The 57,671-nt window shown below is 45.7% G+C and carries 47 protein-coding genes (1 of these 47 running past the window's edge); 28 read left to right on the top strand and 19 right to left on the bottom strand.

Features of this window, described 5'->3' with window-relative positions; genetic code table 11:
• Positions 1-145 precede the first annotated feature (145 nt).
• From nuoE to B3F51_RS06500, 3 genes are read left to right on the top strand one after another with little or no spacing between them, the layout of a single operon-like run.
• On the top strand, positions 146-706 hold the full coding sequence (gene nuoE / locus B3F51_RS06490) for an NADH-quinone oxidoreductase subunit NuoE (RefSeq protein ID WP_286946154.1): 561 nt from the start codon (positions 146-148) through the stop codon (positions 704-706).
• On the top strand, positions 703-2,454 hold the full coding sequence (locus tag B3F51_RS06495; RefSeq protein WP_286946156.1) for an NADH-quinone oxidoreductase subunit NuoF: 1,752 nt from the start codon (positions 703-705) through the stop codon (positions 2,452-2,454). The genes nuoE and B3F51_RS06495 overlap by 4 nt, the downstream gene beginning before the upstream one ends.
• 14 nt (positions 2,455-2,468) lie before the next feature.
• Positions 2,469-6,008 (top strand): molybdopterin-dependent oxidoreductase, encoded by a 3,540-nt coding sequence (locus tag B3F51_RS06500; protein ID WP_286946158.1) that lies wholly within the window; start codon positions 2,469-2,471, stop codon positions 6,006-6,008.
• A gap of 307 nt (positions 6,009-6,315) precedes the next feature.
• On the opposite strand, the gene B3F51_RS06505 is transcribed toward B3F51_RS06500, so the two are convergent.
• A complete protein-coding gene (locus B3F51_RS06505) occupies positions 6,316-7,539 on the bottom strand; it encodes an MFS transporter (RefSeq protein WP_286946160.1) in 1,224 nt (407 codons plus the stop codon).
• A 103-nt stretch (positions 7,540-7,642) separates the two neighbouring features.
• The gene (locus tag B3F51_RS06510) at positions 7,643-9,661 is read right to left on the bottom strand and encodes an FAD-dependent oxidoreductase (RefSeq protein ID WP_070371240.1); all 2,019 of its coding nucleotides are present in this window, start codon (positions 9,659-9,661) and stop codon (positions 7,643-7,645) included.
• A 183-nt stretch (positions 9,662-9,844) separates the two neighbouring features.
• Here B3F51_RS06510 and B3F51_RS06515 point away from each other — a divergent pair, with 183 nt between their 5' ends.
• From B3F51_RS06515 to B3F51_RS06595, 17 genes are all read left to right on the top strand, one after another.
• Positions 9,845-11,410 (top strand): PucR family transcriptional regulator, encoded by a 1,566-nt coding sequence (locus B3F51_RS06515; RefSeq protein WP_250935251.1) that lies wholly within the window; start codon positions 9,845-9,847, stop codon positions 11,408-11,410.
• Positions 11,411-11,562: 152 nt separating this feature from the next.
• Positions 11,563-13,053 carry a DEAD/DEAH box helicase gene (locus B3F51_RS06520; protein ID WP_286946163.1) on the top strand — a complete coding sequence of 497 codons (1,491 nt, stop codon included), beginning with the start codon at positions 11,563-11,565 and terminating at the stop codon, positions 13,051-13,053.
• Positions 13,054-13,083: 30 nt separating this feature from the next.
• Positions 13,084-13,632 (top strand): NUDIX hydrolase, encoded by a 549-nt coding sequence (locus tag B3F51_RS06525; protein ID WP_148637680.1) that lies wholly within the window; start codon positions 13,084-13,086, stop codon positions 13,630-13,632.
• A gap of 56 nt (positions 13,633-13,688) precedes the next feature.
• Positions 13,689-14,231 carry an HD domain-containing protein gene (locus tag B3F51_RS06530; RefSeq protein ID WP_148637681.1) on the top strand — a complete coding sequence of 181 codons (543 nt, stop codon included), beginning with the start codon at positions 13,689-13,691 and terminating at the stop codon, positions 14,229-14,231.
• A gap of 498 nt (positions 14,232-14,729) precedes the next feature.
• Positions 14,730-16,328, top strand: a complete 1,599-nt coding sequence (locus B3F51_RS06535; RefSeq protein WP_286946166.1) for an ABC transporter substrate-binding protein — start codon at positions 14,730-14,732, stop codon at positions 16,326-16,328.
• Positions 16,329-16,330: 2 nt separating this feature from the next.
• Positions 16,331-17,317, top strand: coding sequence for an ABC transporter permease (locus B3F51_RS06540; RefSeq protein ID WP_286946168.1), 987 nt, complete (start codon positions 16,331-16,333; stop codon positions 17,315-17,317).
• 68 nt (positions 17,318-17,385) lie between these two features.
• Complete coding sequence (locus B3F51_RS06545) at positions 17,386-18,201, top strand: ABC transporter permease (protein ID WP_286946239.1); 816 nt, start codon at positions 17,386-17,388, stop codon at positions 18,199-18,201.
• Between the two features lie 66 nt (positions 18,202-18,267).
• On the top strand, positions 18,268-19,224 hold the full coding sequence (locus tag B3F51_RS06550; RefSeq protein ID WP_250935268.1) for an ABC transporter ATP-binding protein: 957 nt from the start codon (positions 18,268-18,270) through the stop codon (positions 19,222-19,224).
• The gene (locus tag B3F51_RS06555) at positions 19,214-19,888 is read left to right on the top strand and encodes an ABC transporter ATP-binding protein (RefSeq protein ID WP_286946170.1); all 675 of its coding nucleotides are present in this window, start codon (positions 19,214-19,216) and stop codon (positions 19,886-19,888) included. The genes B3F51_RS06550 and B3F51_RS06555 overlap by 11 nt, the downstream gene beginning before the upstream one ends.
• A 224-nt stretch (positions 19,889-20,112) precedes the next feature.
• Positions 20,113-20,955, top strand: a complete 843-nt coding sequence (locus tag B3F51_RS06560; protein WP_070371248.1) for a phosphate ABC transporter substrate-binding protein — start codon at positions 20,113-20,115, stop codon at positions 20,953-20,955.
• Between the two features lie 97 nt (positions 20,956-21,052).
• Complete coding sequence (pstC, locus tag B3F51_RS06565; protein WP_148637686.1) at positions 21,053-21,934, top strand: phosphate ABC transporter permease subunit PstC; 882 nt, start codon at positions 21,053-21,055, stop codon at positions 21,932-21,934.
• On the top strand, positions 21,935-23,140 hold the full coding sequence (gene pstA / locus B3F51_RS16205) for a phosphate ABC transporter permease PstA (protein ID WP_070371250.1): 1,206 nt from the start codon (positions 21,935-21,937) through the stop codon (positions 23,138-23,140).
• An 8-nt stretch (positions 23,141-23,148) separates the two neighbouring features.
• Positions 23,149-23,907: a phosphate ABC transporter ATP-binding protein PstB gene (gene pstB / locus B3F51_RS06575; protein ID WP_070371251.1), complete on the top strand. Its 759-nt coding sequence runs from the start codon at positions 23,149-23,151 to the stop codon at positions 23,905-23,907.
• A 13-nt stretch (positions 23,908-23,920) separates the two neighbouring features.
• Positions 23,921-24,652 carry a phosphate signaling complex protein PhoU gene (phoU, locus tag B3F51_RS06580; protein WP_070371252.1) on the top strand — a complete coding sequence of 244 codons (732 nt, stop codon included), beginning with the start codon at positions 23,921-23,923 and terminating at the stop codon, positions 24,650-24,652.
• A gap of 281 nt (positions 24,653-24,933) precedes the next feature.
• Positions 24,934-27,198 (top strand): diguanylate cyclase, encoded by a 2,265-nt coding sequence (locus B3F51_RS06585; protein ID WP_286946173.1) that lies wholly within the window; start codon positions 24,934-24,936, stop codon positions 27,196-27,198.
• A 19-nt stretch (positions 27,199-27,217) separates the two neighbouring features.
• A complete protein-coding gene (locus B3F51_RS06590) occupies positions 27,218-27,514 on the top strand; it encodes a GNAT family N-acetyltransferase (RefSeq protein WP_286946176.1) in 297 nt (98 codons plus the stop codon).
• 292 nt (positions 27,515-27,806) lie between these two features.
• Positions 27,807-30,731, top strand: coding sequence for a methyl-accepting chemotaxis protein (locus B3F51_RS06595; RefSeq protein WP_286946178.1), 2,925 nt, complete (start codon positions 27,807-27,809; stop codon positions 30,729-30,731).
• Positions 30,732-30,825: 94 nt separating this feature from the next.
• Here B3F51_RS06595 and B3F51_RS06600 read toward each other — a convergent pair whose 3' ends face one another.
• Positions 30,826-31,425, bottom strand: a complete 600-nt coding sequence (locus tag B3F51_RS06600) for a hypothetical protein (protein WP_286808829.1) — start codon at positions 31,423-31,425, stop codon at positions 30,826-30,828.
• A 136-nt stretch (positions 31,426-31,561) separates the two neighbouring features.
• On the bottom strand, positions 31,562-31,825 hold the full coding sequence (locus B3F51_RS06605; protein WP_286946180.1) for a hypothetical protein: 264 nt from the start codon (positions 31,823-31,825) through the stop codon (positions 31,562-31,564).
• Between the two features lie 394 nt (positions 31,826-32,219).
• On the opposite strand from B3F51_RS06605, the gene B3F51_RS06610 reads away from it, so the two are divergent.
• The 3 genes from B3F51_RS06610 to B3F51_RS06620 are packed head-to-tail and all read left to right on the top strand — an operon-like array spanning position 32,220 to position 34,282.
• The gene (locus B3F51_RS06610) at positions 32,220-33,272 is read left to right on the top strand and encodes a GGDEF domain-containing protein (protein WP_286946182.1); all 1,053 of its coding nucleotides are present in this window, start codon (positions 32,220-32,222) and stop codon (positions 33,270-33,272) included.
• Between the two features lie 27 nt (positions 33,273-33,299).
• Positions 33,300-34,076 carry an HD-GYP domain-containing protein gene (locus tag B3F51_RS06615; protein WP_070371259.1) on the top strand — a complete coding sequence of 259 codons (777 nt, stop codon included), beginning with the start codon at positions 33,300-33,302 and terminating at the stop codon, positions 34,074-34,076.
• Positions 34,052-34,282, top strand: a complete 231-nt coding sequence (locus B3F51_RS06620; protein ID WP_148637693.1) for a FeoA family protein — start codon at positions 34,052-34,054, stop codon at positions 34,280-34,282. The genes B3F51_RS06615 and B3F51_RS06620 overlap by 25 nt, the downstream gene beginning before the upstream one ends.
• Here the strand turns inward: B3F51_RS06620 and B3F51_RS06625 are convergent.
• From B3F51_RS06625 to B3F51_RS06670, 10 genes are all read right to left on the bottom strand, one after another.
• Positions 34,279-35,880 carry a complex I subunit 5 family protein gene (locus tag B3F51_RS06625; RefSeq protein ID WP_148637694.1) on the bottom strand — a complete coding sequence of 534 codons (1,602 nt, stop codon included), beginning with the start codon at positions 35,878-35,880 and terminating at the stop codon, positions 34,279-34,281. The two genes, B3F51_RS06620 and B3F51_RS06625, sit on opposite strands and share 4 nt — an antisense overlap.
• Positions 35,873-36,226 carry a sodium:proton antiporter gene (locus B3F51_RS06630; RefSeq protein ID WP_070371262.1) on the bottom strand — a complete coding sequence of 118 codons (354 nt, stop codon included), beginning with the start codon at positions 36,224-36,226 and terminating at the stop codon, positions 35,873-35,875. Before B3F51_RS06630 ends, B3F51_RS06625 begins: the two co-directional genes overlap by 8 nt.
• Entirely contained in the window at positions 36,223-36,615 is a 393-nt protein-coding gene (locus B3F51_RS06635; protein ID WP_070371263.1) for an MnhB domain-containing protein, read from the bottom strand. The genes B3F51_RS06630 and B3F51_RS06635 overlap by 4 nt, the downstream gene beginning before the upstream one ends.
• A complete protein-coding gene (locus tag B3F51_RS06640) occupies positions 36,608-36,871 on the bottom strand; it encodes a hypothetical protein (protein WP_070371264.1) in 264 nt (87 codons plus the stop codon). Before B3F51_RS06640 ends, B3F51_RS06635 begins: the two co-directional genes overlap by 8 nt.
• Positions 36,861-37,406, bottom strand: coding sequence for a Na(+)/H(+) antiporter subunit B (locus tag B3F51_RS06645; protein ID WP_070371265.1), 546 nt, complete (start codon positions 37,404-37,406; stop codon positions 36,861-36,863). The genes B3F51_RS06640 and B3F51_RS06645 overlap by 11 nt, the downstream gene beginning before the upstream one ends.
• Positions 37,403-37,705: a monovalent cation/H(+) antiporter subunit G gene (gene mnhG, locus B3F51_RS06650; protein WP_070371266.1), complete on the bottom strand. Its 303-nt coding sequence runs from the start codon at positions 37,703-37,705 to the stop codon at positions 37,403-37,405. The genes B3F51_RS06645 and mnhG overlap by 4 nt, the downstream gene beginning before the upstream one ends.
• Complete coding sequence (locus tag B3F51_RS06655; RefSeq protein ID WP_070371267.1) at positions 37,702-37,965, bottom strand: monovalent cation/H+ antiporter complex subunit F; 264 nt, start codon at positions 37,963-37,965, stop codon at positions 37,702-37,704. Before B3F51_RS06655 ends, mnhG begins: the two co-directional genes overlap by 4 nt.
• The gene (locus tag B3F51_RS06660; protein ID WP_286946186.1) at positions 37,962-38,453 is read right to left on the bottom strand and encodes a Na+/H+ antiporter subunit E; all 492 of its coding nucleotides are present in this window, start codon (positions 38,451-38,453) and stop codon (positions 37,962-37,964) included. The genes B3F51_RS06655 and B3F51_RS06660 overlap by 4 nt, the downstream gene beginning before the upstream one ends.
• A gap of 200 nt (positions 38,454-38,653) precedes the next feature.
• Entirely contained in the window at positions 38,654-41,521 is a 2,868-nt protein-coding gene (locus tag B3F51_RS06665) for a methyl-accepting chemotaxis protein (protein WP_286946188.1), read from the bottom strand.
• Positions 41,522-41,797: 276 nt separating this feature from the next.
• Entirely contained in the window at positions 41,798-44,818 is a 3,021-nt protein-coding gene (locus tag B3F51_RS06670) for a methyl-accepting chemotaxis protein (RefSeq protein ID WP_286946190.1), read from the bottom strand.
• Positions 44,819-45,305: 487 nt separating this feature from the next.
• Here B3F51_RS06670 and B3F51_RS06675 point away from each other — a divergent pair, with 487 nt between their 5' ends.
• Together B3F51_RS06675 and B3F51_RS06680 are read left to right on the top strand one after the other, a co-directional pair.
• A complete protein-coding gene (locus B3F51_RS06675; protein ID WP_286946192.1) occupies positions 45,306-45,974 on the top strand; it encodes a PspA/IM30 family protein in 669 nt (222 codons plus the stop codon).
• 4 nt (positions 45,975-45,978) lie between these two features.
• Positions 45,979-46,767 (top strand): GIDE domain-containing protein, encoded by a 789-nt coding sequence (locus B3F51_RS06680; protein WP_148637697.1) that lies wholly within the window; start codon positions 45,979-45,981, stop codon positions 46,765-46,767.
• A 92-nt stretch (positions 46,768-46,859) separates the two neighbouring features.
• Here B3F51_RS06680 and B3F51_RS06685 read toward each other — a convergent pair whose 3' ends face one another.
• Complete coding sequence (locus B3F51_RS06685) at positions 46,860-47,339, bottom strand: YbaK/EbsC family protein (protein WP_070371273.1); 480 nt, start codon at positions 47,337-47,339, stop codon at positions 46,860-46,862.
• Positions 47,340-47,771: 432 nt separating this feature from the next.
• Between B3F51_RS06685 and B3F51_RS06690 the strand changes: the two genes are divergently transcribed.
• The 3 genes from B3F51_RS06690 (at position 47,772) to B3F51_RS06700 (ending at position 54,846) form a co-directional block, all read left to right on the top strand.
• Complete coding sequence (locus B3F51_RS06690) at positions 47,772-49,766, top strand: S8 family serine peptidase (protein WP_286946195.1); 1,995 nt, start codon at positions 47,772-47,774, stop codon at positions 49,764-49,766.
• A gap of 254 nt (positions 49,767-50,020) precedes the next feature.
• Positions 50,021-52,564 carry a bifunctional diguanylate cyclase/phosphodiesterase gene (locus tag B3F51_RS06695; protein ID WP_286946197.1) on the top strand — a complete coding sequence of 848 codons (2,544 nt, stop codon included), beginning with the start codon at positions 50,021-50,023 and terminating at the stop codon, positions 52,562-52,564.
• Between the two features lie 479 nt (positions 52,565-53,043).
• On the top strand, positions 53,044-54,846 hold the full coding sequence (locus B3F51_RS06700; RefSeq protein WP_286946198.1) for a DUF4153 domain-containing protein: 1,803 nt from the start codon (positions 53,044-53,046) through the stop codon (positions 54,844-54,846).
• A 27-nt stretch (positions 54,847-54,873) separates the two neighbouring features.
• Here the strand turns inward: B3F51_RS06700 and B3F51_RS06705 are convergent, their stop codons facing one another.
• The 4 genes from B3F51_RS06705 to B3F51_RS06720 form a co-directional block, all read right to left on the bottom strand.
• Positions 54,874-55,692 carry an EcsC family protein gene (locus B3F51_RS06705; protein WP_243134794.1) on the bottom strand — a complete coding sequence of 273 codons (819 nt, stop codon included), beginning with the start codon at positions 55,690-55,692 and terminating at the stop codon, positions 54,874-54,876.
• Positions 55,693-55,796: 104 nt separating this feature from the next.
• Positions 55,797-56,642 (bottom strand): MerR family transcriptional regulator, encoded by an 846-nt coding sequence (locus tag B3F51_RS06710; protein ID WP_148637701.1) that lies wholly within the window; start codon positions 56,640-56,642, stop codon positions 55,797-55,799.
• A gap of 13 nt (positions 56,643-56,655) precedes the next feature.
• Complete coding sequence (locus tag B3F51_RS06715) at positions 56,656-57,396, bottom strand: ABC transporter permease (protein ID WP_070371279.1); 741 nt, start codon at positions 57,394-57,396, stop codon at positions 56,656-56,658.
• Positions 57,393-57,671: the 3' end of an ABC transporter ATP-binding protein gene (locus B3F51_RS06720; RefSeq protein WP_250935304.1), read on the bottom strand. Its footprint extends 444 nt past the window's final position; 279 of the gene's 723 nt are visible here — the last part of the coding sequence; the start codon falls outside the window, past its right edge — the gene reads right to left on this strand; it ends in the stop codon at positions 57,393-57,395. Before B3F51_RS06720 ends, B3F51_RS06715 begins: the two co-directional genes overlap by 4 nt.

Below are 57,671 nucleotides of genomic sequence, written 5' to 3' on the forward strand. Positions count from 1 at the left end.
GCTTTTAATTTGACGGACAACAAGATAATCAGAAGACCTTGTAGATTGCTGCAAGGTTTTTTGAATAATTAAAAGCTTTCTAAATGTTATGAAAACCAATAGTGTGAACACCTTAAGGACCCTGTTAAGAAAGAAAGGAAGAATAATGAGTCAAAATACAAAAATATCTGGCTGTGGCTGCCACGGTGACCAGCCCAACCCTTTCACAGAACTGACCCCGGTGCTGGACCGCTACGCCGACATCCCCGGAAGCCTGATCACGATCCTCCAGAAAGCCCAGGAGCTGTACGGCTTTCTATCCGTCGAGCTGATGCGCCATATCGCTGCCGAAACCCACACCGCCATTGCCAAAGTTTACGGGGTGGCCACCTTTTACACCCAGTTCCGCTTTAAACCGGTGGGGAAATACTTGATCATGCTGTGTCAGGGCACAGCCTGTCACGTCAATGGCTCCAAAATGGTGGAAGAAGCCGTGATGGACTATCTCGAGATCACCGAAGGCGAAACCACCCCTGACGGGTTGTTCACTCTGAACAACGTTGCCTGTCTGGGCTGCTGCAGCTTATCCCCGGTGATGATGATCAACGATGACACCTACGGTCAGCTGACCAAAGACAAGGTCACCCATATTCTGGCGGAGTTAAAAGAAAAGGCCAGTGATGATACAACGGATTCAGAGACCAGTGTTCAGGAGGTAACCGTATGAAAATTATCATCGGATCAGGCAGCTGCGGCATTGCCGCCGGCGCCCATAAGGTACAGACTGCCTTTGAAGCCATCATTGCTGAAAAAGGTCTCGTTCTGAGTGTTGAACAAACCGGGTGCATCGGCACCTGTTACCTGGAACCGATCGTTGACGTGGTTGACGATGCTGGCAAGAAGATCACCTTTGTCAATGTCACCACTGAAGATGCCAGGCGGATCATTGACGACTATGTCGTCGCCCAACAAGAATTGGCGGATTTACAGATCTCCCAGGATGACCTGACGATGATCGGCAAACAGAAGCGGATTGTCCTGCGCAACTCCGGGATCATCGATCCCGAACGGATTGATGACTATCTGGCCGTTGACGGTTATCAGGCAGCAAAAAAATGTCTCACTGAAATGACTCCCGAAGCCATCATCGAGACTGTCAAAGTCGCCGGCTTAAAAGGCCGGGGCGGCGCCGGTTTCCCGACCTGGTTCAAATGGGACGCCGCTAAAAAATCCCCCGGGACCACCAAATATATGGTCTGTAACGCCGACGAAGGCGACCCCGGGGCCTTCATGGACCGCTCCGTCCTCGAAAGCGATCCCCATGCCCTGATCGAAGGGATGCTCATCGGCGCCCGGGCTATCGGCGCCAATGAAGGCATCGTCTACGTCCGGGCCGAATATCCCCTGGCCATCGTGAGGCTCCAGAAAGCCATCGATCAGGCCCGGGCCAAAGGCTATCTCGGCAACGACATCTTCGGCACCGGATTCGCCTTCGATCTGCGCATCAAAGCCGGTGCCGGCGCCTTCGTCTGCGGCGAAGAAACTGCCCTGATTGCCTCATTAGAAGGGGAACGGGGGATGCCACGATTAAAACCCCCCTTCCCGGCCCAGAAAGGCTACTGGAACAAACCCACCAACATCAACAACGTCGAAACCTTTGCCAACGTCCCCTGGATCTTCCGTAACGGCGGTGACGCCTATGCCGCCCTGGGCACCCAGGAAAGTAAAGGCACCAAAGTCTTTGCCTTAACCGGCAAGGTCAAAAAAGGCGGTCTGGTGGAGATCCCCATGGGCCTGACCCTAAAAGATGTCATTTTTGATATCGGCGGCGGCATCAAAGCGGACAAAGCCTTTAAAGCCGTGCAGATGGGCGGACCCTCCGGCGGCTGTATCCCCGCCAGTCTGCTCGACACCCAGATCGACTACGCCGAAATCACCAAAACCGGAGCCATCATGGGTTCCGGCGGGATGGTCGTCATGGACGAAACCACCTGTATGGTCGACATGGCCCGGTTCTTTCTCGACTTCACCTGTAAAGAATCCTGCGGCAAATGTACCTACTGTCGCGTCGGTACCACCCGGATGCTGGAAATCCTCGACCGGATTACCCAGGGCGAAGGCCGGGATGGTGACATCGAACTGCTCGAAGAACTCTGTTACAAGATCAAAGACGGTTCCCTGTGCGGCCTGGGTCAGACTGCCCCCAACCCGGTGCTGACCACCATCAAATATTTTAGAAACGAATATGAAGACCATATTTATCATCATAAATGCACCGCCAAAAGCTGCAAGCCGCTGTTAACCTACACCATTGACAAAGAAAAATGCGTCGGCTGCGGGGCCTGTAAGAAAAACTGTCCCGTTACGGCCATTACCGGCGAAAAGAAGCAGGTCCATGAAATCAATCAGGATCTTTGTATCAAGTGCGGCAAATGCGCAACCGTCTGTAAATTTGATTCCGTCATCATTGACTAGAAAGGAGTGGGAGAATGAAAAAATTTAAACTGAACATCGATGGAAAAGAAGTCACCGGTACCCCTGGCCAAACCATTTTAGACGTCGCCCGGGAAAATGCAATTGAGATCCCCACCCTGTGCTATGACGAACGCCTGGAGATCTATGGATCCTGCGGACTCTGCGTCGTGGAGGTTGCCGGCATCCCCAAGATCTTAAAAGCCTGTGCCACTGAAATCAGCGACAACATGGTAGTCAGCACCAGGACCCCCCGAGTCATTGAATCCCGCAAAACCAACCTGGAGCTGCTGCTTTCAAAACATATCGGCGACTGCGTTGCCCCCTGTAAACGGGCCTGTCCCGGCACCACCGACTGCCAGGGCTATGTCGGTTTAATCGCCAATGGCGAATTCGAAGAAGCCTTAAAGCTGATCAAAGAACAATTGCCCTTACCCGGTGCCATTGGCCGGGTCTGTCCCCATCCCTGTGAAGATGCCTGCCGTCGCGGCGACGTCGATCAACCCATCGCCATTGCCTGGCTCAAACGGTTCGCGGCCGACTTTGATATGACCCATAACATGTTCATACCGGAAATTGCACCAGCCACCGGCAAATCCATCGGTATCATCGGTGGCGGCCCCGGCGGCCTCACCGCCGCCTACTACCTGATCCAGTCCGGTCATGCCGTCACCATTTATGACGCCATGCCCAAAATGGGCGGGATGCTGCGCTACGGGATTCCCGAGTACCGCTTACCCAAAGGCGTCGTTGACGAAGAAGTGGGACTCATCGAAGCCATGGGCGTTGTCTTTAAAAACAACACTCGCATCGGCGTTGATCTTCCCTTTGAGACCATCCGCAACACCCATGACGCCGTCTATATCGCCCTGGGTGCCTGGACCAGCTCCGGCCTCAGATGCGACGGCATCGACGCTACCGGTGTCATCGGTGGGATTGAGCTGCTCCAGCAGGTCGCTAACAACGAACCGATTGTCCTTGGCGAAAAAGTCGCCATTGTCGGCGGCGGCAACACTGCCATGGATGCCTGCCGGACAGCTATTCGTTTAGGTGCCAAAGAAGTCTATAACATCTACCGCCGCACCAAAGCCGAAATGCCGGCTGAGGAAATCGAAATCAGCGAAGCTAAAGAAGAAGGGGTGATCTTTAAAAACCTGACCAACCCCATTGAAGTCATTAAGGGTGACGACGGCCAGATTGTCAAAATCCGGCTCCAGAAAATGGCCCTGGGTGAACCCGATGCCAGCGGCAGAAGAAGTCCAGTCCCCATCGAGGGCGAAGAAGAGATCCTTGATATCGATACCCTGATTCTGGCCATTGGCCAGGGCATCAACCCGGATGGCATCGGCACAGCGAAAACAGAAGAAAACAGTGATGACAACCGTCTGGCGCTGACCAAATGGAATACCGTGCTGGCCGACGAACAGACATTTCGGACGAATCTGGATGGCGTGTTTGCCGGCGGCGACTGCATCAACAGTGGTGCCTCCATTGTCATTAAAGCCGTTGGTGATGCTAAAAAAGCCGTGCCCTTTATCGAAGGCTATTTAAACGGCGAAAGCATTGCCTACCACGAACCCTATTACGTCATAAGAGAAGCGGTCGATCAGGACTATCTCGAAAGCATCAAGAAAAACAAACGCCCGGCAATGACCTATTTAACCCCAGACGCCCGCAATGATAACTTCCTGGAAGTGGTGGAAGGCTATAATCCCCTTCAGGCCGTTGAAGAAGGCAAACGCTGTCTCGAATGTGGTTGTCAGGATTACTTTGAATGCAAGCTGGTATCCTATGCCAACGCGTATGAGGTTAAACCCGAACGCTTTAAGGGCAAGAACCCGGAAGCCAAGATTCAGGACGACCATCCCTTTGTGATCCGGGACAACAGCAAGTGCATCACCTGCGGCCTCTGTGTCCGGGTCTGCGACGAAATCGTCGGCGCCGAGGCCCTCGGCCTGGTCGACCGCGGTTTTGAAACCATCGTCGAACCAGCCCTACGCCAACCCTTAAAAGACACCGGCTGCGTCAGCTGCGGGATGTGCATCTCGGTCTGTCCCACCGGTGCTTTAAGAGAAGGGCTCACCGGGATAAAACAGATTCCCCTCGATACCAAAAAGACCGAATCCACCTGCGGCTACTGTTCCGCCGGCTGCCAGATCGTTATCGAATCCAAGGGTGATACCATCATTAAAGCGATCCCCCGGTCAAACCATCAGGACCTCAACCAGGGCGTGATGTGCGGCCGCGGCCGCTTTGGCACCAACCTGGTCCAGTGGGGCGATCGCATCACCACCCCGCTGATCAGAAACAAAGCCGGCGAACTGGAAGAAGCCACCTGGTATGATGCCCTGGTGACCATTGCCAAAAAATCCCAAAGCATCGCCGCCCGCTATGGTGCTGAAGCTGTGAAGATGGGCATCTCACCCAAGTATACCAATGAGGAAATTTATACCTTTGCCCGGCTGGCCGAAGTACTCCGGGCGGAAACCTTCAGCTTTTCCAACCGCAGTCACGGCGGAACAGCTGTCCTCCAGGGCGACTTTCAGATCCGGGACATGGAGGCGATTGTCAGCGCCGATACCATTCTGGTTCTGGGGATGCTGCCAGCGGACAATCCGATTGTCAAGTATAAGTTGATCCAGGCATCAAAAAATGGCGCAACAATCATGGCGATCAATCACCGCGAAAGTGGCTATGGTAAGCTGGGCCGGGAGTTTATCCTTGGTTGTGACCAGTTGCCATTTTTAGGAGAAATTACCAAACATGTGCTGGAAAACAGCAAAGTCAAAAGAGATCTTGCAAATCTGGAGCTGCTGAAAACCTCGCTTTTTGATTTTGATATCTGCGAGGACGCCAGAGCAATCGGCGAAAGCCTAATCCAGGCCAAAAATCTGGTGATGGTTATCGGGGACAAGTACGTCACCGAAGAAGCGGCGGCAATGCTCGGCAATCTGCTGGCGCTGCTGGGTAAAGCCGACGGCAAACGCAGCGGGATTTTCCCGGTGGCAACTAAAAACAACAGTCTGGGCCTCAATTATCTGGGGGTGCAAAACACGGCCGCTGTTTTAAGCGAAGCAAAAGCGTTGCTCTTATTCGGCGAAGATCCCAGTACTGATTTAAGCCGATATGATCTCCTGATGGTTCAGGATACCCACCTGACCCAGGCCGCTGAAAAAGCCGATGTGGTACTGCCGGCCCTGGCCTTCCCGGAAGTCAATGGCACCTTTGTCAATACCGAAGGACGGTTGTTAAAAGTTAAAAAAGCCGTTGAGAATCCCTTGGAATTCAGCAACATTGAGATGGCCCAGGCGATTGCCGACATTCTTTCGGCAGATCTTGGTTTGGCCTGCCCGAAAAAAATAAGAAAAGCCATTGAAAAAGATCACCCGGCATTTCGGGAGGTGGAAGCAGGGGAGCTGTTAATGCATTTTGCAGCAGAGCAACCAGGCTTGGCGCTAACTCCCTATGTCGATGGTCGGCTGTTTACGGAACTGCCGGGTACCGATTATCTGATGAATACCGTTCAGGATGAATTGAACAAGTTCGTTAAAGCCTAAAAAATTTAAATTTAAATCTAAAAAAAAAGTTTAAAAGAAATTTCCTGATTGATACATAGGTGATCAATCAGGAATATCTTTGTTAAGAGAAAAATAAAAACAATAGTAACAATTGATGTGGCAGGTCATGCACGATGTAATGATCTAAAGCCGATTATTACATCGTATTACATTTGATCGTTTCATTAAATAAGCTAAACTAATTTTAAAACTTAAAAAAACTCTGTCTCGAAAAAATCAGGATGATCTGATTTCAATCGAGATAGAGTTTTTAAAAATTAACGTTTATAGACTAGCGATTATTCACTTATGCCTGTGGTGATAGCTCAGGTTCTGAAATAATTTCAGATTTCTTTGAGCAAAGTTCTGGCAGCAGGAAAACGAGCACTGCGACGATTGCCATGCAGCCACCAGCCAGGATAAAAAAAAGCTTCATATCAGAACCGGCGATGGGTGTAATAATAAATGTTGGGATTAAAACGCCACCCATTAATTGCAAGGTTGCGGTAAAACCACCGGCGGTACCGGCGTATACTGGTCCGATTTCAGGAAGCTGAATAGGAATTGTCATTAACAAAGGAATCTGGCCAGCCAGAGCAGCACCCGTTAAAAACAGGCTGATGCCCAAAAGAAAACCAGCCGGGGCACTCCAGGCCAGAGCTGCACCGAGGGCAGAAACCATGGCCAGGATCAATAAAACGGGTTTCATTTTACCGACTTTGCTGACGATTAGGGGTGAAATCAGACAACCAACCAAACTGCCAATCAGCATAATTGAACCATAGCCGCCAGCGGCAACGGCATCAATACCGCGACCAACCAGCGCCGTTGGTAAAAAGGAACTGATGGCAATATTACAGGCGACAATTCCCATGAGACAAAATCCAACAATCCAGACCGGGCGACTTTTTGCGACCACCTTAACGGCCATTCCCAAAGTCGCCGTTTCAAAAGCTGAATCGCTGGATGCTGTTTGTTCGGGATTTTTAACCACTAGCAGCCAGAGAATCGTTCCGACAACACTAATGATTGCTGCAAAAATAAATGCACTGGTAATACTTGGGAAAAAGGCGGTTGTTCCCATCCCCAGGGTCATCGCCAAGGTTGATGATGCCAGCAGGATACTCATCATTGAGCTGATTTTTTCTGCAGGAAAATAGCTGCCGATGATTTTTGCGCCGTTTGCATTTAAGAAAGCAGCACCAAATCCAGTTAAGATCATATAAATCAATAGCGTATTTGAATCGGTAGCAGTGACTCGTAAACAAGTCCCAATAGCCGTAATGACTAATGCGATGCCGATAACTTTCTTGATGCCAAATTTATCAACCATTAAACCGGCAATCAGACTGAATAAAATGGCTGGAATCATTGGGGCTGAAAATAAGCTGCTGAATTGGCTCATTGATAAATTGAATTGTTCAATTAATTGCGGTGCCAGGGGGGATAACTGATATTGGGTATAGCTTGGTGAAAATAATGCCAGACAGGCAATCGCCAGAACGATCCAGGAATAGTTTTTGTTTTTCATGTGTTGATCTCCTTAATGAATGGCACGAACAATACCGGAGTATTGTTTGTGCCATCTTAATAAAATTGTCAAAAATTGAATGTGCAATCAGGGGTTAATCGGTTTAATAACGGCCAATATCACAGGCCACCTGATGAGCGGCCGAGGTGGCATCGTAAATATTTTTCGGGGTGACGCAGTCGCCAATCTGATAAAATTCTGGGGCACATGTCGAAAGAGCCAGAGCATCTTCCCGGAGCGGTTTCTGTCCGATAGCATAGATAACCGTATCGGCAGGGATAGTGCGGACGCCGTCAGCATCTTCTACAGTCAGTCCAGTATCAGTGATTTCCAGAGCTTTGGTGGAAACGCAAAGCTTGATATTGGGGTGACGGGTCAGTTCATCGCCCAGCGCCACACCGTGAACCAGTGGGAAGCCGCCGGGTAATTCCATTAAGCCGCCCATCCGGTTGGAGGTGCCTTCAACCGGAGGTGGAGTGGCAATGGTGCCGGGTGCCATTTCGACAATGGTGATGTCACGGCCCAGGCTTGACAGGAAGATTGCCAGCTCCAGACCAACCAGTCCGCCACCCATAATGACGGCATGCTGGCCGACTTGTTCGGGATGATAATACACTTCTTCGGCGCCGACGGCTTTGGGGCTGTCGATGCCTTTGATATTGGGAACCAGCGGCCGGGCGCCCATGGCGGCAATGATCACGTCGGGATGGAAGGATTCGGCCAGTTCCGGGGTGATGGCGGTATTAAAATGGACTTCAATGGCAGATCGGGATACTTTTAACGCCTGGCGTTTAAGATAGGTGTCCAGATTTGATTTAAAAGGGATTTTTTCCTCACAGAGCAGCGCCCCGCCCAGACGATCGGTTTTTTCGCAGAGAATCACCCGGTGTCCCTGTTTGGATGCCGTCAGCGCTGCCTGCATCCCGCCGACACCGCCGCCGGCAACCAACACCGTCTTTTTATGAGCCGGTAATGGGGCTGTCAGACTGGCTTGCTCCCGGCCAATTTCGGGATTAGTGGCACAGTAGAAAACGCCGTCGATGGTGCTGTTGGAGAAGCAGTAAAAACAGCGCAGGCAGGGGTTGATCTCATCGGCTCGTCCCAGTCGGGCCTTGATTGGCAGATCCGGATCAGCCAGGGTTTGACGGCCCAGATTGACGACGTCCACCTGGCCGGAGGCAATCAGCTCTTCCATCATTTCGGGATCAGTCAGGGCACCAACCGTGCCAACCGGGGTTTCGACGTGCTTTTTAATTTCAGCGGCATAGGAGGTATTGCAGCCATCTGGCAAAAACATGGTGGGATGGGTTTTCATAGCTGCCGAATCGATTTCATGATGACCCACTGAAACATGAATCATTTCAACTTTACCATCTAATAGCTTAGCAATTTTAATTCCTTCATCCAGATCGTAACCATCTGGCAGACATTCGGTGGCACTCATTCTAAATTCGATGGGCATATCCGGGCCGACCCGCTTACGAATGGCTTCGATAACAGCCAGTGGAAAACGCATCCGGTTTTCTACTGAACCGCCCCACTTGTCAGTCCGTTTGTTGTCCCGAGGTGAGAGGAACTGATGCATCTGCCAGCCGTGACCGCCGTGGAGGGTGATCATGTTGTAGCCGCACTGACGGGCAAAGGAAGCCGCGTCGCAGTATTTTTGAATCATCGCATCAATCTGCTCATCCTGCATGGCGCGGATTTCCACCCCATCCTCGCGAATCCCGTCAATCGTGCCGTAAATAAAGCCGGGATTGACCGGCATTAAACCCAGGTTGGCATTTTGGCCGGCATGGCAAAGTTCAATACCGGCCACGGCACCATGGCGGGTAATGGCAGTACTGACTCGGGTCATGTTGACCTTTCCAAGGATATCGTTGCCCCGCATTTGAAAGGGGTGGCTGCGGCCATATTCACCGTCGATGATCATGTCGCCGACACAGACCGAAGCAAATCCGCCCAGAGCTTTTCGCTCATAAAAATAGGCGGCTTCTTCGGTTAAAAACCGGTCGCTGGTTAAACCGGGATAATCCTGGGGGGCAGAAAAGATCCGGTTTTTGAGAAGTGTTTTACCCAGTTTGATGGGCTCAAACAAATGTTTATACTTTAATTCTGGCATAATGACAATCTCCTTCAATTTTTATAGATAACTAAATTTTATAACAAGAACGTCATCGCAGCATCACACCAATGGCTGAAAATGCGGGCCGGAATTTCGACAATTACTTAAATGTTAAAAAATTAAAAACATGATAAAATAAAATAGATTAAAGATTTAAGAAAATACAAAGGAAGAACAAAAATGAAAATCAAAATTCCCATGATTCTGGATCAATTAAATGACGATAACTTTGAGTACGTTGAGGGTGCCGCTGGCGATCAGCTGGGGTTTTCCAGCGTCCGGTTGCTCAAATCCTCGGAACAGGGGTATAAGAAAGAGGTCTTATATCTGGGATCAGCAGCCGTAATGCAACAGATTGATTCGCGTCATCTGCCATCCCAACTGATTTGCCTGGCCGATTCGTCCCTTCAGTTTGAAAATAACAAGGTTCATAACATTGATCTGGCGCTGATCCATTCAGATTGTGATATTGAGGTATTATTGGAAAAAATCGCCGACATCATCAGCGAATATCACCAGATCTATACTGAAATGATCAGGCGGATCACCGACAACAGAGGGTTGGCTGAAATCATCAACGCGATGACTCCGATTCTCGGCAATCCGCTTTATGTGGCCGATGCAGATTTTAAGGTGTTGGCCCGAACCGACTGCGTCCTGGAGCAGCCGGATCAGTGGCGGCATATTGTTGAAAATGGCATTGAGGACGGTTATATTTCCAGCTCAGTCAATGATTTTTATTATATGAAAGACCTGGTACAAAAAACCGAGCATCAGCATGAACCGGTTTTCTTTTCCGGTAATGAACTCTATCCGCATTCTTTTTGCACCATGAATTTAACCAGCCGTAATAAAAAAATGGGCCTGGTGACAGTGTTTGAAACTGAGCGCCCATTTTCAATCGGCACCAAAGCAACCATTGAATTTTTCAGTGAGATCCTGATCATGGAAATACAGAAAAATCAGACCTTAATCAGCAATGAAGGGGTCAAATTGGGCTACCTGTTTGCCGAAATTTTATCCGGTAATCGCCATTCCGAAAATGAGCTGAGAAAAGTCGTCAATTATGTCGATATTGATTTTCCGGAAAATTTTTTTATATTGGTGTTAAAGTCCCGGCATGACAATCGCAATCGCTATGAGCTGACATTTTTAAGGAAAAAAATCATCAGTCTGGTCAAAAACACCATTTGCATTATTCATCAGAATAATATTGTCATGCTGGCCAACGAAAGCAGCAGCCAGTTTAGCGGACAGGGTTTGTCCGAAATTGAAAAATGGCTCCAGGATACACAACTAGTTCTTGGAATCAGTGATGACGGCTCTGATATTAAACAGATCCGAAAATCATATCAGGAAGCACTGACGGCAATCGAATTGGGACTGAAATCGGAACGGGAGGATGTGATCTTTTTATATGACCGTTACCGCTTTGTCCATTTGATGGATGTGCTGGCGAATCTGGAAAACAGTGAGGCGCTTGGTCATCCCGCCCTTGCTAGACTGCAGCGGTATGATCAAAAAAAAGGTGCCAATCTGTTGGAAACCCTTTACTGTTATATGAAAAACGGTCGTTCCCAGGCCCAGACCGCCAAAGAATTGCATCTGCATCGCAGCTCCCTGCAATATCGGTTGACGAAAATGGAAGAAGTTATGGGTGTGAAGTTGAATCATTATCAGACCTTTTTACATCTGCAGCTGACCTATGAGATGATGAAGCAGTTAAGCGTTGCTAAAATAGAGTAAATGACACAATAATAAAACTTGTACATTGTTTAATTTTAGTTTATAATTAAACGTCAAGTAATAAACCAGCTGTATCTTCTGTGAATTCCCAGTGGATACAGCTTTTTAAATGGATTAAAATAAGTTTATAATAAAAAAGAAAGCAGAAAAAAGTGATAAGTAAAAAATTTAACCAGTACCAATTAAGCGATGAGCTCCTAAAAGCCATTGAAAAACTAAATTTTGAAAACCCGACCAAGGTTCAGGAAGCCGTGATTCCGATTGCTTTGGAGAAAAAAGATATTCTTTGCAAAGCCCAAACTGGCAGCGGCAAAACGGCGGCCTTTGGGATTCCGATCTGTGAACTGCTGGACTGGGAAGAGAACAAACCTCAGGCTCTGGTGCTGACCCCGACCCGGGAACTGGCGCTGCAGGTCCACGAAGATATTTTTAACATTGGCCGCTTCAAGCGGGTGAAGGTGTCAGCCCTTTATGGAAAATCACCGATCCGCCGGCAGGAAAAAGAGCTGAAACAGAAAACCCATGTGGTGGTGGGAACCCCAGGCCGGGTTATGGATCATATTGAACGGGGAACCTTTATTACCGATGAGATCCGTTTTCTGGTCGTCGACGAAGCTGATGAGATGCTGAATATGGGTTTTATCGATCAGGTTGAGGAAATCATCAATGAGATGCCGAAAAATCGGGTCGCGATGTTGTTTTCAGCGACGCTGGAAAATGAGATTCAACGGCTGTCAAAAAAATACATGAACGATCCTCAGATCATCGAGATTGAAGCCGAGGCTAAACGAACGGATGCCATTGAACAGTTTGTTTATCAAACTGGCCATGATGATAAACAGGATGTGTTAAAGGATGTGCTGGTGGTAGAAAATCCCGACAGCTGCATTATTTTTTGCAACACCCAGGAAATGGTCAATGCCATTTATAATCTGCTGGGTAAGGACAATAAGGCCTGTGAAAAGATTCACGGCGGTATGGAACAGGATGACCGCACCCTGGTCATGCAGCGTTTTAAAAAGGGTGCCTTTCGCTATCTGATTGCCACCGATGTGGCGGCTCGGGGGATCGATGTTCATGAGATTTCGCTGGTCATTAATTTTGATGTCCCCTGGGAAAAGGAAACCTATGTCCATCGTATCGGCCGGACCGGTCGTCGGGGCACCAGTGGCAAGGCGATTACCCTGGTTTCGGCAAAAGAAGGTCGCTTGTTTCGAGATATTGAGAATTATACTGATAAAGAAATTATTGAAAAAGAATGTCCGACGCTTTCCACTGTTCATGCAATGAAACCGGCCTTTCTTACAAAGCTGCAGGAAAAACCCGACGAAAAGCTGGACAAAGCCCATGATCTAACCCGGGAAATTACCAAGATCCATATCAATGCCGGCAAAAAGACCAAAATGCGACCGGTCGATATTGTCGGGACGCTGTGCAATCTGGAGGGGATGACCGCCGCGGATATCGGCGTGATCACAATCCTGGATGTCTCCACCTTTGTCGAAATCCTCAATAACAAAGGCCCCCAGGTACTAAAAGAGCTGCAAACCCGGAACATCAAGGGGCGGCCGAGAAAGGTAACTCTGGCTGAGGATAAACCGGTTACCATTGCTCGGAAAAAACCGATTCGTCGATTTTATTGATAAAAATTTAGTACTTAACGTGAGGTGTCTATGAACTATTTAACCGCCATCACTGAATTCAAACCCGGATCAGCTCAGGAACAGGCCGATCAGCAGACCTTTATCCGATTTATTCATAATAATCCGGATGTTTTGCTCCGGGACAATAAAATTGCCCATCTGACCAGTTCCGCCTTGATTTTTAATCCAGCACGGGATAAACTGTTAATGATCTACCACAATATTTATCAGTCCTGGTCCTGGACTGGAGGGCATGCCGATGGCGAAGTAGATCTGCTGCAGGTGGCAATCCGGGAAGCAAAAGAAGAAACCGGATTAAGCACGGTGACAGCGATGTCTGACAATATTATTTCATTGGATATTTTACCGGTTTTTGGTCATCTTAAAAACAATCAGCCGGTTTCAGCCCATTTACATTTATCAGTGGCCTATTTACTTTCGGCTTCGGAAGACGAACCGCTGGCCATTAAACCGGATGAAAACAGCGGGGTCCGGTGGATCGCCGTTAATGAACTGTCAAACTATGTCAGCGAACCCCATATGCAGGCGGTTTATGATAAAATTTTAAATAAGCGCTGATCATTACTATTTAGTTTGGAATAACTTTGATGAGCGTTAAAAATCAAGGAGGGTCTATGTCAATATCGAAAGCCATTGAATTTTCGGCCAAAGCCCATGAAGGTCATTTTCGCAAGGGCTCTCAGGTTCCCTATATTACGCACCCTTTTGAGGTCGCCAAAATTCTCGGTGAGGCGGTGGATCCGGAAGAAAACGAAGCCCTGATCATTGCCGGCCTGCTCCACGATACGGTGGAAGATACCGATACCAGCCTGGCAACCATTCGTCGGGAATTTGGCGATGCTGTCGCCGATCTGGTCGCCTCCGACTCGGAAAATAAAAGCTTGCCCTGGGAAGCCCGCAAGCAGCATACCATCGATTTTTTAAAAAATGAAGCAAGCCGGGAGATGCAGATGCTGGCCTGTGCTGATAAGCTGGCTAACTTAAGAAGTGTTAAAGCCGATTACGAAAGAATCGGCGAAGAGGTCTGGGATATTTTTGTCAGAGGCAAGGAAAAGCAGGCCTGGTATTACCAAGGCGTGCTGGATGCATTGGCACCGCTGGAAGGCTTAGCAATGTATGCTGAATTGAAAGCACTGATACAGGAGATCTTTGACTAAAAGAAGAAATCCTGTTAGAAACAAACAACGTGAAGAGGCAGAAGTACGGAGTGTTAATTCCTTGGATTGTGTAAGGAATTATCTGGCTTGACAAAACCACTATATACAAGTATAATTCTAAACAGTTTATTAATACGTACAAGGTTACCCAATTAAACAATTAAAAGTATAACTGTGATATGAAATCACTGGAAGTCATGAATGTTGTGTGAGCACATTTATGGCTTTTTTTGCGCAATGCAACTAATGTTTAATGATCGGTATATAGGGTATAAATTTTTAATTAATCGATTAGAAAATAACTGTAGCCAGCAGGTATGGCAGTCCCTCAAATTAATAAAACACGCAAAATTTTTCAGCCCCTAAAAATCACAGATGACGTGACAATACCAACAAAAACGCAGCCATGAAGGTTTTAAATTCCCCAGCGGGATGAAATTTTCATGGTTTTTTTATATACAAATCAGTGATAAAAATATGAGAAACACAGGAGAAAAGATGAAGAAAAAAATTATATGTTTAGGATTGGTCTGTCTGATGTTTGCCATGATGCTAACTGGTTGTGCCAGCAATGGTGGAACCGATAAAAAAACAGCACGGGCCGCTGACGAGTTGGTATTGGCCATTGGTGGGGAACCGGATGACGGTTTTGACCCCACCACCGGTTGGGGTCGCTATGGCTCGCCATTGTTTCAGAGTACCCTGCTGACCCGGGACAACGATCTGAATATCGTGAACGATTTGGCCACCGGTTACATCATCAGCGACGATGGGTTGACATGGACCTATCAGATCCGCAAGGATGTGAAGTTTTCTGATGGCACCCCATTAACTGCCGCCGATGTTGTATTCACCTACGAAACGACCGCCAAAAGCGGATCAGTGGTGGATTTAAGCGTGATGGCCAGTGCCAAAGCGATTGATGATTATACCGTGGAATTCAAGCTGAATAAACCCCAGTCAACCTTTCTTTATACAACCGCTGCCCTGGGGATTGTGCCAAAAGCCAGCTATAGCAGTGATTATGCCCAGAAACCAGTGGGTTCCGGTCCCTATAAATTTGTACAATGGGACAAGGGTCAACAGCTGATCGTTGAAGCCAACGCCAATTATTATGGGACTAAACCTGAATTTAAGAAGGTGACCTTCCTCTATCTCAGTGAAGAAGCGACTTTTGCCGCTGCTAAAGCTGGTGAAGTGGATATGGCGTCCATTGTTCCCTCACTGACCAGCCAGAAAGTGGATGGGATGACCCTAAAGACCGTCGATAGTGTTGACAATCGGGGGATTTCCCTGCCTTATGTCAAATCGGGTACTGCCACAGCCGAAGGTTATCCCATCGGCAATGATGTCACCTCAGACCTGGCCATTCGTAAAGCGATTAACTATGCCATTGATCGACAAAATCTGGTCGACGGGGTTTTGCTTGGCTATGGTTCTGAAGCCTACTCAGTCTGTGATGGATTACCCTGGGGCAATACGGAGACGGCAATTACTGATGGCGACGTTGAAGGGGCTAAAAAGATGCTGGCCGACGGCGGCTGGATTGACAGCGATGGCGATGGCATCGTTGAAAAAGATGGGGTTAAAGCCGAGTTTACCCTGATCTATCCATCATCCGATAAGGTCAGACAATCATTGGCTATCTCTGTTATTGATATGATTACCCCAATTGGGATCAAAGTTAATGTGGAAGGAAAAAGCTGGGACGAAATTTACAAGCTGATGTTTTCAAATGCAGTTCTATTTGGCTGGGGAAGCCACGACCCGATCGAGATGTACAATATTTACTATAGCGGCAACGCCGGTATTGAGACCAATGATCCCACCTTCTACAAAAATGATAAGGTCGATGCCTATATGAATCAGGCCCTGGCTACGACCGATGAAGCCGCTGCCAACGAACTCTGGAAAAAAGCCCAGTGGGATGGCCAAACGGGCTTCAGTACCTTGGGGGATGCTCCTTGGGCCTGGCTGGTAAATATCGATCATCTTTACCTAGTGGATGACAGTCTGGACATCGGCCAAAATCGCACCGAGCCTCACGGTCACGGTTGGCCAATTACGGCGAATATCACCGAATGGCATCGAAAATAAATATGAACTCAGCAAAATATGTAGCGGGCAAAGCCCTGCGAATGCTTTCTTTGCTGATTGCGCTGTGCATTGTGTCGTTTATCTTGGTCAAAAACTCGCCCATTGATCCGGTTCAGGCCTATATTGGTGCCGATATGATGCGGGTTTCGGAAGAACAGCGGGAACAGATTGCTGAAAACTGGGGGCTTGATAAGCCTCCAGTTGAGCAATTTATAAGCTGGGCTGGGGCCATTGTACAGGGTGATTTTGGTACCTCAATGATCTATCGGGTGCCGGTTCTTACGGTGATTGGCAATCGCTTTACGGCCTCACTGGCGCTGATGGGGGTAGCCTGGCTGTTATCGGGAATTTTTGGATTTTTGATGGGGGTCATTGCCGGAATGAACAAGGGCAAACTGATTGATCGGGCGATCAAATGGTATTGCTTAACCCTGGCGGCAACCCCAACCTTCTGGTTGGGGTTAATTCTACTGATGATATTTTCGGTCTGGCTGGGTTGGTTTCCCATCGGACTGGGGGTACCGGTAGGGGTTCTATCTGAAAACGTGACCCTTTCTGAAAAAATCTATCATCTGATTTTGCCAGCCCTGACCTTAAGTATCGTCGGGGTTGCCAACATTGCCCTGCACACCCGGCAAAAACTACTGGATGTATTGGAAAGTGATTATATTTTGTTTGCCAGAGCCAATGGCGAGTCGGGTCTGGGTCTGGTGTGGAAGCACGGTGTAAGGAATATTATGCTACCAGCGGTAACGTTGCAATTCGCTTCTTTCAGTGAATTGTTTGGGGGATCTGTGCTGGCGGAACAAGTTTTTTCCTACCCGGGTTTAGGTCAGGCAACGGTTCAGGCCGGACTTCGGGGGGACGTTCCACTATTACTGGGGATTGTCTTAATCAGTGCGATATTTGTATTCACCGGGAATCTGATTGGCGATATTATCTGCTCGGTAGTGGATCCCCGGATTAAGGAAGGAAGAGCATCCGTATGAATGTGTTAACTGAACCAGAAAATACCATACTCGAGGGTGCGCAAAGAAATGGGATTCGCAGTTATAAACTGAACCGACGACAAAAAACCCTGATTATCACCGGATTTTGTACGGCTTTGCTCATTGGGATCATGATTGCGGCTCAGTTAATGAGCAATGCGGGGATTGCGACCAATTTTACCCAACAAAACCTGGCGCCGTCCTGGGAGCATCCATTTGGAACCGACTGGCTGGGACGGGATATGTTTACCAGAACCATTAAGGGGCTTTCCATCAGTATTCAAATTGGTCTGCTGGCATCGAGCGTTAGTGTGGTTATTGCCCTGGTGCTGGGGATGGCCGCTGCCACCATGGGTGAAAAGGTTGACGACACCATTTCCTGGCTGGTCGATTTGTTTATGGGGGTTCCCCATCTGGTGGCCCTGATTCTGATTGCGGTGGTTCTCGGTGGTGGCGCCAAAGGCGTCATTATCGGGGTGGCGCTAACCCATTGGCCCAGTCTGACCCGGGTGATCCGGGCAGAGGTCATGCAGGTGCGTACTTCGCAATATGTGCTGGTTTCACGGCATATGGGCAAAGGTCGCTGGTGGATCGCCAGCAAACATATTCTGCCGCATTTGCTGCCCCAGTTTTTTGTCGGTCTGATTCTTATTTTTCCCCATGCCATTTTACATGAGGCATCGATTACCTTTCTGGGTTTTGGATTATCACCGCATCTGCCAGCCATCGGTGTGATTCTGTCGGAATCGATGGGTTATCTGGCGGCCGGGATGTGGTGGCTGGCGTTTTTTCCGGGTCTTTCGCTGTTAGTTATTGTCCGGGCCTTTGATGTCATCGGCGATAATCTGCGTCTGTTGATGGATCCTCACAGTGCCCACGAATAGAAGGAGGGATGCGGTTAAATGAATACAAAGCAAACGAGTAAGTTTAGTCACTCAAATGCGAGTATAATGAATAGAAGCACAGAAAGTCTGGCTAATCCGGAGGAATTGCTGGTGGTAAAAAATCTGTCGGTTTCCTTTATTCAGTATGCAAAGGGCTTGAAACAGCTAAATCTGGAAGTTATTTGTGACCTTAATGTCAGTGTTAACAGCGGAGAAATTGTCGCTATTGTTGGTTCCAGTGGATCAGGAAAAAGTTTGTTGGCACATGCCATTTTAGGCATTCTCCCTACCAATGCCAAGGTTACCGGGACAATCCGCTATCAGGGTCAAGCTCTGACAACAGAACGCCAGAAAGTCTTTCGGGGCCAGGAAATCAGCCTGATTCCCCAGTCAGTCAATTACTTGGATCCACTGATGAAGGTTGGTGAACAGGTGCAAAATACCATCAGGACAAAAGATGCAAAACAGCTGCAGCAGCAGGTCTTTGAGCGCTATCATCTGTCAAAAGAAGCTGGTCTGCTCTATCCCTTTCAATTATCCGGGGGGATGGCCCGGCGGGTTTTGGTGGCGACGGCGGTCAGTGGCGGAGCCAAACTGATTATTGCCGATGAACCGACCCCGGGACTGCACCCGGAAGTGGTGGCAGAAACCCTTGCACATCTGAAAGAATTGGCCAATCAGGGTTGTGGGGTGATGATGATTACCCATGACATTGAGGCGGCCATGAAGATTGCTGATCGGATTGCCGTGTTTTATGCCGGTACAACCGTCGAAGTAGCCCCCATCGAAGATTTTAAAGAAGGGGGCGAAGCCCTGCGGCATCCCTATACCCGAGCGTTGTGGATGGCCTTGCCGGAAAATGACTTCAAACCGATTCCCGGTTTTCAACCGACGCCGACAGACTTGCCTCCGGGTTGTCTGTTTGAACCTCGCTGTCATTTAAAAACAGCGGAGTGTCAATGTAAAAAACCGGAGATGCAGGATCTCCGAGGCGGACAAGTGAGGTGTATCCATGCGACTTGAAGCAAAAAATATCGGTTTTGGTTATCATCAAAATAGGTGGATTTTTAAACACATCAGTTTAGCTGTTCAATCCGGAGAAATTGTGGCCTTGACAGGTAACAGCGGCTGCGGTAAAACGACGCTGGCCAAGGTTTTAGCTGGTTACGAGAAGCCCCGGGAAGGACGGGTCGAATTAAACGGCAAGGCGAATACTTGGGCCGGTTATAATCCGGTTCAGCTGATTTTTCAGCATCCTGAAAAATCTGTCAATCCACGCTGGCGCATCCGTGATACCGTCAACGAAGGTTGGCCAGTTGATCGGGAATTGCTGCACCGGTTGGGAATTGAAGAAGCCTGGATGAACCGCTGGCCCAATGAATTATCCGGCGGCGAGTTACAGCGGTTTTGTGTCGCCAGAGCACTGTCCCCGAATACACAGTTTATCATTGCCGATGAAATGACGACCATGCTTGATGCCATCACCCAGGCCCAAATCTGGGAAGTGGTGCTGGATCTGGTCAGGCAGCGGAACATGGGGATGATCATTGTCAGCCATGAAGAGAAACTGATTAAACGGATTTGTGATCGGGTCATTGATCTGGAAGCGGTACTAAATAATTGTGAGGGCGAGATAAAGAACCTTGATCTAAAGCCGGATGGTCTATTGGTTTCTCAGTTGGAATAAGCACTTAAATCGAAGTAATAAAAAAGACAAAAGCAGGCTGAATCACCAGTCTGTTTTTGTCTTTTTTTGCTTTGTAATCCTGTAATCGCAAACAAAAATTTAAACGCCATCTATTTAACAGACTGTTAACAATCTCTTTACCTCCTCAAAACCTTTTATGGTTTTTTATTTGATAAGATAGCTATGCAAACAACGAAAATCAAGGAAATTTGAAGGAGAAAAAAATGTCAAAAAAATTAAAAAGAGTTTTAGTATCACTGTTAGTTGGTGCGACCGTACTGACCCTGGCAGGATGCGGTTCATCTGGATCAACAACGACCTCAACAACGAAAGAGGCGGTTTCCGGTGAAATCAACGGTGGCGGTTCCACTTCAGTACAGAAAATTATCGATGCAGCTGGTTCAGAATTTACAGCCTTAAACCCTGATGCTAAGTTCACCTATAGCGGAACGGGTTCGTCTGATGGGATTAAAGGCGCAACCGCTGGTACCTATTCCTTTGGCTGTGCTTCCCGGGAATTGAAAACCGAAGAAAAGGGTAATTTAACGGAACTAATCTTTGCTTATGATGGAATTGCCATCGTCTTAAACCCGGCTAATACGGTTACCAACCTGACCAAAGATCAGGTAGCTAAAATCTATATGGGCGAAATTACCAACTGGAGCGAAGTTGGCGGAGCCGATGGAACTATTGTTGTCGTATCCCGGGAAGATGGATCGGGAACCCGAGATGCAGTCGAAGAACTGGTTGGCTTTAAAGAAAAATTGAAAGCCGATGCCACCATCAAAGAAGGTAACGGAAATGTTCAGACTACGGTAGCTGGAAATACCAATGCCATTGGCTATGTTTCGTTAACCTTTGTTGATAAAACCGTTAAAGCCATTGATGTTGACGGCGTAAAAGCAACCGTTGATAATGTTAAAAACAAAACCTACCCCATTTCACGACCATTTTTGGCCATGTATGACGAGTCAAAAGTTGACGATGCAACCCTGGCATTCCTTGACTTCCTGATGAGTACCGAAGGACAGGCGATCGTAGAAGAACACGGTGGTATCGCAGTTTAATACCAAAAAACTGAGACTCCTGAGAAGGAGTCTCTCTTCATTAAAATAATCCCATGACATCAGGTGACCAGCATGGGTATGAAAAGGAGCGTTTATTTTGCAGGCAATTAAACGTAAGAAACGAAAAGAAACAATCATCGAAGGCTTTTTTTTAATCTGTGCTTTCGTAGCTGTAATCAGTGTACTGGCGATTACAGTTTTCGTGTTTTTTAACGGACTTAAACCATTTATTTCGAATAGTTATCCACTATGGGATTTTTTAACCGGCGTTGAATGGCGCCCGGGTTCAAATATGTACGGGATCTTTTACATGATTGTGGGATCCATTTATGCAACCTTTGGAGCGATACTAATTGGTGTACCCGTAGCAATTCTTACCGCCGTTTATATTTCGGAACTGGCTGGTTCCCGGCTGGGCAAGATGATCCGTTTTGCGGTGGAACTACTGGCAGGGATCCCATCGGTTTTATATGGGGTTTTTGGCTTGGGGATTATCGTTCCCTATGTGCTTAAAATTTCCCCCATGGCTCAGGGGGAATCGCTGCTGGCGACGATCCTGGTGCTGGCAATTATGATTTTACCGACCGTGGTCAGCATCTCAGAAACGTCCATCAGCGCTGTCCCGAAAGAATATCGGGAAGGCTCTTATGCCCTGGGGGCATCAAAAATCCAGACGATTTTTAAGGTCGTGTTGCCAGCTGCCCGATCGGGAATCATGACCGGGGTGATTCTGGGGATTGGCCGGGCCATCGGCGAAACCATGGCGGTGATGCTGGTTTGTGGAAATCCCATTGCGGGGATTCCCACCAGTCTGTTTGATCAGATCCGGCCGCTAACGACCAATATTGCCCTGGAAATGGGCTACGCCTCCGGGGTTCACCAGGAGCTGCTGTATTCAACTGGGGTGGTCTTATTTATTTTTATTATGATCATCAATCTGGCTGTCAATAAACTGGTTAAGGCAAAGGTAGGTAGTTAAATGGGAAGAACAGCAAAAGATAGTTTAGTCAAAGGGATTATTTATCTGGCCACTGGCATCACCTTAAGTGTCTTGCTCTCGATTGTCGGGTTTATTTTTGTAAAGGGAATTGGTCTGGTAAACTGGGATTTCTTGACCCGGGATTATAACGAAAAGGTCGTCTACGCTTTTGTGGAGTCTGGTGAGGTGCCACTGAGCATTGACGAAGAAAGCCTGAAAAGCAAGCAGCCTTATGATCAACGCTATGAAACACTGCAAGAAGGCCCCATCTATGTGGAAAACATCGGCGCTGCCATTGCCAGTGTTTCTTATAAAAATCACAGTACCGAGCGGGAACAGATTGTGATTAGTTACATTGAAAAAGACTCGCCGCTTAACGGGGCCATTGATTCAACCGGAAAGGCAATCACCATTGGCACCGATTATATTCTCCAGAGCATTAACGGCACTGATTTTGGCGACATGACGCTGGAAGAAGTGGCAGAAACGATCACTGCAGAATCGGGCGAATTGAAAATAAAAGTTGTTCAACCCGGCGGTGGGATCAAGTCGAATATCATCACCACGTTGTATATGGTCTTGCTGTCACTGATTGTGGCCTTACCATTGGGGATATTCGGGGCGATTTATCTGACCGAATATGCCAAGCCCGGACGACTGGTCAATGCCATCCGTTTCGCCGCTGAATGTCTGGCGGGGATTCCCTCGATTATTTTTGGTCTGTTTGGGATGGCCTTCTTTGTAGTCGCAATGAATTTTCAGATCTCACTGATCTCCGGTAGTCTGACCGTGGCCATTATCCTGTTGCCGGTTATCATCCGGAGTACCGAAGAAGCCTTAAAAACCGTGCCGATGGCCTTTCGGGAAGGTTCACTGGCCCTTGGTGCCACCAAGCTGCAAACCATCTTTAAGGTGGTGTTGCCCTGTGCGGTTCCTGGAATTGCTACTGCAGTACTGCTTAGTATCGGTCGGGTAGTTGGTGAGTCGGCGGCCTTATTATTAACTGCTGGAACCGTAGCACAAATACCCGGAACCCTCTTTTCACCGGGTAGTACCCTGACGGTACAGGCCTATTATGTGGCCAAAGAAGAAGGGAACATCGAACTCGCCTGTGCGATTGGGATTGTCATAATTGTCATTGTTATTGTACTGAACATCTTGTCCCGGATCACTTCTGACAAGTTGGACGTCTTTAATAAAAAATGAGGAGTAATATGGACACAAATATAAAGTTTAATACTAAAAACCTGGATTTGTTTTATGGCGATTTTCAAGCCCTTAAATCAATCAATATGGAAATCCGCGAAAAGGAAGTGACGGCCTTCATCGGCCCTTCCGGCTGTGGTAAGTCGACTTTTTTGCGCTGTCTCAATCGGATGAATGATCTGATCGACTGCGTTAAAATAAAGGGCGAAATTCTCTTTGACGGCAAAGATATTAACGGGCCCATTGATGTCATCAATCTGCGAACCCGGGTGGGAATGGTGTTTCAAAAACCCAATCCCTTTCCGATGAGTATTTATGAAAATATCGCCTATGGTCCCAAATGCCAGGGAATGAAGGATAAAAACCAACTGGATGCCCTGGTAAAAGAAAGTCTGACAAAGGCAGCCCTTTGGGATGAAGTCAAGGATCGACTCAACAAATCGGCTCTGGGTTTATCCGGTGGTCAACAGCAACGGCTTTGTATTGCCCGGACCATTGCCATGAACCCGGAGGTGATTTTAATGGATGAGCCGACCTCGGCGCTCGACCCCATTGCCACGGCCAAGATTGAAGATCTGATGTCCAGTTTAAAGAAAGATTATACCATTATTATCGTCACCCATTCGATGCAGCAGGCCGGGCGAATCTCAGATAAAACTGCTTTCTTTCTGATGGGCGAGGTGATCGAATTCAATGAAACACCGATCATCTTCACAAACCCCCATGATAAACGGACTGAGGATTATATCACCGGACGTTTCGGTTGATAAGGAGAATGAAATGCGAATTGAATATAATGAAGAACTGCGAATGATCAAAGATGAAATCTTACGGATGTCTGCGATGACTGAAAAAATGCTGTCTGATTCGGTAGCTGCGCTAAAATCTCAGGATTGCGAACTGGCCCGATCGGTCATCGACCGGGATGATCTGGTGGATGCCAAAGAAATTGAACTGCAGCTGGTAGTCAGTCAGGTGATTGCGACTCAGGGGCCAGTAGCCACGGATCTGCGGCGGCTGGCATCGACCTATAAGATTATCACCAATCTGGAGCGAATTGCTGATTTAGCGGTGAATATTTCCAAGCGGGTGCTGGAACTGTCGGAAGTTGTGTATATGAAACGACTGGTTGATATTCCCCGGGCCTGTGAATTGGCCGAAAAGTTGTTAAAGCTGGCTATTGCGGCCTTTGTTCATGAAGACATTAGTCGCTTAAGAGAAGTGGTGGATATGGAAGACGAGATTGATGCTCTGAATATTCAGATTCATCATGAATGTTTGGCCTATATGATGGACAATTCAAAAAATATCCATCAGGGCTCGGTATTTATTTTCGTCGGTTCCTATCTGGAGCGGATTGGTGACCACGCTACCAATATTTTTGAAACAGTCTTTTATATCGTTACCGGTGACTACATTGATTTTAACGACCTGGATGAAGAGACGATTGAACAGACACTGGCTCTCCAAAAAAAAATCAAGGCCATGGAACTTGAAAAATCAGCGGAATAGTTATTAAAAATCAAGCATAAAAAAGTCGGATAAATAAACCACCGACTTTTTTTTGCAGTTCAATTTATTTACCGTTAAATTTTAAATAGTTGATAAGCAGGCATCGATTTGGGTAATTAACTATTCAAACAAATATGACTAAAACAAATGGGCAAGTTGAATAAAAATGATGGTAATTTCTGCCAGTTCTGATTATAATGATCGTAGGCAGAGAATGATTATTATTTATTTTACGAGCGTCATTTCCGGGTTGAATTTTTGCAAAGGGACTGGAAGATACTATGAATAAGAAAAAAACACAAAGCGCCACAACTGTCATCGGCGAAGATAAAGACAGCGAAGAGCGGTTAAGACGACTGGTCGATATTCTTAAGCATCCTTCAGATTCCATTCAGGAATTTCTGGATTATGCACTCACCCAGGCTATCGAACTCACTGGTAGCCAGATCGGTTATATCTACCATTACCATGAAGACCGAGAAGAATTTATTTTAAATACCTGGTCTGAAGAGGTCATGGAAGCGTGTCATGTCGAAAAGCTGGAGACCGTCTATCACTTGGAAAAAACCGGGATCTGGGGGGAATCCGTGCGTCAACGACGGCCAATTGTCATAAACAATTATCAACAAAAAAATCCGCTCAAAAGAGGTTATCCCAAAGGACATGTCCCGCTTTACAATTTTTTGACCATTCCTGTTTTTAAGAATCAGGAAATTGTTGGGGTGGTGGGGTTAGCCAATAAAGCGACGGATTATGTCGAAAGAGACATATTGAACATCACCCTGTTAATGGAAAGTGTCTGGACGGTTACCGAGACGAAAAAAGCGGAACAGGCCTTAGCCCAAAGCAACGCCCGCTATGATAAGCTGGTACAGCGGATTCCTGTGGGGATCTATACCATGCGCAGAAAAAGTACCGGCGAAACCCGGTTTGAATACTGCAGTGAAAAGTTCTGCCAGATGCTCGGGCAAACGGTTGCTGAGGTATTGGCCGATACCGAGGCGGTTGATTGGGCCATTTTTCCGGATGATCGGAAATCGCTGAGAGCGGCAAAAAAAGGGGCGGCCAGCCGTGGTCAGAGCTTTCGCTGGGAAGGGCGTAGCCAGATTGGGGGAGCGATCCGTTGGATTCGGTTTGAATCCGAGCCAACCCCGTTGAAAAATGGTGATTGTCTTTGGAATGGTGTCCTTCTAGATATTTCAGAGCAAAAACAGGCTGAAGAAGAATTAAAACGAACATCTACCCGGCTTACCCTGGCTACTCGGGCTGGGCGGGTCGGAATTTGGGATTGGGACATTTTATCCAATCAAATGCTTTTTGATGACTTAATGCTGGAGCTTTATGATCTACCAGAAAAAAACTATTGGGTTCCGGAACAAATCTGGAAACAGGTCATTCACCCCGACGATTTAGAACAGCTAATCGCAGCGTTAGAACAGGCTATCCGGGAAAAACAAGAATACAATTTTGAGTTCCGGGTGGTCTGGCAGGATGGTTCCATTCACACCATTCGTGCTTTAGCAACGGTACAGTACGACGAAGGTGGAAACGCTGTGCGGATGATTGGTACGAATTGGGACATCTCAGAAGAAAAAGAAGCCCACGCCCGAATAATCGAAACAAATCGACGGCTCCAGGATGAAATCATTGAACGACGATATATCGAAGAAGCCCTCAGAGCCAGCGAAGAAAAATTCAAGGCTATCATTGAGACATCTCCGGATGGGATTGCAATTTCATCCATGGATGGGGTGGTAGAGTTTGCAACCGAAAAATCGTATTCAATGTGGGGCCTTGACTCCATGGCAGAATGTGTTGGGAAAAATATTTTGGAATTTATTCACGAAAGCCATCAACAGAAAGCAATTTACTATGTCACCGAAATGATCAAGGGAAATCTAACTGGAGCTGCTGAATATTTGATGGTACGAAAAGACGGCAGTCATTTTTATTGCGAGGTTAATGCTAATATTCTCCGGGATAATAACAACAATCCCATTGGTGTACTTTACATGGAACGGGACGTAACGGAGCGTAAACGGTTGGAAGAAGAGTTAAAAGAGTTGGCTATTAAAGATCAACTTACCGGTCTTTATAATCGTCGTAAGATTGATGAGGTGCTAAAGCAGCAAAAGTCTGCGGCAGATCATATGGTGCGGGATTTATCGGTGATTATGGTGGATATTGATTTCTTCAAAAAAGTGAACGATCAATTTGGTCATCAGGTTGGTGATCAGGTGTTAACAGAGATCACCGAGATTCTGGCCAAAGGAATCCGGAGAAATGATGTTTTAGGTCGATGGGGCGGCGAAGAGTTTATCATTATCTCTACTGACACGGATCTGTCTGGGGCCATGGTTCTGGCCGAAAAACTTCGGGTAATGATTGAATCGCATGTGTTTAGGCAGGTGGGAAAAAAGACCTGCTCTTTTGGAGTATCCCAATTGCGTAAAAACGAAACGATTGATGCCCTCTTAATCCGCTCGGATCAGGCCCTCTACCGGGCTAAGAGTCAGGGGCGAAATCGTGTGGTCGCTGAAAGTTAAGGATAGAAGGAGGAACTAAATGGAAACCATTCATGAAGCGAAAAATAAGTTCTATATGGGCGTCAATGAAGATGAACCCGTCGGTTTATTGAGTTATCATCTTGAAGGCCAACACTTGATTATTGAGCATGTCTATGTCACCAGAGAACTCCGAGGTCAGGAACTGGGGGTTAGGCTGGTGGCTAAGGCAGTGGCGTTCGCCCGGGAAAATAAACTTAAAATTATCTCCTATTGTTCCTATGCCGAAAAGGTGCTCAGTGAAAACCCGGACTATGGTGATGTTTTTTCAGATGACACCGATTCATGTGATAATTAATATTCGATAACCGTTTCAAGTGAAAAACAGCAAGAATATCGAAACGATCAAAAAAGGCGGATTTATTATCTGTCTTTTTATTTTTATGCCCTTGTTTTTTGCAGGTTAAAACCGTATAATAAGCGAATCGTTGTAAAAAACGATAATAATTATGGCAAAATTATGAAAAGAAACGTTTGCAAATGATAAAATGTGGTATATTATTACAGCCAGTCTGTAAAGATGCCATCAACATTGGTTGGTAAATCTCAGCGCAGCTGAGTAGTATAAAAGGGAAAAGAAAGGGGAAACGATGAAATCGATCCGATTACGTCTTATCACGTTGTTTACCGCACTGATTCTGGTGGTTACCGGTATTCTGGGGGTTATTGTGGTTAATCAGTTCACCAGCGTTTTAGAGGAAGATGCGCATGAACAATTACAGAGTACGGCGGAGGTTCAGGCCCGCTATATCGAAGCGAGAATAAACAATCAGCTGAACTATATGGAAGGTTTGGCACAAAATTCACTGATTCTGGATCCGGCGGTGTCAAAAGAACAACGGGTAGCTTTTTTTGAAGGTGAAGCGGCTCGAGTCGGTTATGATGCCTTTGTTCTAGCAGATTTAAGCGGCAATGGGGTTACCCAGAGTGCTGCTGGCGATGCCGTTAATGTGGCTGATCGAAGTTATTTTAAAGGTGCTGCCGCCGGGGTGCCGACCGTCTCGGACATCACCATCAGTCGGGTTACCGGTGAACCGGTATTACTTTTTGCGACACCAGTTTATCAAAACGGAGCGATCGCCGCTGTCCTTTATGGAAGAAAAGAAGGGAAGACGCTCAGCAATATTGTTGGCGAAGTTACCTATGGTGAAACGGGTTTTGGTTCATTGATCAACAATGACGGGATTGCAGTCGGAAATGCCGATCTGGAGCTGGTTAAGCAGCAGTTTAATTTTGCCAAAGCAGACGAAGAAAATCCGGATTATGCGCAATTAGCTGAATTGGTGCGTAGTAAGATGACAACCCGGGAACCGGGATTTGGAGATTACAGTCTGGAAGGAAAGGACTTTTTAGTTGGCTATGCACCGGTTGAAGGGACGCCCTGGGTTTTATCGGTAGCGATGGATCAGATTGAACTGGATGCCCAGGTGGCAGAGGTTCGCAATACGATCATCACAGTAATTGTACTGGCAATTATCGTCGCTGCATTTGCGGTATTTCTCATCAGTGGAACCATTTCAAAACCGATTGTGGCGACAACAGAAGAGCTTAATCGGCTGGCAGGTTTTGATTTTCGCTATGACGAACATTCCAATGCCGGCAAATATATTAATCGCCAGGATGAAATTGGAACCATGCTAAAGGCCGTTACAACTATGCAACAGAATGTTCAGGACAATCTGATTGATAAACTTGAACATATCGCACAGGGAAATCTGGATGATGAAATTATTATGGTTGGAGATCATGATCAGGTTGGCCCGGCATTGCAGGACACGCAGGAAGCCATCAAAACCCTGATTACCGATACCAATATGTTAGTTAGCGCTGCCGTAGAAGGTCGATTGGATGAGCGGGCGGATGAAACCAAATACGATGGGGATTACCAAAAGGTGATCGCTGGGGTCAATGCGACTCTCGATGCTGTTGTTGAACCAATCAAAGAAGCTTCGGTGGTACTTGAAGCCATGGCCCAGGGTAATCTTGACCAGGATATGCAGGGGAATTATCGGGGTGAGCATGCAGTCATTAAAATTTCAGTGAATAAAACCTTTGAGAGCATTAAAATGCTGGTAAGTGACACGAATTATTTAGTAGCCGCTGCCGTCGCTGGAGAACTGGACACCCGGGCTGATACAACCAAGCATCGTGGCGAATATGCCAGAATTATTTCTGGGGTCAATGCGACGTTGGATGCAATGGCAGAGCCGATTCACGAGGCGTCGGTGGTACTTGAAGCGATGGCTCAGGGTAATCTTGATCAGGGAATGGAAGGCAACTATAAAGGTGAATATGCCCGGATTAAAGAGTCTGTAAACCGTACCTTTGAAAGTATTAAAATGCTGGTGGGAGACACCAATCGTCTGGTGGATTCGGCAGTGGCGGGAGATCTGAATGCCCGGGCTGACACCAATAAACACAGCGGTGAATATGCCCGGATTGTTGCCGGCATCAATGCTACCCTGGAAGCCACTGTGGCACCAATACAGGAAGCCAATCTGGTGTTGGAAGAAGTGGCCAACGGCAGCTTGAAGTTACGGATGGTCGGAGACTATAAGGGTGAGCATTCAGCAATCAAAGATTCGTTAAACAGTACCCTGGACTTTTTACAGGGAATTGTTGATGAGGTGTCTGAGATTCTTGATCAGATGGCCAATTCAAATATGGCAGTTAGCATCATCGGCGATTATAAAGGCGATTTTGAACCGATTAAAACCGCCCTTAACCATATTATTGAAGCCTTTAATGGGATTTTAAAAGATATGAATGAAGCCGCCGATCAGGTATCTGCCGGTGCTTCACAGGTGTCAGATGGCAGTCAGATGCTGGCCCAGGGTTCAACTGAACAGGCTGCTGCCATCCAGCAATTGAGCTCCTCCATTGATGAAATTGCTGATAAAACCAAAGATAACGCCAAACGGGCCAGCGAAGCCAACATGCTTTCAACGACAGCCCAGGAAAAAGCCCAAAAAGGGAATGATAGCATGCGTCAACTTCAGGCGTCTATGGATGAAATCAACCAGGCCTCGGGAAATATTTCAAAAATTATCAAGGTTATTGACGATATCGCTTTCCAGACCAATATCCTGTCACTGAATGCGGCCGTGGAAGCAGCCCGGGCTGGCCAACATGGCAAGGGCTTTGCGGTGGTGGCAGAAGAGGTTAGAAGCCTGGCCGCCCGAAGTGCTGAAGCAGCCAAGGAAACCACGGTTTTAATTGAAGGTTCGGTGAAAAAAACGGAGGGTGGTACTGCAATTGCCGATGAAACAGCCATCGCATTGGAAGAAATTGTCGAAGAAATTACCAAGGCTGCGCAATTGGTTCAGGAAATTGCGGAAGCCTCCAATGATCAAGCCACCAACATCACCCAGATAAATCTGGGGGTTGATCAAGTCTCCCAGGTTGTCCAGGGAAATACTGCAACAGCCGAGCAGTCAGCCGCTGCCAGCGAAGAATTATCGGGTCAATCCCAGTTACTAAAAGAAATGATATCACGGTTTAAACTAAAAAGATAAGACTAAAAAAAGACAAGGAAGCATTTTTCCTTGTCTTTTTGTTGATAGAGGAGCATCGCTCCAGGATAAAAGTGTTTTTGGGGCAGATACGATATTATTCTTCTTTGGCCCAATCATCAAAACCCTGCATAACCTTATCATAGGTTTGCTGGGAGATTTCAGGGAGTTCGCCGCCAAAGGCTTCTTTGGCACTTTCAAAACCTTCTTTAAAAGCGTTTCTCAGGGTTTCGATCTTGCTTTTATCACCGCCGGAGAGGGCTTTAGCAAAATCAATAATTCGTTCGGATGTTTTGTTGACGCCAAAATAGCCGTCTTCAGAAATCGCTTCCTGAGCTGCTGCCTGGGTTTCAGAATCGACCGTGATTTGAACATCTTTTCCTTCTGCCAGATCTTTAAGAACCTGACTGACTTTTTTGCCCTGTTTTTCAATCATGGTCTCAACCATTTTTTTGAACGACTCCGTGTTACGGGCAAAATCCTGTTTGATTTCGTTGATCTTTTTACGGTCGACCGTGTAGGTTCCGATGTCTTGTGAAGTTGCTGTGCCAAGTTCAATGGAGTCGAGTTTCTGCACGACTGGCTGAACCTTATCTGCAGCTTCGGGTTCAACTTTAACGTCAGCATTTTGAGTAACGCCTTTGGTTTGAATCGCTTGATTCAAGGACTTGTTGGCATCAATTGCATTTGTATTCATAACAGCCTCCTTATTTAATATAATAGTAACGAGCTTCTCTAAACTATATCGACATAATTCGGTCAAAAATAACATTTATTTTAAATATCACAGGTAAAAAACGTCCTTTCAGATTACAAGGCTGAAAGGACATTTTTTATCCGATCTGTTTTATTGACGACAAAGTGCGTAATGATTTTTCGGGGTGTTGTGATGGCACTTCATTGGTTTCATGTTTTAGTTGTTCTGTTTCACAGGAAACCATTTTAATTTGATCCGCTGCAATGTTTTGCAGGTAGGTCACAAAGTAATCATTAATAATTGCTGTTTCATCGGGTTTATCAGGAGTGATGGTCACAAAGCCCGATAAAAATGTCAACCATGGCCGGGTGCTTGCTTTAATGTCCTGAATCCACTTCATTTGATGAACCTCCTGTTTTCCAGTAATAGTTTTTTGTAAGGGAGACGTGTTGGTCGATGTGGTTTTCATCTGAGATGATTTGAATCGTATTGATTCGTTCTTACTATTAATATCGCCATAGTTTATAATAACTTTAGGATTTATGGTTAAAGATAAGCAGACTTTTGCCAGAGAATAAAAATTATGATTTGCGGCTATCATACGTTTAATCTGAGCGATTGATAGAAACTACATTATCATTGTTTAAACAGTTTGACGGACAATAATCAATAAAAGCGCTTGATAAAATTAAAACACAGTGATATACTGAAAAACAATAAGTTAGAAAATGCTAACTTATTGTTTTGGACTTTGAGTTAGTCTTATCTAATAAAGAAAAATGCGGGAGTTAAGAATGGTGAATACAAAAAGGGATCAGATCTTTACTGAAATATATATGGGGATCCACTGCATACTGGTGTTAGTGGTACTGGTTTATTATTTTTTTTCTCAGATGATGACAGAAATGATGACAATCATGCTGATTGCTTATGGAATCTATATTGGTTTTGAGCTTTACCTCCTTGCCATCGGGAAAATCCTGAAACTGGAAAATTTGTTAGGTGGTTATTTTCAAAGTATTGTGGACGTTCTTTTTATTTCCATCTGCAGTATCTATCTGAACAGCTTTTTTTTCCTGATTCTGCCGATTCTTTGCCTATTTATCCTGACGGCCAGTCTAGCCAATGATCGTACGAAAAGTATCGTTCATGGGCTGCTTGCGACGTTTGGCTATCTGTTGGTGGGAATTTTAACGAATTATTTTTCTGGAGGTGTCATTTTTATTCAGGGAGTGTTGCTGATGGGTTTTAGTTTTTTTGTTGGTGAATTGAACCAGTTAATCAGTGATGTTTACAAGCGAAACCACTATGCAATGGAAGAAATTGAATATAAAAACCAATTACTGGAGTACCGGGCGACGACCGATTTTTTGACCGACTTGTCCAATCATCAAGCTTTCTATCAGTCATTGGAAGTGATTGCCGAAAAACATGCACCAATTACCCTGATTCTTTTGGATATTGATGATTTTAAGACCGTCAATGATGTCTATGGCCATCTATCAGGAGACTATGTGATCCGGGAGGTTTCTCAGATAATAAAAAAACAGCTTCGCAGCTCAGATATTGGGGCACGATATGGCGGGGAAGAGTTTGCAATATTGTTACCGGGAACGGGGCAACCCTTTGGCCAGCGAATCGCCGAACGCATTTGTGAAACGGTTGCGAAATACCCTTTCGAATTTGACCATCAGACGATGCGGATAACCCTTTCTGCCGGGGTTTGTCATTCTACGGTGGCGTTAAACCGGGGAGAACAGACGATGCTGGTGGATCAGGCCGACGAAGCTTTATATTGTTCAAAAAGAAACGGCAAGAATCGGGTTACCAGCGCCCAATTTAAATGAGAGCCAAACCAAGGAGAGGAGAGTTAGATGACTGAAAAAAAAGCATCCCAAGACATTTATGTTTTTTCCAGGTATTTAACTGAAGTGGATCAGCGCTATCGTTTAGCTGGTAATCAGGAGATATTTAATGGAAATTTTAGAAGTTATATCAAGCGGCTGATTGCCAAACTAAAGGTGACATCTTTCAGAGATCTGGAAAAATACCGAAATCCCCGATGTGCCAGTAATTGTCTGCCAGGTCACTCAATCCGAACCGCCTTACTGGCCATGAGTCTGGGGCAGGAGCTGGGATTGAGGGAAGTGGAAATCACCGAAATTGGGGTGGGCGCTTTGCTTCATGACATTGGCAAACTTTTTCTACCACGGGAAATACTGGATAAGCCATGCAAACTCAGCGATCAGGAATTTGCAGTAATTAAAACCCATTCGGAAATTGGCTATCAGGTACTCAGTGGACAGAAATGGCTGCCCCAGGCGAGCATTGATATTGTTCATAATCATCATGAGCGATTGGATGGGAGCGGCTATCCCAGGCATCTGATTGGGGATGAGATCCATCTCTATCAGCGGATTGTCGGCGTGGCTGATGTATTTGATGCCATGACCAGTAAGCGCAATTACCGGGAGGCGTTGAGCTATGAATTGGCATTTCAGGAAATCATTAACGAATCACCCCAGCTACTGGATGGACGAATTGTGTTTTTGTTAGATGATCTCATTAAACGAAATAAGCCGACAGAAAGAGAATCATCCGAGCGATTAAAAAAGAGGAGAGAGATATGCCATTATCCATGTGTCGAATAGGTAGTACGGTTATTGTGAAAGCGTTAAGTCTGGATGAAGAACTGTCTAAAAGGCTTTACAGCATGGGGCTGATTCGGGGCGCTGTGCTTAAAGTCATTTCCACCGAGCATCAGGGCCCCATGACCATCGAGCTATTGGGGAGTCAGCTGGTCCTGGGTTATGAGATTGTTGCTAAAATTCAGGTTGAAACTGCAAAATATCGTTAAAGGGTTATTTTTAAGTAGACGACCATAAAGGCAAAAAATAAGGTGATCGAAAGACAGATTTCATTAAAACCGAGTTCAAAAGAACGGATAAAGGCTAAAGGATTTCTTTTTTTGAATAAGCTGCGGTAAATCAATAGTCCCAGCAAAATTGAGCCCACAAAAAGCAGCATTTTTTCACCATAGGATAACGGGTTTATCGTCAAACTAATATTAAAAAGGATGGCGATCAAGTCACTGCCAAAAATTCCGCCGAGAAAACACAGCATGCTTAGGGTTAATACGACGGCCTTCTCCAAAATATCGGAGTTGGCTGCTTCTTTTTTGTCGGAGTGGCCGAACAGAAGCTGACCGTATTTCATAAAAACGATTATGGTTCCCAGATTAATCAGAATCAGACCCGATTCGATCCAACTACCGCTGGCGCCAGTAGCGATCAAAAATTTGGAGATACTGCCATTAAACAGCGGTGCCCCAATGATCCCTAAAATTGATAAGATCGTTGCTACGCCGACGGCGGGCATGTGTGAATAAACACCATGGATCTCGCTGATCTTTCGGGTTTTATACTCGGAGATGATCATCCCGGCGGTGAGAAATAGTGTTGATTTAAAAATAGCGTGATTCATCAGATGATAAAGGCCACCCCAGTAAGCCGCAGGATTATTCAGACTGATGCCGATCATAATAACCCCAATCTGTGATACCGTTGAATATGCCAACAGCAGTTTAATATCCGTTTGAGCCAGAGCCAGCATAAAACCGACGACAGCGGTGATAAAACCGAGGATCACAAACAGTTCTGAGGTATCAATCAGGGGCGCAAAGGTGGTCTGCAACCGGAGGAAAACGTAAATGCCGGTTTTAACATACAGGCCGGACAGGATAGCCGAAACAACTGACGGGGCGCTGGGGGTCCCGTGAGCTTTGGGCAGCCAACTAAAAAGCGGCATCAAGGCAGCTTTTAAACTAATAGCGGTGATCATAAAGGCATACGGCAGAATCAGGCTGGCGGGATTGTTAACCTGACTGAGTGCCGCTTCCAGAGCATAAAAATCAAGAACGCCGATTTTTTTATAAAGCATCCCCAGACCCATTAAGAAAAATGACATGGCGACTACATTGATCAAAAAATACATCATCCCATCGTATACAGAAACACTTGCCTGTTTATACATAATCAATATGGTAATAATCAGGGTGGCGGCTTCAATCAGAACAAATATGTTAAATACGTCATTGGAAAGAAAAATTCCAATAATTAGGCTTTCCAGACCAAGAAAAAGAAAGAAGAAAAGGTGGTCGGCATAATTTTTGTTGTGAACAAAAATGACCATTGCCAGGAATAAAAAACAGCTTAAAAAAACCATGGCAGTGGCCAGTAAATCTGCCCTTAAAGTGATGCCGATGGTATCCGGCCAGCTTCCGATGTTTTCCAGTAGCGGACCATTTTGACGTACCTCAACAAAGATCATGGTAACGGCAGCCAATAAGGCGGTTTGAAAGAGAACCATGATTTTTTTTGCGGCTTTAATGGGCATCAGTTTTGCAGTGGTGCCAATAATGAGCGGGGATAAAATAAGCCAGTGCAGACTAATCATGGCGATTCCTTTTTTTCATGACTTTTTGCCAGTTGGTTGATCCAAAGCGATGATAGAGATGAATAAACAGTGTTAAACCCGCCGCTGTCACTCCGATGCCGATGACAATATCGGTAATCATCAAGGCCTGGGGAAGCGGGTCGGCGGCCAGTAACATCTGGTTTACATCGCCAATCGGTGGGACGCTCCCAGGAGCTACATTGGTACTAACAAAGTATAATATGATCGCCACTTGCATGATACTGATAGACATGATTGATTTGATGATATTTCTGCGGGCGATCAGTCCATAAACGCCCACAAAAAAAAGTACAATACTGATGGTTTCGCCATTAAGTGCAATCATAAAATTCCTCCTTCATAAAAGGCAAATCTGAAAAAGATGATGGTAAAACCGCTGCAGACTTTTAAACCAATTAAAAAATTCATTGCGATCAGATAGATCAGATTCATTAGTTCGGTATGGTTGGCGGTGGCTGAAAACAAAAAAAAGGTCGGATAAAGGATAATACAGACAAACAGAATTTTTTCAGCGGTTTTTAGTGTTCTTAACCGGATACACCGATTCGGATCGACCAGATACCGGGTGATAAATACAGCAGCCAGCACAGCCCCGCCCTGGAATCCCCCACCGGGGCTGGCATGACCGTTTAAAATAATGTAAAAACCAAACAATAAAATAAAGGGATACAAGAGTCCGGTCATCCGGGTGATAATTTCAGAATTGTCAGTCATCACTGCGCCTCCAGGATAAATTGACAACTGCGGATACACTGACAAGCAGAATTAGGGTTTCAAAGATACTGTCAAATACCCGGTAGTTTAAATAAATTGCGGCGACGGCATTTTGGGTATGGGTATCGGCGTTGAAATGGTCAAGATAAAAACGGGCAATTTCTGGAGCGGCAACCAGTGGGGCATCAAAATTGACAAAAAGAACCAGAGCGGCAAGGGTAGCGGCAAAAATCAGGGTTATAATTCTACGCTTCATTATCGTCTCCTTCGGTATAGCGAATCAAATGAATGTTCAGGTCGCCATGGTTTGTCAACAAATGATCTTCAAGGGCATCCAGCTGATAGTCATCGACACTGCCATAAATCCAGAATTTTTGGTCAGTTTGACAGATGGCCAGATCAAATTTATCCTGAGTCAGAATGGTCTTTATGGGTTTTTCAGAATAAATGATCTGAGGTTCCATTTCCCGTTTGACCAGAAACGATTCAAGACTGTTTAAGAACGGGGAATTATTCGTTAGATTGCGACGATTCGGATCGTTTGGATCACTACAAAAATAAATAGTGAAGATCTGATATTTTTTGAGTGCCACCAGATATAAAACGGTCGTGATGGTCGTACCGATAACCGCTTCAGCAATGGCCACATCCGGGGCACCGTAAAGCAGATAAAGAAAGGAACTGATCAGCGAGAAAACTCCCAGATAGACAACCGCCCGCCGTAATTTTTTGGTGTTCAGAGCGATGATGGCCAGAACAACCAGGGTGATCAGAAGGATGTTTGTCGTCATAGTCGGGTATCCTGATTGATGGTATAGCCACTTAAAAAAGCTGATCGGGCGATGGCATGGGTGGAAAGAGGATTGGTGATCATCACCAGTAGAGTAATCAGCATGATTTTCATAGCAGCATAGCTAAACCCCGACAAAATAATGAGACCGATCATGATGGTTAAAAAACCGACCGTTTCAATTTTGGCAGAAATAAGAATCCGGGAGTAAAAATCTTTAAAGCGAAACAGGCCAATTACCCCCAGTGCCATAAAAATAAGGGCAATGGTGACAAGCAGATAGGCCAGCAAGTCGATCATGACAGGTCTCCTTTCTTTTCAATGAATCGGGCAATCAGCACCGTACCGATAAACCCCAGCAGTGCATAAACCAGGGCCACATCCATTAAATAGGACTGATCCGTAATCAGTGCCAGGAGAACGATTGACATGATAATTTTTGCTGAAATAGTATTTAGTCCCAGCAGGCGGTCCCAAATCGTTGGCCCCAGAATAACCCGGATAAGCACCAGAACAATATAGATAGCAATAATCAATAAGGTTGTTTCTAAAAATGTCATCGATCCAAACTCCTTAATATCATTTCATAGGGAGAACAGATTTTTCCTTCGGCGATATCAGTAAAGCTCTTTTCATCGGCGAAAGCCAGAATTTTAAGCTGTCGCCCATTCTTGCCAAGAGTCACAGTGCCGGGTGTCAGGGTAATGGCATTGGCCAAAAGACAGATGCCCAGATCACTATGGATACAGGTTTCGTACTCGATGATCTTGACAGTATCCTCACTCTTAAGAATTTTTAAAATTGCGAAAAAGCCGGAGCGGTAAATCTGAAAAAATAAATAGATAGCGTAACGAAAAAGCACTTCGGGCTTAATTCCATAAGCCCTCTGATAGTCATTTTCCAGCAAGTAACGGTTGGTGAAAAATAAGGCGACTGACGAAAAAAACAGACCCACCAGAATCTGGGATAAAGCCAGACTTTCATTTAAAATAAGCCAAAAACCAGTAAAAATAAAAAGCAGAACAAGGTTATCAATCAGTTTTTTCATACAAACTCCTTAAACGTGGCGTTATGATCAGGGGAGTCATTTTTATTATAATCAAGCTAAGCACGCACTGTCAACCACATGCTTTTATCGGACATTCTAAAAATTAGAGTCGCCGGTATCGAATTAAGAACAGTTTTGAAGGATGAAAATGAGGCCTAGTTTGGATAAAACCAGGCCTCGAAATGGTGAGGACAAAACTATTAATACTTATCCATATCCAGATCATCAAGAATGATGCTTGGTTCTGGTGCCGGGGTGATAACCGGTTTTACCGGGGAAGCGGAAGTTGATCGTGCAGCTTTGCTGGAAGCACTCGTGGTTTTTAGCTTAAACGCTTCAACCATATGTTTTAGCATCTCAGCTTGACCAGAGAGCTCTTCACTGGCAGCGGCACTTTCTTCGGCAGTGGCGGAATTGGTCTGAACAACCTGTGAAACCTGCTCAATACCCTGGGTAATCTGGGCGATTTCAGAAGCCTGATCATTGGAGGCCCGGGCAATGGTGCCAACCAAGCCAGCAACTTTGTCAATCTGATTGAGAATTTCTTTCAGGCTTTCGGCGGTGTCATCAGCAATTTTTGTTCCGACACTAACCTTATCAATCGAGCCTTCAATTAAGCCCGTGGTCTCTTTGGCAGCTTCAGCACTTCGGGCAGCCAGGGTTCTAACTTCTTCAGCGACAACAGCAAACCCTTTACCATGCTGACCAGCCCGGGCTGCTTCCACGGCCGCATTCAAAGCCAGGATATTGGTCTGGAAAGCAATGTCATCAATTACCTTGATAATCTTCGAAATATTATTCGAGGAATCATTGATGTCACCCATCGCCCCGATCATCGTAGCCATCTGACTATTGCCTTTTTCGGCATTGGCTCTGACATTGACAGCCAGTTCGTTGGCTTCATTGGCATTCATGGCATTTCGCTTGGTTTCGCTGGCAACCTCTTCAATGGAGGCCGTCAGTTGTTGGATGGAACTGGCCTGTTCGGTGGTTCCCTGAGATAAGGCCTGTCCACCATCAGATATCTGTTTGGCCCCCATGTCAACCTGTCCGGCAGCCACGTTGATTTCGGTCATGGTGTTGCTTAGCGTACTGGTGATCTCATTCAGGGCTGTTTTAATGGCCTGGAAATCACCCAGATACTCGGTGGTAATCTGGTGATCCAGATTACCGCGACCAATTTCTTCCAGCGTAACCGTAATTTCATCCACATACCGTTTCAGGAAGGCAATAGTTTGATTCATGTTGTCTTTGATTAAGGTATAGTCGCCATTATAGTGGCCAACCATTCCGGTATTCAGGTTGCCCTGGGCCAGTTCTTTCAAGGTCGCCGATGCTTCCTGAACCGGTTCCACAACGGCATCCAGGGTAGCGTTGACACCGTCGACGATCCGGGCAAAATCGCCCTGGTGACGGCTGGCATCAGCCCGGGTATTCAAGCGGCCAGCAATACCGGCCTCAGCCAGCATGGTGGCATCACTGATCAGGTTATCCACTGAATTTTTTACTTCACCGAGAGTATTGCCAATTTCATGGAACTGCGCACTGACTTCAGTGGTGTATTCATCGGGCTCGCCAACATTCATATCGAAGTCCAGATCGCCTGCTGATAAACGGATCAGATTGTTGCCAAGTCGTGATACTTCAGTTTTGGTATAGTCGCTAACCCGGATAATCGGGGTTAGATCGGTGACGATTTCGACGAAGCCAATATTTTCACCTTTTTTGTTTTTGAGATAGGCGGTATCCTGTTTATTGCTTCGTCCGACCCATTCGAAATAGCTGTCATTTAAGCCCTGGTCGACCAGTCGCCGGATTCCACAGCCTTCGGTACGGCAAATATCGGCATTGGCATTGTAGCAGTCCATGCCACAGGCAGATGTACGATCCGTGATGACATTATTGGCGATCATCAGTTCTTCAAATGGCTTATTCATGAAGGTCCATTTCATATCATTATCGGTGACATGTAGCGGGAATGGAATGGCATCAACAATTGCTTCATACCAGACCATTTTATCGACAACGGTATCAAGAGTGGCGTTAACACCTTCCACTATTTCTTTAAAACCGCCCTTAAATGCATCGGCATCGCCACGGGTTTCCCATTGTCCGGCGATAGCTGCATTTGATAACATAGTGGCTTCACTGATTAGACTACGGATGGTTTCAATGGTCAGTTTAAGTGCTGGTGAAAGTTCATCCTGGGCATCCTTTGGTTCCACATCCGTACTGACATCACCATTGGAAATCTGGTTCATAGTGCCAATGACAACGGTTTGAATGTCATCGGAGAAGGTATCCATGGATTCGGCCATTTCGCCGATTTCATCTTTTCGTTTCATGTTCAGGCGCATCGTGAAATGTCCCAGACTCATTTCTTTGATCATCTGATTAGCCTGTTGCAGGGGTTTGCTGATCATTGAGCGAAGCACTAAACCCAAAGCAATCGCCACTGCGAAAGCGACAAGGGTGACAATAATCATGGTGGTCATGGCGGCATCGGCTGTGGCACTGTCCATTTCTTCGGTTCGCTGGGCTTCTTCCAGTTTCATCGGCACCAGTTCATTAATTAAATCCATTTGAGCTGATGCCGCAATTTCATAAGGACCAGTATCGGCAAGTAGGGCAAAGGCTTCAGCGTCCCGATTCTGGATAGCCAATTCTTTGACCTTTTCAAATTCCTGGGCTAAAACTTTTCGGGCTTCCACAAATTCGTCAAAGACAGCCTGCATTTCGGGGTCGACGATGGTTTCTGCAAAAGCCGCAGCGGCCTCGTCAATTTCGCCATTACGGATAATAACCTTGTCTGCATTGGACTGAATCAGCTCGGGACTGTTTTCGATGATCATGTCCCGGACGATCACCCGCATCCGTTGGTAGGAGGTGGAAATTTGACCAACCTCGGCAATTGGCAAAGTCATTTTTTCGTAGAGAAGTTTGTTGGAATTTTGCAGCGTCTGCATATTCATAATACCGACGAGACCAACAACCCCAGTGATAAGGGCCACAATCATAAAGCTCACAATCAGCTTGGTACCAATTTTTAGATTAAGAATCCATCGCATTTTTTATTCCCCCTTTATTTCGGATAAAATAATTCCTCTTTCGGGGTTTATTTACCCGAATCAGACAAACAGTAACAGCATAAGCGCATAAAATAATGAATTAAATTAAAAAGGCCATGGGAGAATAAAAAAAGCGTTTAAAAAAGGCTTATCGCACAAAAACCTCAGATTGTCAAGATCGGACAACCTGAGGCCTGGCCAGAGTCAGTGCTAAATTAAAGTTGGATTGTGTTTTAGCATGAGCAAAAAGTTTTTGGGATAATCAGATAAGGGGTATCAGTATTTATCCATTTCCATATCATCCAGCAGGATTTGCACTGGTGGCTCGGGAACCGGGGGCTCTGATTTTAAAGGAGCAGCAGCTTTAAAGGTGGTTTGGGTGGCAGTTTTAAGTTTAAAGGCACCCACCATTTCTTTGAGCATTTCGGCTTGTCCAGTCAGCTCTTCACTGGCGGCGGCACTTTCTTCGGCAGTAGCTGAGTTGGTCTGAACCACCTGGGAAACCTGCTCAATACCCTGGGTAATCTGGGCGATTTCGGAAGCCTGTTCGTTGGAGGCCTGGGCAATATCGCCGACCAGACCGGTTACTTTTTCGATCTCATCTAGAATTTCCTTGAGACTGACGGCTGTGTCATCGGCAATTTTTGTTCCCATATTGACCTTTTCGATGGAGCCTTCGATCAGGCCGGTGGTTTCCTTGGCGGCTTCAGCGCTTCGGGCGGCCAGACTTCGGACTTCTTCAGCAACAACGGCAAAACCTTTACCGTGTTGACCGGCTCGGGCCGCTTCAACGGCGGCATTGAGCGCCAGAATATTAGTCTGGAAGGCGATGTCGTCGATCACCTTGATAATCTTGGAAATATCATTGGATGACAAATTGATATCACTCATGGCAGCAATCATTTTTGTCATTTGCGTGTTGCCGACTTCGGCATTGTTGCGTACCTCAATGGCCCGCTCGTTGGCTTCGTTAGCCCGAATGGCGTTTTTCTTGGTTTCTCCAGCGACTTCTTCGATGGATGCGGTCAATTCCTGGATTGAGCTTGCTTGTTCAGTGGTACCCTGGGCCAGCGCCTGACCACCGTCAGAAATCTGACGGGCGCCCACTTCAACCTGACCAGCTGCCACATCGATGTCGGTCATGGTGGTGCTGAGGTTGGTATTAATATCATTAAGCGACGTTTTAATCGCCTGGAAGTCGCCCAGATAATCGCTGGTGATTTCCTGGCTCAGGTTACCTCGGCCCATTTCTTCCAAGGTGCTGGTTATTTCGCCAACGTATTGGTTTAGGAAGTTGATGGTACGGTTTAATGCTTCTTTGATCTGAGCATGGTCACCCCGGTAGTCACCGCTCATTTGGGTATGGAGATTGCCCTGGGACAATTGGGTAAGCGTCGCCGAAGCTTCTTCAATGGGGGCAATCACTGCATCCAGAGTCTGATTAAATCCGGTAACGATTTTTCCAAAGTCGCCCGGGAAGCCGGAGACATCACCGCGATTGCTTAAATTACCTTCAATGGCAATGCTGGCCATTTTTTCAGTTTCATTGACCAGGTTAAGAATATTCTGAATCATGGCCACAAGGGCGGGAATCAGCGTATCGTTGTCACTACGTTTACCGATTTTTGATAATACTTCCAGATCACACATGTTCCCATTGGCGATATTGGTAGAGATTTCAACAATTCGGGTCAGTCGGGTGTGGACATCATTAATGGAATGGCCGATTTCAGCATAAATACCCAGATAATTCGTCGGCATGGTTTCAGAATAATCATTGAGACTCATTTTACCAAGAATCCGATTGCTTTCTTTAAGGGCTCCCAGGCCGTCAATACAGGCATTGATGCTATTTTTCAGGGTATTAAAATCGCCGTTATAGGTGGCGGTGATCTTTTCGGGGATCTGTCCCTTGCCGATGCGTTCCACATAATCAGCCGCCACATTAAGAGGTCCGACAACGGCGTCGAGGGTGTTATTGACACCTACAACAATATCTTTAAAACCGCCTTTGAAAGCTTCGGTATCGCCTCGGGTTGACAATTCTCCAGCCACACCGGCCTGAGATAGCATAGTCGATTCATTAATCAGACCCCGAATCGATTCGATGGTCTTTTTAAGCGCCGGTTTGATTTCATCCTGAGCATCGAGAACTTCGATGTCAGCTGAAACGTCGCCATCAGAGATCTGGTTCATCACCTCAATGACATCGGTCTGAAGATTATCGGCAAAATTATCCATGGCCAGTGCCATCTCACCAATTTCATCTTTGGATTCCATATTAAGGCGGGTACTCAAGTGACCGAGGCCCATTTCTTTAATCATGTGGTTGACTTTCTTAATTGGGTCGGTAATCCGTTTAGAAATTAAATAACAGAAGATCAGACTGACTGCCAAAACCATTATCGAAATCAGGACACTATTTAAAATAGCGCCTGGCAAGGCTGACAGGACTTCATCGGACTCGATGGTTTGGATAACAGTCCAATCCATACCATCAACTTTTGACGAGGCCATATAATATTCCTGATTATTCAGGGTATAGGTTGATGCAGTTGAATCCTGCTCCAGGGCCGCCCCAATGGCGGTGCTTAATTCTTTAAAATTGGCATCGGTTTCCGCCAAGGTAATGGGATTCATCTGGTTGACTACATTATCCCGATCGGGATGAGAGATGGCAGTACCGGTGGAATCGACAATGTAGGTATAACCGGTCTCGCCAAACTTCATCGAATCGGTTATATCGTTGAGAAACCAGGCGTTGGCTACCGCAACCAGGACGCCGGTGATGGCACCGTTTTCATAAATCGGTACCGAGTAGGCCATGATCAAAGCGCCATTGTCATCTGGATTGACGCTGATCACCGGGTTCATGGTACCCCGCTCACCGGCGGCGGAAGCATGAAAATAATCCCGTTTGGTAATATCAACAATTTGCCCCCGATCACCGTAACTGTCAGACAGGTAGAGGTTGCCATTGAGATCGGAAACACCAATCCGCAGGAAGCGATTGGAGCTACTGACATCATTTTTCAGGATCGCCATTTTTTCATTGATTGGGACGCTTTGGGAAAAAATTTTATCCCGGGAAGCAATCCCCTCAAGATAAATATAATTCTGTTCGTTTCGACTGCTGATGATATCCGCTGAATTTTGCGCCTGGGTCTCCAGCGATTTCTCAGCTTCGGTCACCACTGCGTTCGTTAAGGCGTTTATCGAAACAAAGGTAAAGATGGCACAGACAACCAGAATCAGTCCGGAGAAATAAACCATCAGTTTTGTTCGAATGCTTTTCATATACACCACTCCTTTTAGATTAATAATCATAGATAATTGCGATAGGCTTTAACGTTTTGTTTGATTTTTGTAGTATCACAATTAGCTCCAGTAATCACCATGAATCCGATGATTAATAAAACAGGAAATTAACTACTAGTGTAACCGTTTTTATCAGGTTGATCAATGGTGAATTCGGCCAGGCTCTGTAATTTTTAAACAACAACCGGATTAATAGTTAGTATACCCAGAAATGATGCGGACATTCGCAAATTAATAGTCGAATGAACAAGCCAAAGAGGATAGGCCGATCATGAATGAGCTTTCGCAAATTAAGTGGTATTTATTTGCGCTTAATACAAAAAAGCAATAGACTTATTTTCCCCGATTTGTTAAGATAAACATACCTAAAATGGTGGTGCAATTGGAGCCAGGCGAAGGCTGGAAGCAATTGAATTACCACGGCATTTAATGCCACAAACAAAAAAACAGATAGCAGGAGGAAAAAATGGCAATTTTTGAACGTCTAAGTGACTTGTTAAAGGCGAATGTAAATGACATGCTGGATAAGGCTGAAGATCCGGAAAAAATGGTAAAGCAGATTATCATTGATATGGAAGCACAGGTTAACAGTGCCACCCAGGCTTTGGGTGCAGCGATGGGCAGTGAAAAACAGGCTTTAAAACAATTGGAATCCGCTAAAGCAGCTTCAGTAGACTGGAGCGACAAAGCAAAAACAGCATTGAAGGCTGGCAATGAAGAACTGGCAAAAAAAGCGCTGGCTCAAAAAACCAGTGTCGATGCGGATCTGGTTCAATTTCAGGCAGCTTATGACTCGATGAGCATGCAAGTTGGTCAGTTAAAAGATCAGGTGCGTCAGTTAAAAGCTAAGCTCGAAGAAGCCCGGATGAAACAGAATATGCTGATCGCCCGTTCAAAAATGGCCGATGCGCAGAAAAGTGTCAGCACGTCTTTAAACAGCACCGATAGCACCAGTGCCTTCACCAAGCTCGATAAAATGGAACAGAAGGTTAATGCCAAAGAAGCAGAAGCCCAGGCATTTACTGAAATGGCAGGCGAAAACACCAGTCTGGAAGATGAATTCGAAGCCCTGGAAAAAAATGCTGCCGTCGATGACGAATTGGCCAAGCTAAAAGCTGAATTGGGAATCGAATAAAACCATGGCTTTTATAATTGGATTACTGATTATGATTGCAGGGATTTGCTATGCTGTTTTTGTTTTGAAAAAAAGCAAAACAAAAGCTCAGGAAATCCAGTTTCAACAGACGACCTGCATCAAAGATGTTTTGGACATTGTCGGGGACTTATCCAGTTTGGATGAGAATTACCGGCATTACAGTGAGGTCAAGGGGCATCTTCACAGTGTATCAGGTGATGTGGAGGCTCCATTTTCCCAGCGGCCAGTGGCGTATTATGAGAATGAAGTATTTTCTGTTCACGAAGAAACCAGAACCGAACGGGATGATAAGGGCAATACCCGAACCATTACCGATAAGGTAGAAACTTCTTTGTCCAGCGAAAAGAGTCCGGTGGAAGTTTATCTGTCAGACAGCAGCTCCGATGAAAAAGTTTATATCGATATGGCCAGTTTTGGCGCTGATGTGGATTTAATGCCCGGCTGCAACCGGATGGAATCGGCAGATTCCAACTGGGTCAGAGATAATTTTAATTTCAGCTTTTCAAATCCCCGGGGCTCCCGTTTTCTGGGTTATCGCTTTTTTGAAGAGATACTGCCAGAAAATCAGCCGATGTATATCCTGGGTGAAATTCATAAGCGGGGCAACCGGCTTTATGTGGGGCGATCGGTGACCACAAAAAAACCATCTCACGTAACTTATAAATCAGAAGAAGAATTATTGGATGACGTTAAAAATGAAAAATTTGTAGCGTTGGCAATTGCTGTTGGCAGTGTTATTGCCGGTATTGCCGTGATGTTTTTATTCTCTTAGATTAATACAAAGCGGTACAGCAGATTATAAAACATAGGCCCCCGATGATGGACATCATCGGGGGCCTTTTTAAACGCTGAGCTTAAACGTGGCTAAGCCTGAAGCTGCCAGTTTTTACAAACATCTGACCAGGCTACACTATTTGAATATTTCTCCAACTCATCAATGGTCAATTCAATGGCACTGTTACTACTGCCACAGGCGGGAAAGACGGTTTCGAATCGCTTTAGGGAATGATCGAGATAAACGTCCACATCATCATTGACGGCGAAGGGGCAAACACCGCCGATACCGTGACCGATGTAGCGATCAACTTCGTCCGGAGTAAGCATTTTTGCTTTGGTTTTAAAATGAGCTTTGAATTTAGCATTATCGATTTTCGCATCGCCTGCGGTCACGACCAGCACACATTTCTCCTCCAATTTAAAGGATAAGGTTTTGGCGATCCGCTCTGGAGCGCATCCTAACGCTTGAGCGGCCAGTTCCACGGTTGCCGAAGACGTCTCAAATTCCTGAATTCGAGCGTCCAAATTCCACTGACTAAAATAGTCTCGTACTTTTTCTATTGCCATTTTCTTTGCTCCTTTTCTCGCTGAGGTTTTGGTCATAGTCAATTTATTTTAACATATTTTAAAGAACAAATGGCAGGTTGAGCAATGAATAAATCGGAAAAACACAACAAAAAAAGCAGTGATCCCGAATGGATGCGCTGCTTTTTTTATATTAGGAATGAAAAGAAAAAGGGGAGATGTTTATCTCTTGAATAAATAATAACGCTTAAACCTTTAGCAAAACTTGGAATTCAGAAATTATTAAGAAATATCAAACATGCATAATGGCTATAAATAACTAACGATTGATAAAAGGCTCTGTTACGGTTATAATTCCAGTAACAATAAAATTCCTGAAAAGGGTTTTCCGGCAAACATTAAAAAATTGTCAGGAACGCTTATAATCGTGTTAGTCAGGTAAAAAATATGGAGAAAGCAATTGAGGTAACGTTGATGAAATTTAAAAAGGCGCTGGTCTTGCTGCTGGTTATGGTTTTAGTCGGTGGCTCCTGTCCCCTGGGGGTTCTTGCTGAAGGTCAGACCATGGTTATTCAAAGTTTGGATGAGGTCGCAAATCTTGATGCCAGTTCAGACATCACAGATCAAATTATTGTTATTTATAAAAACCAGTCCACCATTGGCAGTCTTGGCCTGACCACTCAGGATATTAAGGGTGGTGAGTCTTTAAATGCTCAGGTGGATCTTATCGAAGTGGCCGACTCGGCGGATGTCGATGCTCTGGTCGCCCAATTATCAGAAAACCCCAATGTGCTGGTAGCCGAAAAAAATTCGTATCTCCAAACTTCAGCACTACCGAATGATCCCGATTTGTCGAAGGCCTGGCAGTTCGAACGGGTTGGTGCCGATGAAACCTGGAACAAGGTCGATAATTCAGAAACCGTGGTGGTGGCGGTTATTGATACTGGTTTAAATACTCAGCATCCGGATCTTGCTGATAATGTGGTAACGGGTTATGATTATGTCGAAGGAACCACTGAGATGGTGGATTTATCGGGGCATGGCACCCTGGTTTCGGGTTGTGTGGCGGCAGTGGCAAATAATGGTATCGGCATGGCCGGAATCACCGGAACAGCCAATATCAAAGTAGCGCCCTATCGGGTCGGCGGCTTGTCGGATGGCGACAAGAATCTGGATGTCGGCTATATTTGCGCCGCCTTGTATGAAGCGGCGGCCCGAACGGATGTAAAAGTAATTAATATGAGCTTCGGCGGCTATATGGTTTCAGCAGCTTTGCGGACAGCCGTGGAAAATGCCGCCAACGCCGGAAAGGTGCTGGTTGCAGCGGCCGGAAATGAAGGCAGTAACGCCAATTACAGCGGCGAGCTGGCAGTACCGGCATCCTACAATAATGTTATTTCGGTGGGAGCTACCGATAATACCAACAACATTGCCTACTTTTCTCAACACAACAGTTTGGTTGATCTATGTGCCCCAGGTCAGAAGATTTATTCGACCACCCATGATGGTGCATATGAGGAATCCTCCGGAACATCTTTTGCCAGCCCCATCACCGCCGGTGCCTGTGCGGTTTTAATGGCCGCTGATCACACCATGACAAGTCAACATGTGGAAACCCTGCTGAAGGAAACGGCCTTGGATTTTGGGGCCAAAGGCCGAGATGATTACTATGGTTATGGGATGATTCAGTTGGATGCTGCCCTGGCGCAGGTAACTCCGAGCAATCCATTGACGATTGATGCGTTTACGGTTGATAAACCAACCGGACAAACACTGGGAACGCAGCTGACGTTAACTGCGACTGCCAGCGGTGGTGAAGGGAATTATCAATATGGATTTTATTATGAATTAAATGGTCAAACCACTACCATCCAGGATTATAGTAGCACTGCCACGGCGGTCTTTACGCCAACTGCTGCGGGAATCTACACCTTGTCGGTCCAGGTGCTGGACGAAAAGGGTAATACCGTTAAAAAATCCATTGTCAATTATGTAATCAAAGAAAAGGCCGCACCAACCATTGAATACCGCACCCATGTCCAAAATGTCGGTTGGCAGAGCGTAGTAGCTGACGGTGCCGTCAGCGGAACCGAAGGGAAGTCACTGCGGCTGGAAGCCATCGAGATCAATACCATTACAAAAAACGATGATCTGGGGGTAAAGTATAAAACCCATGTCCAGAACATTGGCTGGCAGAATTTTGTGGCTGATGGCGCTTTAAGCGGAACCGAAGGGCAATCGTTGCGGTTGGAAGCCATTGCCATCGAATTAAGCGGTAATGATGCTGATCTTTTTGATGTATACTACCAGGTACATGCCCAGAATGTTGGATGGATGGGGTGGGCCTGTAATGGCCAACCTGCCGGAACCGCCGGTTTTGGCTATCGACTGGAGGGCATTCGGATTGAGATTGTTCCTAAAGGCAGTGCGGCACCCGGTTCAACGGTTAACCCCTATATTGAAAAGTGACGAATAAAATTTTTGAGCCCGCTTAGGCTGGGCTCAGAAAGAAGACAAACCCGATTACAGGGAAGAAAAGCTGTAATCGGGTTTTATTATTGCTACAAAAGGTGTATTACTGATCGCAAAACGAAATAACTCTAAAAATTTATCGTGTTTCAGATGCGTTGTCAGGTAAGTTTGCATTTATTGAAGATTAGAATGGGTATAAAAACTAATACGAGAATTCTATTATCAGTGGTGGATAATAACGGAGGGCATAAATGAAACAGGGACACTATTCGCAGCGGGGTTGGCTGGTCTGTAAAAGAGCGTTAGCAATGATGATTCTTCTCGTTTTTTTTTCGGGGGTGATTCTTTCAGGTGTTTACGCCACAGGTGGTGATGATGTGACTTCCAGGGAGAACATTTTGATTATCCATTCATACAATCAGGGATTTTCCTGGACTGATGCGCTTCATCAAGGCATTACCGAGAACCTTTCAGATACCAATTACACTATCTACACGGAGTATCTGGATGCCTATCGGGATACTCCCCTGGATCAAAACACCATTGAAAAAATTAAACATTACGCAACCAAAGACATCGCTGCCATTGTAGTTACCGATAATACGGCCTTTGAATTGATCTTATCATTAAAGGATGAATATTTTCCTGACGTTCCAGTTTTATTTGCCGGAGTAAACGGGGGGCTGCCGCTTGAGCTACCCTTTAATGACATTAAGGGTATCCTTCAGAATGTCGACTATGAAGCGTTTTTTGTATGGTTGGGTACTGCCATGCCGCAAATAAAGGATCTATTGATTTGTGGAGCAGATACCGCAACGACCCGGGGCACCTATGAACAAATGGTGGCGGCTTACGATAATCTGGCGGATGATCAGCGTAGCTTCAACTTACATCTCATAAAAATAGAGGATTATGACCAGCAATTGGAAGAAATAGCCGGTTATGACAAAGCATCCACAGCCCTATATACGGCAGGTTCATTCGGGGTGTTGAATCACGATCAGTACACCAATATGTTGTCGGCAAATTCGAACTTGCCAACTTTTTGCGGTGTCTCAACATCAATCACCAACCAGGTGATTGGTGGATTTGTGGTATCTCCCTATGAGCACGGGCGTATTATTGGTGAAGATATCCTGGCATTATCGGCAGGTCGTTCCATTGAATCTATACCGATTATTGAAGAACCGGTGCAACAGAAAATTTTTAATTATTATGGCATGAAGGCGTTTAATCTCCCCGAGGAGCGTCTGCCACCCAATAATATCATTATTAATAAACCGCAGAGCAATTACGTTTTGACCTTGAATCAGGTGATTCTGATCAGCTTTATCATGATCCTGATGGCTGTCATTATTTCTGCACTGCTGATCATCATGACTATTCGAAAAAAGTCCCACCTGGCTTTGGCAAACGCCAATGGAGAATTATATCGCCGAAAAATGGAACTGGAGCAAAAAAGTGAGAAGCTGCAGATCAGTCAGGACGAGTTGACCCGGAATGTCAGTTTATTGATGAATGCCAATCAAAAAATTTCATATCTGCTGGATTACAACCAGTTAACCGGTGTTCTCAATGAAATCCGGTTTAATACGCTGCTGGAAACAAATTTTTTAAAAGATCAGGACATTACCATTATCAATTTAACCATTACCAATCTCAATGAGTTGACATATAGTCACGGCAAGGAAATTTACGCCGCTATTCTCAGAAGCATTGCTGAATTTCTAGAAGGCATTACCAAAGAGCGGGATCTGATCGGTTTGTCCAGTAATAATGACTTTTTAATTGCTACGGAAGGTATTCACAAAGAAGAATCACAGTTAATTTGCCAGATGATCAATTTCTTTGATAAGCCCCTGGTGTTAGACCTGTTTACGGTCATTATAAAATACAAAATCGGCATCGCCTACTACCCGTTACAGACCGAGTCCTACTCAGAACTGCTACAAATGAGCCGACTGGCAATTACCCCGGTGATCAATAATGTTCTGATTAATGTTTCGCACTACGATCAATCAATTATGGATAAAATCCTTCATGAAAATGCCATTAAAAATGAAATTGAAACGGCACTGGAAGCCAGAGAATTTGTGCTTTATTATCAACCCAAATATGCCAATGATGGTACGACGATGTTGGGACTGGAGGCATTGATCCGTTGGCAGCAAAAGGATGGCTCACTTAAATCGCCGGGCTATTTCATTGATATTGCCGAACAGTCTGGTCAAATAATCAACATCGGTTTTTATGTAATCGAGCGGGTATGTCAGTCGATTGTCGAGTATAATCTGGTCAACAGAGAAATGCCGGTGGCCATCAATTTTTCCGGTCAGCATTTTGCCAGCCGGGATATTTTGTATAAGTTGCTGGACGCGGTCAACCGTTATCATATTCCTCCACACTTACTGGAGATTGAGATAACCGAGACTGCATTAATTACGAACAAAGAGTATGGTGCTGCCATTTTGTCCGAACTACGGGAACTGGGATTCCTGGTCACCCTGGATGATTTCGGCACCGGGTATGCATCCATTGATTACATCAAAAATCTGCCGATTGACCGGTTAAAGATCGACCAAAGTTATGCCAAGCGATTGGAAGATATAAAAAGTCGGAAGCTACTAAAAACAATGATCCAAATGGCTCATGAATTGTCCTTTGAGGTCACCGTGGAAGGGGTGGAAACCCGGGAACAGTTTGAAATTATCAAGACCTTTGAACCCAAAGAATTTCAGGGGTATTATTTCAAGCGCCCGGTGCCTTTGACGGAATTATTTAAAACAAACGAATAAACAAGCTGAGAAGTTCAATTGGAAGCAAACAATTGGACTTTTTTTAAGCAAAAAAATCAATCAGAATAAATGTTAAAAAGGCATTTATGAAAAGGTACCAGATTTATTTAGTATATCTGTCCGGGAAGGGTATATAAAAAATATCATTGTCGTCGATCGTGCGAATGGTCTTTTGGATTTGTCGGGTAAGTTTATGGGTAAGTGCGAAATGAAAAAGCATCGAACAATGGTTGCTTTGAGTGCAGTTTCCACAACAATAAGAAATCGCGATGCGAATTTCTTATTGTTCGCGGGCAGTCGCCAACTACAAACCAGCTTGTGATTGGCTCATTGCCTTCACGAAAACAATTTTGTAACGTGTAGGCGAACAGTTCAGAGAACTGTCCGCCGTACAGTGTAAAAATTGTTTCGTCGAAACTGGGCGCAAAACTCACGGCAGTATCGCAATTATCTAGGGTGAGTTTAGATTAGGAGCAGAGATGAAACTGATTGATAAAATCAACGAAAAATTAGGTGGTCTGGTTGCGGCATTATCCCGCTATCCGGTGACGGTTATTTTTTTGGTGGCAGCGGCGGTGGTTAACACCATGGCGATTGAGCAGGATGCCGATTATACCCGGTATTTACTGACCTGTTTAGTTGGTGCCTTTCTGGGGTTTACCCTCCAGGCGGTATGGGAGCGGTTTTTTGATAAAACAAGTTACCGGCTGGCCGCAATGGGTTTAGGTCTGCTATTGACCCTGGGTTATTTTCTGATCGTCAGACAGGATACCAGTACCAGTATGGAAACCTGGATTCGCACATCGGTTGCACTTTTTGCCTTGTTGATGGCATATATCTGGGTTCCGGCAATTAAAAGCGAGATCAGCTTTAACCAAAGCTTTATGGCGACCTTTAAAGCCTTCTTTAATGCCTTGCTTTTTTCAGGAGTGCTGTTTGCAGGGATTACCCTGATTATCACCGCCATCGATTTACTGTTGTTTCGGGTTTCGGAAAATGCCTATCTGCATACCTTAAACATCGTTGGAATACTGTTTGCTCCTATTTATTTTCTGTCGTTGATCCCCATCTATCCAGGGGTTTCGGACAAAAACCGGTCACCGGAGCAATTGGAGTATAACCGGGAAAAGCTGGCACGATCCTGTCAGTGTCCGAGATTTTTGGAGGTGCTGATTTCTTATATCATAATCCCGCTTTTGACGGTTTACACGGTGATACTGGTTATTTATATTGCCAGAAATATTACCGGAGACTTCTGGACTGATAATCGCCTGGAACCGATGCTGGTGGGTTTCGCCATTGCAGTCATATTGATTTATATTTTAGCTAGTAATCTGGAAAATATAATTGCAAAATGGTACCGCAAAATTTTTCCTAAAATCCTGGTTCCCATCGTTATCTTTCAGATTGTCGCCTCGGCGTTGCGGATTCAGGATACCGGAATCACTCATGGTCGGTACTATGTGATTATTTTTGGTGTCTTTGCAGCTATTTCCGGGATTCTGATGTGTTTTATGCCAGTTCGTAAAAATGGGATCATCGCTGCGCTATTGATCGGCTTCTCAGTATTTTCGATTATTCCGCCGGTGGATGCTTTTACGATTAGTCGTTCCAATCAAGTTGGTCGATTGACCGAAACGCTGGTTGACAATAGCATGATCCAAGACGATACCGTTTTCCCGAACGCTTCAATATCGGAAGCAGATAAAAAAATTATTTCTGACTCAGTCAACTATCTGGCGATGATGGAATACACCAGCGAAATTTCTTTTCTTGGCAAGGATTTTGATCTTTATCAGGATTTTTATGATACTTTCGGTTTTTATCGTTATGAGGAAGGCCCACATCGATACGAATCAATTTATCTCAATCTGAATCCACAGTCGCCGATTGATATTTCTGGGTATCAGACCTTTGTAGTGGCAAATTTCTACATGCAGGATGATAAAATGGATCCAACGATATGTAGTTTTGAGTCAAATGGAAAAAGCTATACGTTGGTTCGTGAAAAAACAGGTAGGATTGGGGAGTTGGTGCTGACAGAGACAGATGGTCAAGAACTGATGCGGATCAATATGCAAGAAGTGTTCGATCATTTTGATACATCCCAGGGTGGCAGTTACCAGGTTAGTAAAGATTATATGAATGCCGACGAAGCTATGTTTACAGTGGAAAATGATAAGGCGAAAATTTCGATGATAGCGATTTTTTTAGCCATCGAAAAATCAGATGTTGAGACAACATATAATGCTGACTTTTATGTGCTGGTTCAGATAAAATAACGAATGGTAAAAAATTTTATTAAATAGTCAGTATTGCGTTTGGGGTGTCGTCTTTATTTTGCCAAGTAAATACCGTTTTTTATACTTGATCCGGGCGTATTTGCCGATTTTATTGATTATCAGGGGATTGACCACCCCACCGATGACGCCGACAATGGGCAATCCTTGAATAAATTTGGCGGTCAGCAGGGTATTGGATAAAAGATCCGAGGTCTCCTTCATCACCGCATCCAGATCAATGCTTATGTGGGCGTGGGTATCGATATCCTGACCTAAGCCCTCGACTTTCTGATCGTAGGCTTTGCGCAGATCTTCTTTGGTCATGGCGGCGCAGATCAGATAAAGCAGGTAGGCTTTTTCTTCTTCCGTGGTGTATTGAAAACCATAGGACAGGGCGATTTCATTGATGGTTTTAACGATGACGCCAAGAAACAGGGGAATATCAGGTAGACCAATCCCCAACAAACCCAGAACACCGCCTTCAATGGCAGCAATGGATTCATTGATGGTTTTGGAGTGCTTTGACGATTTATCCAACTTAGTCAGATGTTTTCGATTCATATATTTTTCAATCGCATAATTATTTAAATCATATTCGATTTCAATTTTTTCTTTATTGACTATTTTTTCGATTAATGAACTGCCTTTTTCAAAGACCAGATGAAAGCCCATGTAAAAGGCCGCGTCCAGGGTTGACTGCAGCTTGGCTGGTATTTTATCCTGAATTTTATTGACCATCGGGGAAAAGTTTGATTTCATAAACGGACTGTCAGTCTGATTCAAAAACTTCTGTTCGTGTTTTTCCAGCATGGTCAGTTGTTTTGATAGGATCAGGTCTTTTTTCATTTTTGAAACTCCAATCAGTTGATTTAATAAACGCTATCTTATCCTATCATTCTATCAATTTTCTTTAATCAGAACTTAAACAAGCACTTAATATAATAAAAAGGTTAGCTGATTTTTCTGACCGGAAACTGGATTTCGGTTAGCCAGTCTTCGGCGGAATCCTTGTTCCAGAGTCCATCAATATAGGACTCCCGGGGATTGTCAATAATCTCATAGCCATTATTCTCAACCCATTTCAGCACCGCATTGTAGGCTTTGGGGAAGCCTTCATAGGGACCTTTGTGAAGGACGCAGGCAGCATGCTCGACCCGGTCGATGACTTTGAAGGTCAACATTTCCGAATCAATCTTCTTTTCTGTAACGGCTTCGCAGATTTCCACATCCACATCGGTTTCCCGGTATTCGCCATCATGATAGATATTAAAACAGTATTCCGGAACCGCACAGACACAGCCCAGCCGTTCCATTTCGGCCCCCATCGGCGGCACCACATCAAACAGGGCATCGTAGCTGGAGATCACCGTCCGCATCGAGGCCACAATCACCTCGGGTAAGTCTTTTAAGATGATGTGGTAGTCGCAAGTGTCCGCATCTTTTTTTGCCAGATAGGATTCCACCTGGGCCAGGCGCAGGGTATCGGCGGCGATTTTTTTGATGAGCTCCAGCCGCTTTTTTTGAAGCAGTTCTTTTTCCGGGATCCCGCCCTGGACTTGTTTGATTTCGTCCAGGGTAAAGCCCATATCCCGCAGGGCCAGAATCTGGTGGAGCAGGGGGAGTTGGGATGAGGTATAATAGCGGTAGCCTGTCGTTTCTTCGATAAACGCTGGCGGCAGTAGGCCGATTTCGTCATAGTGGCGCAGTGCTTTGATGGTGACCCGGTTGATTTTAGAAAACAGTCCGATCTTATAATAGACGGTTTCAACGCGTTGACATTGATAGGTTTCGTTCATTTGTTTTCCTTTCTTATTCCCAACGGAAGAATCGGATGGATAAAATAATGCCCATGACCAGCGATCCAACTAACACCATCAGGGGAAGAAACAGGTTGGTTTCCAGTCCCAGACTGGTTGATTTCAGCAGGGCAATACCCTGAGTCAGAGGCAGAAAACTGGCCACGTTCTGGAGCGGTTGGGGAAAAATCTCAAAGGGAATGGTAGCTCCGGATAAAAACAGCATCGGGAAGTAGACAATACTGCAGACTACATTGGCGGTTTTAACGGTGCGACACAGGCTGGCAATCAGCAGCCCAAGACTGTACATCGACACCATCACCAGCAGGTAAGACCCGAAAAATGCGAGCTTTCCGCCAATGATTTCATATCCGAAGAAGGTTCGGGCGACGGCGTAAATCAGCAGTGCCGAAACAAGTGATAGCAGCATGTTGATAACGGCATGAACCCATAATAACATAGTTGGACTCACCGGTGTCACAAAAAAATGTTTGAGAATTTTCTTGTCCCGATAATCGGCGATGGTCAAGGGTATGCCCATAAAAGCCGTGGCACAGATTCCTACGGTGATCAGAGCCCCGAACGAGCTTTGAATCAGGGTGTATCCGGCATCAGTGGGAGCGGGGTTTTGTCCGACAATCAGACCGATGAGGATCATGATGCCAACCGGCATACAGACTCCGAAAAAGATGCTGTCAATACAGCGCAGCGACAGTTTGCCTTCGACTTTTAGCAAGGTAAAAAATTTTTTCATATGGCGATTTCCTCCTTCATGAACCAGAGATAGGCTTCTTCCAGCCGTTTATAGGGGCTTTTTCGAATCAGCTCGGGTACGGTGTCAGTTACCAGAGCTTCGCCCCGGTTAATGATGCAGACCCGGTCACAGAGCACCTCCACCTCGTCCATGTAATGAGAGGTGAGAAACAACGTCAGTCCTTTTTCTTTAAGCGCCGTTAAAACCTGCCAGACCTCCCGCCGGGCCTCGGTGTCGAGCCCGGTTGTGAGCTCATCCAGAAAGAGTACCTCAGG

The organism is Acetobacterium sp. UBA5834 (assembly GCF_002435675.1).
GTDB classification, from domain to species: domain Bacteria; phylum Bacillota; class Clostridia; order Eubacteriales; family Eubacteriaceae; genus Acetobacterium; species Acetobacterium wieringae.

Bases quoted from the DNA above. Each gene is read 5' to 3' on its own strand.
- nuoE (WP_286946154.1), top strand. From the start codon at position 146: ATGAGTCAAAATACAAAAATATCTGGCTGTGGCTGCCACGGTGACCAG.
- B3F51_RS06495 (WP_286946156.1), top strand. From the start codon at position 703: ATGAAAATTATCATCGGATCAGGCAGCTGCGGCATTGCCGCCGGCGCC.
- B3F51_RS06500 (WP_286946158.1), top strand. From the start codon at position 2,469: ATGAAAAAATTTAAACTGAACATCGATGGAAAAGAAGTCACCGGTACC.
- B3F51_RS06505 (WP_286946160.1), bottom strand. From the start codon at position 7,539: ATGAAAAACAAAAACTATTCCTGGATCGTTCTGGCGATTGCCTGTCTG.
- B3F51_RS06510 (WP_070371240.1), bottom strand. From the start codon at position 9,661: ATGCCAGAATTAAAGTATAAACATTTGTTTGAGCCCATCAAACTGGGT.
- B3F51_RS06515 (WP_250935251.1), top strand. From the start codon at position 9,845: ATGAAAATCAAAATTCCCATGATTCTGGATCAATTAAATGACGATAAC.
- B3F51_RS06525 (WP_148637680.1), top strand. From the start codon at position 13,084: ATGAACTATTTAACCGCCATCACTGAATTCAAACCCGGATCAGCTCAG.
- B3F51_RS06530 (WP_148637681.1), top strand. From the start codon at position 13,689: ATGTCAATATCGAAAGCCATTGAATTTTCGGCCAAAGCCCATGAAGGT.
- B3F51_RS06535 (WP_286946166.1), top strand. From the start codon at position 14,730: ATGAAGAAAAAAATTATATGTTTAGGATTGGTCTGTCTGATGTTTGCC.
- B3F51_RS06540 (WP_286946168.1), top strand. From the start codon at position 16,331: ATGAACTCAGCAAAATATGTAGCGGGCAAAGCCCTGCGAATGCTTTCT.
- B3F51_RS06550 (WP_250935268.1), top strand. From the start codon at position 18,268: ATGAATAGAAGCACAGAAAGTCTGGCTAATCCGGAGGAATTGCTGGTG.
- B3F51_RS06555 (WP_286946170.1), top strand. From the start codon at position 19,214: ATGCGACTTGAAGCAAAAAATATCGGTTTTGGTTATCATCAAAATAGG.
- B3F51_RS06560 (WP_070371248.1), top strand. From the start codon at position 20,113: ATGTCAAAAAAATTAAAAAGAGTTTTAGTATCACTGTTAGTTGGTGCG.
- pstA (WP_070371250.1), top strand. From the start codon at position 21,935: ATGGGAAGAACAGCAAAAGATAGTTTAGTCAAAGGGATTATTTATCTG.
- pstB (WP_070371251.1), top strand. From the start codon at position 23,149: ATGGACACAAATATAAAGTTTAATACTAAAAACCTGGATTTGTTTTAT.
- phoU (WP_070371252.1), top strand. From the start codon at position 23,921: ATGCGAATTGAATATAATGAAGAACTGCGAATGATCAAAGATGAAATC.
- B3F51_RS06585 (WP_286946173.1), top strand. From the start codon at position 24,934: ATGAATAAGAAAAAAACACAAAGCGCCACAACTGTCATCGGCGAAGAT.
- B3F51_RS06590 (WP_286946176.1), top strand. From the start codon at position 27,218: ATGGAAACCATTCATGAAGCGAAAAATAAGTTCTATATGGGCGTCAAT.
- B3F51_RS06595 (WP_286946178.1), top strand. From the start codon at position 27,807: ATGAAATCGATCCGATTACGTCTTATCACGTTGTTTACCGCACTGATT.
- B3F51_RS06600 (WP_286808829.1), bottom strand. From the start codon at position 31,425: ATGAATACAAATGCAATTGATGCCAACAAGTCCTTGAATCAAGCGATT.
- B3F51_RS06605 (WP_286946180.1), bottom strand. From the start codon at position 31,825: ATGAAGTGGATTCAGGACATTAAAGCAAGCACCCGGCCATGGTTGACA.
- B3F51_RS06610 (WP_286946182.1), top strand. From the start codon at position 32,220: ATGGTGAATACAAAAAGGGATCAGATCTTTACTGAAATATATATGGGG.
- B3F51_RS06615 (WP_070371259.1), top strand. From the start codon at position 33,300: ATGACTGAAAAAAAAGCATCCCAAGACATTTATGTTTTTTCCAGGTAT.
- B3F51_RS06620 (WP_148637693.1), top strand. From the start codon at position 34,052: ATGCCATTATCCATGTGTCGAATAGGTAGTACGGTTATTGTGAAAGCG.
- B3F51_RS06625 (WP_148637694.1), bottom strand. From the start codon at position 35,880: ATGATTAGTCTGCACTGGCTTATTTTATCCCCGCTCATTATTGGCACC.
- B3F51_RS06630 (WP_070371262.1), bottom strand. From the start codon at position 36,226: ATGATTGCACTTAATGGCGAAACCATCAGTATTGTACTTTTTTTTGTG.
- B3F51_RS06635 (WP_070371263.1), bottom strand. From the start codon at position 36,615: ATGACTGACAATTCTGAAATTATCACCCGGATGACCGGACTCTTGTAT.
- B3F51_RS06640 (WP_070371264.1), bottom strand. From the start codon at position 36,871: ATGAAGCGTAGAATTATAACCCTGATTTTTGCCGCTACCCTTGCCGCT.
- B3F51_RS06645 (WP_070371265.1), bottom strand. From the start codon at position 37,406: ATGACGACAAACATCCTTCTGATCACCCTGGTTGTTCTGGCCATCATC.
- mnhG (WP_070371266.1), bottom strand. From the start codon at position 37,705: ATGATCGACTTGCTGGCCTATCTGCTTGTCACCATTGCCCTTATTTTT.
- B3F51_RS06655 (WP_070371267.1), bottom strand. From the start codon at position 37,965: ATGACATTTTTAGAAACAACCTTATTGATTATTGCTATCTATATTGTT.
- B3F51_RS06660 (WP_286946186.1), bottom strand. From the start codon at position 38,453: ATGAAAAAACTGATTGATAACCTTGTTCTGCTTTTTATTTTTACTGGT.
- B3F51_RS06665 (WP_286946188.1), bottom strand. From the start codon at position 41,521: ATGCGATGGATTCTTAATCTAAAAATTGGTACCAAGCTGATTGTGAGC.
- B3F51_RS06670 (WP_286946190.1), bottom strand. From the start codon at position 44,818: ATGAAAAGCATTCGAACAAAACTGATGGTTTATTTCTCCGGACTGATT.
- B3F51_RS06675 (WP_286946192.1), top strand. From the start codon at position 45,306: ATGGCAATTTTTGAACGTCTAAGTGACTTGTTAAAGGCGAATGTAAAT.
- B3F51_RS06680 (WP_148637697.1), top strand. From the start codon at position 45,979: ATGGCTTTTATAATTGGATTACTGATTATGATTGCAGGGATTTGCTAT.
- B3F51_RS06685 (WP_070371273.1), bottom strand. From the start codon at position 47,339: ATGGCAATAGAAAAAGTACGAGACTATTTTAGTCAGTGGAATTTGGAC.
- B3F51_RS06690 (WP_286946195.1), top strand. From the start codon at position 47,772: ATGAAATTTAAAAAGGCGCTGGTCTTGCTGCTGGTTATGGTTTTAGTC.
- B3F51_RS06695 (WP_286946197.1), top strand. From the start codon at position 50,021: ATGAAACAGGGACACTATTCGCAGCGGGGTTGGCTGGTCTGTAAAAGA.
- B3F51_RS06700 (WP_286946198.1), top strand. From the start codon at position 53,044: ATGAAACTGATTGATAAAATCAACGAAAAATTAGGTGGTCTGGTTGCG.
- B3F51_RS06705 (WP_243134794.1), bottom strand. From the start codon at position 55,692: ATGAAAAAAGACCTGATCCTATCAAAACAACTGACCATGCTGGAAAAA.
- B3F51_RS06710 (WP_148637701.1), bottom strand. From the start codon at position 56,642: ATGAACGAAACCTATCAATGTCAACGCGTTGAAACCGTCTATTATAAG.
- B3F51_RS06715 (WP_070371279.1), bottom strand. From the start codon at position 57,396: ATGAAAAAATTTTTTACCTTGCTAAAAGTCGAAGGCAAACTGTCGCTG.